The following is a 53,588-nucleotide window of genomic DNA, read 5'->3' on the forward strand; positions in this document are numbered from 1 at the left end:
CGAGGATCTGAGCGCGCACGCGGCCCACGATCACCTGTTCACGACGCTGATGGAGGGGGTGCGCCGCCCGGCGGGAACCATCGGCGCGCTGCTGGAGGTGCTGCAATCGGTGGACGATCTCGCCCCCGAGGAACGCGCGCGGATGCGGCAGGGCATCGAGGACGAGGTGACGCGGCTCTTTGCCTGCCTCGATGACCTGAGCGCCCGCCACGCCGCGATCAAGTCGCGCCGCTGGCCGATGTCGCCGGTCGCGGTCAACCACGTCTTTGACGGGGTGCGCGCGCAAGGCGGCGCGGATATCCGCATCACCCACAGCGACGCGATGCTGAGTTGTGACGGTTTTGCTGTCACCACGCTCTTGGCGGTGATCCTGCGGCACCTTGCCGGGGATGGCAAACGCGCGGGCTTTAGCCTCGCGGCAGAGCAGGACGGGGCCGAGATCCGCCTCGTCCTCGGCTGGACGGGCGCGGCGGTGGGCGACGGAGAGTTGACCGGCTGGCTAAAGGCGCCGCTGTCGGAGGCCTATGGCGATTACTCGGGGCGCGACGCGCTGGCCGCGCACCAGACCGAGATATGGCCCGAAACCGGGGAGGAGGGCCATCGCGTGGTGCTGCCGCTTGCCGCTGCCGCCGCGCCGCTCGCCCCCGGCGACGCGCGGCCCGAGTTCTACGATTTCGACCTGCCCGCCGCGCCCGGCGGCGATCTGGCCGACACGCCGCTGTCCGATCTGAACTTCGTCGTGTTCGACACCGAGACCACCGGCCTGTCGCCGCGCGGCGGCGACGAGATCGTGCAGATTGCTGGATTGCGCATCGTCAACGGCCGCATTCTGCGCGGCGAGAGCTTTGAGACGCTGGTGAATCCGGGCCGGCCAATCCCGCCCGCGTCAACCCGCGTCCACCACATCACCGACGCGATGGTGGCGGATGCGCCCGATATCTCCGAGGCGGGGCGGCGATTCCACGATTTCTGTCGCGGTGCGGTGCTGGTGGCGCATAACGCGCCGTTCGATCTGGCCTTCCTGCGGCTCAAGGAGCAGGCGATCGGGCGGCATTTCGACAACCCGGTGCTGTGCACGGTGCTGATGTCGGCGGGGCTGTTTGCGCATACCGGACAGCACACGCTCGACGCGTTGTGCGACCGGTTCGGCGTGCATATCCCGGCGCAGGCGCGGCACACAGCGATGGGCGATACGGTGGCCACGGCAGAGGTGTTCGTGCGGATGCTGGCGCTGTTGCGCGACAAGGGGGTGACCACGCTGGGCGGGGCCATCGCAGAGGAGGGGCGGCAGACGCGGTTGCGCAAGGCGCAAGCCTACTGAGTGGCGCTCTGGGCGGCTTGACCCGCGCGGCGCGCTGTTCTAAACGCGGGGTCGCTGCGGGCGTTGTGTAATGGTAAGACCTCAGCCTTCCAAGCTGATGATACGGGTTCGATTCCCGTCGCCCGCTCCACCTCCCTTTCTGCTCCGGCTCCGGCGTCCTTCATGGCGGGGAACGCGTTGTTTCCGGTGAAAGAAATTGACAGGGTCCGTGCATCTCTTACCATCGGCCGCGTGATTACCGATGTGGGGGTTTGACATGCAATTTCACAGGACAGGAATTGTCGCGGCGCTTGCGCTCGCCGTACTCGGGGGGCCGGCCCTCGCCGACGGGCCCGGTATCTATGCCTACGAGGGGACGGCGAATTACTGCCCTGCCGGGCTGCAGCCGGTCTCGATCAACGGCGTGATCTGCTGTGGTGAGCCGAACCGGGCGCAAAGCTATCAGCAGGCGAAACAGCATCCTGCCACGCGCATCCGGAGTGCGCGCGCGCGGTATGACGAGTGTCTGCCCGGGATGAAGGGCTGCGACTGAGCCTCGTCCAAAGACAATCTGCCGGGCACGGAACGCCCGTGGCTGTCAGAGCAGCGTCAGATCGCCCGCCATCTGGCGTCCATCCCGGCCATCCTGCAACTCGTAGCCGACCTTCTGGTTGTCGGCGAGGCCGGTGAGCCCCGAACGCTCCACCGCCGAGATATGCACGAACACGTCCTTGCCGCCGTCGTCCGGGGCGATAAAGCCGTAACCTTTCGTGGTGTTGAACCACTTCACGGTGCCTGTCGGCATTCCGTTCTCCTTCGTCTTCGTCTTCGCGTCCCCGGAAATATGCCGGGCCATATGCCGACATCCGGCACAGGCCGATGATTGCATTGTCAATGTAAAAATCAAGCGAAACTCCGTGACGGCCCCGATCTGGCGCGCTAAGACGGCGGACGCGAAGGAGCGAGCCGATGATCGTCTATGGGATAAAAACCTGCGATACCTGTCGCAAGGCATTGAAATCCTTGCCCGGGGCAAGATTGCACGACGTGCGGACCGAGGGGTTGCCCGAAGAGGTGGCACAGGCGGCACTGGCGCGGTTCGGGGCGGCGCTGGTCAACCGGCAATCGGCGACGTGGCGCGGTCTGAGCGAGGAGGCGCGCGCGGTCGCGCCGCTGCCGCTCATTGCCGCGTATCCCGCCGTGATGAAGCGGCCGCTCATCGAGGCGGACGGCACGCTCTACCTCGGCTGGGGGAAAGAGGTGCAGGCCGCGCTCCTTGGATGAGACGCGAGATCACCTATATCGGCAGCAGGTATGAGAGGCAGACATCATGCGTAACGCGGCAGCGGTTCTGGGGATCATCGGCGGATGCCTCGCGGTCCTCGTGGGGTTCTTCAGCTATGGCTACACCGAGGCGGTGAACCGATTCGGCGAGGTCGAGGGGCTCATGCAGCAGGTTGCCGACCCCGGCCTCATCCGCACGGCGAGTTTCCTGGCGCCGCTGCTTGCGATCGCGGGTGGCGCGATGGCGAAGGTGCGTGCGCTACCCGCAGGGTTGTTGTTGCTGGTCGCCGCCGGGCTCATCTACTACGCGTTCGGGTTCAACGTGTTCACCATGTTCCCCATCGGGATGACGGGGCTTGCGGGCGTGCTGGCGCTGGCGGCGGGCACGCCGGACGAGCCGAAATCGCATTTCTAGATCGGGCGGGCGCCTGTCGCGCGTGGGCTGACGGGCTTGTGACATGACATTTCATGACCGGCTCTTAGGTTGCATCGCGACACGACACGACGGACCGCACATGCGCCACGCCCTTGCCATCGCTTTTCTGGCCCTCATCACGCCTGCGCCCGCCCTTGCCGCGGGGCAGGTCGCACCGCGCTGTCACGCGGAGGTGCCCTGCGCGCTCGGTGGCCGGTCCTACCACGTGAAGGAACCTGACGGCTGGGACGGCAAGACGCCGCTGCCGGTGCTGCTGCATTTTCATGGCTGGATGCGGCAGGGTACGTTGATCGTCAAGCATGGCCGCATTTCCGGCGCGACGCGGCGGCGCGGCGTGCTGCTGCTGGCACCCAACGGGCAGGGCAAGACATGGGATTTCTGGACCGACCGAACCGATGACGTGGATTTCGCCGCGGCGGTGATCGAGGACGCGGCGAAACGCTATCCCATCGACCGCAGTCGCATCTATGTCTCGGGTTATTCCTACGGATCCGCGATGGCGTGGCGCTACGCGTGCGAGAACGGTGACGGGGTGGCGGCGCTTCTCGCGGTGTCGGGCACTTTGCGGCAATCCGAGAGCTGCGCGCAGGCCCCTCAGGAGGTGCGCCATGTACACGGCACCTCGGACACGGTGATGGATTTCCCCTTTGGCCCCAACGGCGAGACGACATGGCCGGTCCGGCTCTGGCGCGGGCGGATGGGATGCGCAGGGCCGGGCGAAAGCCTCGGGAAGTGGTCGGTGACCGACCACGATACATTCGCGCGCACGACATGGGATTGTGACGACGGCCGCGTTGTGCTTGACGTGCATTCGCGCGGCCATTTCATCCCGCGCGGATGGATCGCCCGTCAACTGGATGAAATGCTCGACCTGCCACCATCCTATCCGTGAAGGGGTGACCTTGGCCTCTGAACGCTCTAAGACGCGGGCAGGACACAGCAAGACGGCACCGCCCCGAATGAACACCCCCGACCCGGACGGCAGATCGCCCCTCCTCACCGGACCTGACCGCGACAACCTGCAGTGGTTCTGGCGTCTCTACCTGCGCCGCCGCGCGCCGTGGCTGGGGCTCGTTCTGGTCATGATCCTCGTGCAGGGGGTCGTTTATCAACAGTTCCTCGCCATCACCGAGGACGGCCTGCGCGTGATCTTCGAGAGCGGCTCGGTCCGCGATCTCGTTTTCGTCTGCGCCGCGGTGTTCTTTCTCTTCACGGTGCGGGGCACGATGGCCTATCTCGTGCCGCGCATCTCTGTCTGGGTGTCCAATTCGGCCATATACGAAATGCGCCGCGACCTGATCGCGCACCTGATGACCCTCGACCTGAGCTATTTCGAGCGCACGCGCTCGGGCGAGTTGATCCACCGGATCGTGATGCAGACGCAGTCGCTTGGGCATTTCATGGGACTGGGCACGGCCAACGCCGTGCGCGACGCGGTGACGGTGGTGATCGTGTCGGGCTACCTGATCTGGAAGAACCCGGTGCTGTTCGCGGCCGCGATCGTAGTTCTGCCCTTCATCATCTGGGTGATGAACGCCGTTTCGGCGCGGGTCAAGCGCGTGCAGGGCGAGGCCGAGACGGCGCTCGGCAACTACATGAACCGGCTAGAAGAGACGATCTCGGCCATGCGCACGATCAAGATCGCGAGCCAGGAACGGGTCGAGACCGACCGGCTCGATGGTGACACCGGCTTGATGCGCGACCTCACGCTCAAGGTGCAGCGCACGCAGGCGTTGGTGATGCCCTCGATCGACCTTTCCTCGGCTTTCGTCTACGTGCTGGTGATCGGCGGCGGCGGCTACATGGTGCTCAGCTCCGAGTTTGACATGGACGGGGCCGAGATCATCACGTTCCTTTTGGGCATGGTGCTCGTGTTCGACCCGGCGCGACTGCTGGCGCAGTACCTGGGCCTGTTGCCCACCCATCTCGTGCAACTCGACCGCGTGCGGCGCATGTTCCACGAACACCCCACCATCATCGACGCCCCGGACGCGATCACCGATTTCGACATGGGCGGCGATATCGTGCTCGAGGACGTGCGCTTTGGCTACAGCGCCGATCACCCGCTCTTCGACGGTCTGTCCATGCGCTTCGAGGGGGGGGCCGTTTCGGCCATCGTGGGGGCCACCGGGTCGGGCAAGACGACGGTGTTGTCGCTCTTGTCGCGGCTCTATGACGTGCAGGGGGGACGCATCTCCATCGGGGGCACGCCTATTGACCGGCTCGAGCTCGACGCATTGCGCGCCGCGTTCTCTGTGGTGGCGCAGGATATCGTGATCTTCGACAATTCGATCTGGGAGAACATCCGCTACGTCAACCCCGTGGCTGAGGACGCCGAGATCTGGCAGGCCGCCGAGAATGCCGAGATCGCCGACCTGATCCGTGCGCGCGGCGACACCCCTGTGGGCCCCAAGGGCGCGCAGCTATCGGGCGGGCAGAAACAGCGCATTGCCATAGCGCGCGCGTTTCTCGTGGATGCACCGATCCTGCTTCTGGACGAGGCGACGAGCGCGCTCGATCAGGCGACGGAGGCCCGGATCAAGGCCGCGCTCACCCGGCTCACCAAGGGGCGCACGACCATCGTGGTCGCGCACCGGCTGTCGTCGATCACCGATGCAGATTGCATTTTCGTGCTCGAGGCGGGGCGGCTGGTGGAGCAGGGCAGCCACGACGAGCTGATCGCGCGGGGGGGCTATTACACCCAGCTCTACAAGGCGCAGAAACAGACCAGCACTGCGCGCTGAACCGGCGGGCGCTCAGGCGTCCGCGCGTCGTTGCAGCATCAGCGGCTTCGTCAGCCAGCCGCGCAACGCCGCATTGGTCTCGGCTGGCTGCTCCAGCACCGGCAGGTGCCCGGCGCCGTCGATCACGCACAGCTCTGCGTCCGGAATTAGCCCGGCCATGAAGTCGTGTCGCCGTGGCGGGGTCAGGCCATCGGCGGCCCCGCACAGCACCAGCGCCGGCACCTGGCAACGGCGCAGGACTGCCTGGTAGTCGCGCCGCCGCTGTAGGGCGCGCACCTGCCGCACGAGCGTGTCAGGCCCGAGCGCCTCGGCCATCTCGATCACCTGCGCCAGCACCTCCACCCGGCCTGCGCCCGGTGCCAGGACGTCCTGACCCAGCACCATCTCGACCGCCTCGACGATCATCCCGGCGCGCAGCTTGGCCACCAGCGGCTCGTACCCGGCGGAGGAGTGCGGTGTCTCCGCCAGCGCGTTCGTGTCCATCAGCGCGATCCGCGTCACGCGATCTGGCGCGCGGCGCAGGATTTCCATCGCCACGATCCCGCCCATCGACAGCCCGGCCAGCGCGAACCGTGGCGGCAGGTGGTCGAGCAGCCCCGAGGCGATTTCCTCGATCCGCTCGCCGCGCGTGATCGGCGCGACGCACACCACCCTGTCCTGCCCCAGCTCGGCGATCTGCGGAGCGAAGAGTCGCGCGTCGCACATCATGCCGGGCAGAAACACGACCGGATCACCGCTCATCGAAACACCCCCAATTCCGGGGGTCTCTTGCCCCCGTCCTTTGGCGAGCATGGCACCGCCGCTACTGCGCGTGCAAGGGCTAAGGCGCGATGCTCTTTTCGACCCATGCGATCATCGCCATTGCCGCGGCGGCGGTACTGCCGGGTGACATGATGTTGCCCGCCACCACATGCGCGGACGGGTCGTCCCCTTCGGCCAGCACCGGCGCGATGCGCGTTGCAGGGCCGCCCCAGCGGGCCAGCACGCTGTCGGTCAGGTCCGGGCGCACCACCGTGTCCGCATCCGAGTAGTAGAAGAGCGCAGGCACCGGGACCGTCGCCGGGTCGAGCGCGCGGGCGCGTGCCACCAGCGCCGCCATCGGAAACACCGCCGTGCTGGGATACTCGGTGGTCCATTCCGCCGCCTGCCCGGGGTTGCGCGGCGCGAAGCGGCGCCGCTGCCTGGCCATGAGCGGCAGCCAGTAGCGCGCGCCCGGCCACGTCAGTAGCGGGGCCAACGGGTTGTTGATCCCGAAATTGGGCGAGACGAGGATCGCCCCCGCGACCCCCTCACGCAGAGCGGAGTCGGCGAGGGCGAGCGTGGCCACCGTGGTCCCGGTCGAGGTGGCGAGGATCACCACCCGCTCGCCCACCGCGCGCGCCACCGCCAGCGCCTCGGCCGCATCCACCAGCCAGTCCGACGCCGTTGCCTCGGCCATCGCGTCGCCGTTGCGCCCGTGGCCGCTGAAGCGGGCATAGACGAGGTTGGCCCCAAGTGCCTACGCCACCATGTCCGGCACCGGGCGGATTTCCTGGCTCGAGGCGGAGAAGCCGTGCAGGTAGACGATGGCGAGCGGTGTGCGCGTCTCGGGCGCGCCCGTCCAGATCACACGCTTGTGGCTGTCGGGGCGGATGTCGTCATACCGCGCCTCGCGCGCCGCGAGATAGCTGTCCACGCCGCTGTCTAGCCTGCCCGCGTCGAAGGGTGGCGGCATCTCGACCGGCTCGCGCGGGGCCAGAAGCAGACCCGCCGCGACGAGCAGGGCGACCGCCAGAAGCGCGCGCAGCAGCCAGCGAATCATCCCGCGTCCGTCCGCGCGCTCACCTCGTCCAGCGCCGCGCCGATGAGGTCGAGACAGTCGGGATCGGAAAAGCGGTGATCCGCCCCGCGGACCAGCGTGAGCCGCATGTCCGGCCCGGTGGCGTGGTCCAATAGCCGCAAGGCGACGGATTTATCCACATCCTCATCGGCAGTGCCTTGCAGAAATCGAACCGGGAAGGGCAGGTCGAGCGGCGAACGCAGGACGAGGTGATCGCGCCCGTCCTCGATCAGGCGGCGGGTGATGATGTAGGGCTCGCCATACTCCGAGGGCAGCGCGATCTGCCCTTCCTCCATGATCCGGCGGCGGTCGGCCTCGTCAAACCCGGCCCACATCGAATCCTCGGTGAAATCGGGGGCGGCGGCGATACCCACCATGCCCGCCACCCGTTCGGGGCAGGCGCGCGCCAGCAGAAGCGCGATCCATCCGCCCATGGACGAGCCCACGAGGATCTGTGGCCCCTCGGTCAGCGCGTCGAGCACCGCGCGGGCATCCTCTGCCCAGTCGCCGATGCATCCTTCGGTGAACGCCCCCGAGGATTGCCCGTGCCCGGAATAGTCGAAGCGCAGGAAGGCACGGCCCCGTGCCCGCGCCCAGTCCTCAAGCCAGAGCGCCTTGGTGCCCTCCATGTCGGACTTGAATCCGCCGAGAAAGACGATCCCCGGCCCAGTCCCGGCCAGCCGGTGATGGGCGAGGCGGCGGCCCGCTCCGGTTTCGTGCCATGATGGTTCCGGCATCGCATCCTCCCTTGCCCTGCGGCGGGGATCATGCACCGGTGCCCGCGCCCGTGCAAACGGGATTCCTCCCGGGTTCAGCCGCCGATATAGGCGCCTTTGCGCGGCCGGTAGAACACCTTCTGATTGTGCAGCCGTCCGAGCAGGTCGTGGATGCGGCGCAGGGTCTCGTCTGCCTCGGGCAGGGCGTCGGCGGTCTTGTCATGTTGCACCGGATCGGTGAGCGTGCGCGCCGACAGGTCGGCCTTGGTCTGTCTCAGCGCGGTCTCGATCAGGTCCATATCTTCGACGGAGAGTTCGAATTTCTCGTTATATCCCGGCATGTCCGGTGTCTCCTCTGCCTTGCCGCGCCGCGGCTTTGCCGGCGCAGCGCAATATTATTGCGTGACCGATAAACGGCACTTAAGGCAGCATTCGCGACATGTCCACTGGATTTTTTGAACTGCGTCAATAGGTTGCGATATACGGTCGCATACCATCGTGCACCTTCTCCCCCTTGACCTCGGCGGCGGATGCGGGCATGAGGCGGCGAAATACCCGCAACCGGGCGTTCCGTGGGCGCCAAACCGACGAGGAGCCGTGACATGGCCGATATTTCCCTCACCTTTCCCGATGGCAATGCGCGCAGCTACCCCGCTGGTGTGACCCCCGCCGAGGTGGCGACCGATATCTCGGTGTCGCTGGCGAAAAAGGCCATTTCGGCCCATGTCGACGGGCAGCACTGGGACCTGCAATGGCCGATCCCGCGCGACGCCGCGATCGGTATCAACACGATGAAGGACGAGGGCCCCGCGCTCGAACTCATCCGCCATGACCTCGCCCATATCATGGCCCGCGCGGTGCAGGAGATCTGGCCCGATGTGAAGGTCACCATCGGCCCGGTGATCGAGAATGGCTGGTACTACGATTTCGACCGCGCCGAGCCGTTCACGCCCGAGGACCTGAGCCGGATCGAGGCCAAGATGCGCGAGATCATCAACGCGCGCGATCCGGTGACCACCGAGGTCTGGGAGCGTGCCCGCGCGATCGCGCATTACGAGCAGACGGGCGAGCCCTACAAGGTGGAACTGGTCGAGGCTATCCCGGGCGACGAGCCGCTGCGCATGTACTGGCACGGGCACTGGCAGGACCTGTGCCGTGGCCCGCATCTGCAACATACCGGGCAGGTGCCCGCCGACGCCTTCAAGCTGATGAGCGTGGCCGGTGCGTATTGGCGCGGCGATAGCAGCCGCCCGATGCTGCAACGCATCTACGGCGTGGCCTTTCAGACCCGCGACAAGCTCAAGGCGTATCTCAATTTCCTCGAAGAAGCCGAGCGCCGCGACCACCGCCGCCTTGGCCGCGAGATGGACCTGTTTCACATGCAGGAGGAAGCGCCGGGCCAGGTTTTCTGGCACCCCAACGGCTGGACCATCTACACCGAGTTGCAGGATTACATGCGCCGCAAGCAGCGCGCCGGCGGCTATCGCGAGATCAACACGCCGCAGGTCGTAGACCGCAAGCTTTGGGAAGCATCGGGCCACTGGGACAAGTACCAGCACCACATGTTCGTGGTCGAAGTGGACGAAAGCCGTGACGGCGAGACCGACGACGCGGCGGTGAAGAACAAGTCGCAGACGCGGATCAATGCGCTGAAGCCGATGAACTGCCCCTGCCACGTTCAGGTGTTCAACCAGGGCCTGAAATCCTATCGCGATCTGCCGCTGCGGCTGGCCGAGTTCGGATCATGTGCGCGGTTCGAGCCGTCGGGCGCACTGCACGGGATCATGCGGGTGCGCGGATTCACGCAGGACGACGCGCATATCTTCTGCACCGAAGAGCAGATCCAGGAAGAGTGCGCGCGGTTCATCGACTTCCTTGCCGGTGTCTACCGCGAGCTTGGTTTCCCTGAATTCGAGATTCGTTTCGCCACCCGCCCCGAGAAACGTGTCGGGACGGATGAGAGCTGGGACTATGTCGAAGGGGCGCTGGAAAATGCGATCAAGGCCGTGGGCCGTGATTACACGTTGGAGCCGGGAGATGGCGCGTTCTACGGGCCGAAGCTGGACTTCTACCTCACCGACGCAATCGGCCGGGTGTGGCAATGCGGCACCTTCCAGGTGGACCCGAACCTGCCCGAGCGGCTGGACGCGAGCTATATCGCGCAGGACGGGGCCAAGCACCGGCCCTACATGCTGCACCGTGCCTGCCTTGGCAGCTTCGAGCGCTTCATCGGCATCCTGATAGAGGAACATGCCGGGCGGCTGCCCTTCTGGCTCGCGCCTCGGCAGGTGGTGGTTGCCTCGATCGTATCGGATGCCGATGATTACGTACAAGAGGTGGTAGAGAACCTGCGCGCGCGCGGCGTGCGCGCCGAGGCCGATACCCGAAACGAGAAGATCAACTACAAAGTGCGCGAGCATTCGGTCGGCAAGGTGCCGGTGATCCTGGCTTGCGGGCTGCGCGAGGTCGAGGAGCGCAGCGTGTCGCTGCGCCGCCTCGGCGAGAAGGCCACGCGCACCGTCGCCCTGGACGAGATCGCGCCCGAACTGGCGCGCGAGGCGACCCCGCCGGACATGATCTGACGCGCGTGCGTCAGATCAGGGCAAAGAGCCGCGCCGGTCCGCCGGTGCCGCCGCGATGCTTGGGCGCGCCGATGACGATGGTGGCCCCCGCCGCGGGAACACGGTCGAGCCCGGCCACGTTCTCGATCCCGAAGCGCCCGGAGGGCAGCCACGCGTAATGGGTGGCGAAATCCGCCGACGGCCCATGATCGAGCGATAGGGTGTCGACCGCGATGGAGCGCGCGCCGGTCTCTTCGATCAGCATTTGCGCCGCCTCGACATGAAAGCCCGGGTAGTGCTGCGCCTCGCCGTCGAAGCCACGGAATGCATCGCTGCCCGTCTTGGCGGCCCAGCCCGAATGGAGGGCCACGCAGGCGCCGTCCGGGATCGGGCCATTGGCCGCGATCCACGCCTTGAGGTCGTCGGGCGTGAGCTGCGCGTCGGCATCGTCGGCGGCGCGGGCGGCGATATCGACCACGCAGAGCGGGGCCACGAGGTTGCCCACGGGTATCTCGTCCACCGATGCGCCATCGGCGGAGAAGTGCAGCGGCGCGTCGATATGGGTGCCGGTGTGCTCGTTGACGGTGAGCGTCAGCAGGTTGAAGCCGTGCTCTTCGAAGTTGAAATTCTGCTCGGTCGAGATGCCTGGCGCGCCGAAATAGGTGGGAAAATCGGCGTCATAGGCATGGGTCAGGTCTTCGACCGCTCCGTGCCCGTGAGCAAGAGCGGGGGGCGCGCCGAGAGGTGCGAGCGCCGCCCCCGCGCCGACGGTGGCCGCCGCCGTGAAAAAGCCGCGCCGCGACAGCATCCTGTCCTTGACCGCGTTGATGATGCAGGCGTCACACATTGGTCTTTCTCCTCTGCTGTTGGATCACGGCGGTAATGCCGGGGCTATTGCCCGAAGGACTCGAGGCCGCGAAAGTCGATCACCAGGACCGTGGCGGGCAGCAAAAAACGTGTCATTTGCGAACACTCCGTACTACGTTCAAAAGGGTGCCGAATGCCGGAAACGTGCCGCCGCGACATCGCGAGTTTACGTCAAGGAGCGTGCTTTTCAAGGCTGGCGGCCAGGAGGGACCATGATCGCGCTGATGCGCCTGCTGATCTTCGGGGGGATCGCCCTCGCCGCGCTCTATCTGGGCCTGTCATGGTATTTTCGCGCGGCCCATCGCGAACGAATGGAACGCGACTGGGAAGGGGCGGGCCGTCCGGGCAACCGCGACGCCTATATCGAGGAGGGGATGGCGCAATACGAGCGGTCCTTGCGGCGCAGGCTCTTGTGGCTGGTCTTCATCCTGCCGGTGACGGCGGTGGCGGCCATCATCTGGTTCACGAATTTCAACTGAGGAGGCCGCGCGATGGTCTATGTCAAATGGGGCTTCAGGGCGATCTTCTGGATCGTGGTGCTGGCCTTTCTGCACTACACGCTGCCGCAACATGATATTGCGCGGATCACCGACACCTATGAAAAGCGGGTCAATCCCGGCGATAACGCGCTCTTTTGGTCGAACGCCGCGACCGGCGAGAACGTGAACGCGACCGAGCGCGACGTGTTTTTCATCCAGACCTTCCTGACCGATGACGACCCGATGATCTATCGCAACGAGGATACCGGCTGGGGCTGGCCGCCCTATTTCAAGTTCGACACGTCGAATTTGCAGGCCGAGGCCTCGGACATGATGTCGAAGAAGTCGGCGGAGACCGCGCAATGGGTGGCGATCCGTCATTACGGCTGGCGCAACGAGTTCCTGTCGATCTATCCCAACGCGATCTCGCTCTGGCCGGTCGAGGGGCCGGACGCGCGGATCGTGCCGTGGTTCAACATCGTTGTTCTGACGCTGCTCGCCGCGCTGGCGTGGGCGATCCGTGTGCGCTGGAACCGGTTCTGGGCGCACCGCGGCGCGCCCGAGGGTGGCGAGTGGCGCGAGGCCGCGGACTAAGCGGTCAGCGCGCCCCGTAATAGAGCCCGACGACGTGCTCGGCCTCGGCGAAGAACAGCCAGCGCGACACGGCGATGCCGACAAGGTGGCTGATCGCGGCCAGCGCCGCTGCGGCGTGGCTGAACGGCAGCGCCAGCAGCACGAGCGGCAGGGCATACCCGAGCGCGAGCGCGATCATCCGCAGTTTCGCGGCGTGCTTACGCCCCACCACGAAGACGAATTCGCGCAGCAGGTAATTGCTGCCGGTATGCGGCGGGGCGAAGGCGCGGACGTGGCCGATCCCGCCCAGCCCGGTGGCCGTGGCCATGTCGGTGCCGCTTGATGCCAGCGCGCCGTCGCCGCGCATCCACCACAACACCTGCACCAGCCCCGCCACCGCCAACAGCACCATCGCGGCGGTCACCTGCCCGGCCAGCAGCGCCCCGCCCGCGAGCGAGACGGCGATGAACAGCGCCGGGGTGAGTGGCGTTTTCCAGCGCGGCACGGTGCGCATTTGCGCGTAGATCATCGAGGTCGTGACCACCGTGGCCAGCGCCAGCACGGCCCCGAGCCAGCCGAGAGGCGCGATCCGCGTGTCCAGAAAAACCAGCGCCGCGCCGTAGACGCCCATGACCACGAGCGCGGCCACCGAGGCCACGCCTTCGCGAGAGAGCCAGCTCGACCGCCACTGGCTGAACGCCTTCCACGCGCGCTCGGGATGGCCGAGATGGAAGGTCGAGGCCAGTAGCCCGCCCGCCGCGAGCGCATAGCCCACGGCGAAGAAGACGAAGGCCACCCAGCCGGTGACGTCGGGCAGGCCGAGGCCTAGCCAGAACAACAGGCCGAACCCGGCGCCGGAGAGAGTGGTGAAGGCGATGACGGAAGGGGCGGGATGCATGTCAGAGCCTTTCCAGCGTGCGGTCGAGCCAGCCGAGGAAGCCCTTGGGTTCCTCGGCCACGGGGTCGAGCAGGGGGGCCAGAACGTCGACCTCGTCGAGCGTGTCGCGCGGGCGCGGCGGCAGGTACTGGTTTACGGGTTTGGTGCCCTGCTCGGGCATGAGATCCATCCCGCCGCGTTCGGCCACCAGTTTGGATACGTCGCTATCGGGGTCGCCCAGGTCGCCGAAATGCCGCGCACCCGCCGGGCAGGTGCGCACGCAGGCGGGCACGCGGTCCTCCTCGGGCAGGTTGTCGTTGTAGATTCGGTCGACGCAGAGGGTGCATTTCTTCATCACGCCCTCGGCGGCGTCCATTTCCCGCGCGCCGTAGGGGCAGGCCCAGGCGCAGAGCCCGCAGCCGATGCAATCGCTCTCGTTCACGAGCACGATCCCGTCCTCCACCCGTTTGTAGCTCGCGCCAGTGGGGCAGACGGTGACGCAGGGCGCATCCTCGCAATGCAGGCAGGACTTGGGGAAGTGCACGAGTTGCGCGGCGGGATGCGGCATCGCGGAGGTCGCCAGGGGCTGCACCTCGTAGCTGTGCACGCGGTTGAGGAAGGTGCCGGAGGGATCGGCGCCGTAGGGCTCTTGATCGCTGAGCGGCGCGCCGTAATTCTCGGTATTCCAGCCCTTGCAGGACACCACGCAGGCATGACAGCCGACGCAGGTGTCGAGGTCGATCACGAGGCCGAGTTTCCGGGTCGTGGTTTCGGGAAGCGTTGTCATGCGGCGCGCTCCTCAACGGTGTGGGGTCGGGTGCTCATCGGCGCTTCGCGGGTCTTGTCCCATGTGGCGATGAACCAGATGAAAGAGCCGATGCCGAAGGCGACAAAGGCCAGGATGGCGAGCAACGTCAGTGTCTTGCCGCTCATTTCCCGACCTTCCATTCCAGGTGATCGGGGCCTTGCCCCACCGGCGATTTGACCGGGGCGAAGGCCGGTTGCGACTCTGTCGGCGCTTGGACCTTCTCGATCCTTACCCGCAGGTCGAACCACGCCGCCTGACCGGTGATCGGATCGGAGTTGGACCAGCGCAGGCCATCGCCCTTCTCGGGCAGCAGCTCGTGGATGAGGTGGTTGAGCAGAAAGCCGCGGGTGGCCTCGGGGGCATCCTCGGAGAGCGCCCAGGCGCCCTTGCGCTTGCCGATGGCGTTCCAGGTCCAGACGGTGTTCTCGTTGAGTGCCGCCATGTGCGCCACCGGCACGGTGATCTCGCCATGTGTCGAGGTGACGCGCGCCCAGTCGCCGTCGCGGAACCCGTGCTCCTCCCACAGTTTCGTGGGCAGGTAGAGCGGGTTCTCGCCGTGGATTTGCCGCAGCCAGGCGTTCTGCGTGCCCCAGGAGTGATACATCGCCATCGGACGTTGCGTCAGGGCGTGGATTGGGAATTCCTCGGTGTCGATGCTGTCATCTTCGAGTGGCGGATACCAGATCGGCAGCGGGTCCATGGTGGATTTGATCCGGTCGCGCAGGTGATCGGGTGGCTGGCGGTCGCCGTAACCTTCGGCGGCGAGCTGGAAGCGGCGCATCGGTTCGGCGTACAGGTCGAAGATGTAGGGTTGGGGCGTGTCGAAAATGCCCATTCCCACGGCCCAGTCCTGGTAGGCCATGTTCCACGGCTTGTAGTAATTTGCGCCCTCGGGAATGTGGCTGACGAAGAAGCCGCCATTCTCGATATAGCGGTCAAGCTGTGCGGGATTGGGCGCGCCGCGACCGACGTCATCGCCATTGCCGCGAAAGCCCGAGAGGGGGCCGATACCCGGCTTGCGTTCGTGCTTGACCATGTAATCGGCGTAATCGCGGTAGCGCGGCGTGCCGTCCTCGGTTGTAAAGCCCGGCAATTTCAGCTTGTTGGCCAGTTGCACCAGCACCGTCTGAAAGCCGCGCACGTCACGGTCCGGCTCCACCACCGGCCAGCGGATCGCGTCCGCCGCCGCATCCGCCTCGCAGATCGGGCGGTCAAGAAGCGAGATGCAATCGTGGCGTTCGAGATAGGTGGTGTCGGGCAGGATCAGGTCGGCATAGGCCACCATTTCCGAGCTGTAGGCATCCGAGTAGATGATGTGGGGGATGACATACTCGCCGGTCTCGTCCGTGTCGGTCAGCATCTCCATCACGCCGCGCGTGTTCATCGAGGAATTCCACGACATGTTGGCCATGTACATGAACAGCGTGTCGATCTTGTAGGGATCGCCGGCATGAGCGTTGGAGATGACCATGTGCATCAGCCCGTGTGCCGACATCGGGTTTTCCCAGGTAAACGCCTTGTCGATGCGGGCGGGGCTGCCATCCTCCTTGAGCGCGAGGTCTTCGGGACCACGCACGAAGCCCAGATGCGGGCCGTCGAGCGGGCTGTTCGGGGCGCTCTTGCAATGCGGCGTGGGGTGGGCGCTGACCGGCTTGGGGTAGGGCGGCTTGAAGCGGAAGCCGCCGGGCACCTCGACCGTGCCGAGGATGATTTGCAGCACATGAAGCGCGCGGGCCGTCTGGAAGCCATTGGAATGGGCGGATATTCCACGCATGGCGTGGAAGCTGACCGGGCGGCCGGTCATGGTCTTGTGCGTCTCGCCGCGGAAATCGGTCCATTCGTGATCGAGGGTGATTTCCTCCTCGAATGCCACGCGGGCGATCTCGGCGGCGATGCGGCGGATCTTGTCGGGGGTGACGCCGCAGCGGCCGGCCACCGCCTCGGGGGCGTATTGGGGCTCGAGATAACGCTCGGCCATCAGGTGCATCACCGGGCGATGCGTGATGCCATCGACCTCGTGGGTGGCACCAAGATCGGGGCGCACGCCGGGGGTATCAAAGGCCGTGAGCTTGCCGGTGTTGCGGTCGATGACTGTCGGTTTTCCGTCGGTATCGCGTAGGAAAAGCCCGTGCTCGGGCGAGTCCGGGTCGGCGTTCACCAGAACCGGCGCGTTGGTGTAGCGGGCGAGGTAGTCGAGGTCGATCTTGCCCGCGCGCATCAGTTCGTGGATCAGCGACAGGATGAAGAGGCCATCGGTGCCCGGCGTGATGCCCACCCAATCGTCGGCCACGGCGTTATAGCCCGAGCGGATCGGGTTCACCCCGATCACCCGCGCGCCGCGCGCCTTGATCTTGCCGATTCCCATCTTGATCGGGTTGCTGTCGTGATCCTCGGCCACGCCGAACAGCATGAAGAGCTTGGTGTGGTCCCAATCCGGCTGGCCGAATTCCCAGAACGCGCCGCCCATCGTGTAGATGCCCCCGGCGGCCATGTTGACCGAGCAGAAGCCGCCATGCGCCGCGAAATTCGGCGTGCCGAAATTCTGCGCCCAGTAGCCGGTGAAGCTCTGGCTCTGATCGCGCCCGGTGAAGAAGGCGAGCTTGGACGGGTCGCTCTTGCGGATCGGCGCCAGCCAGTCGCAGGCGATCTGCAAGGCCTCGTCCCAGGAAATTTCCTCGAACTCACCCGAGCCGCGGGGGCCCACACGTTTGAGCGGCGCGCGCAGGCGCGAGGGGGCGTTGACCTGCATGATCCCGGCGGAGCCCTTGGCGCAGAGCACGCCCTTGTTGACAGGGTGATCGCGGTTTCCCTCGATATAGGCCACCTTGCCGCCCTTCATGTGCACGTTGATCCCGCAGCGGCAGGCGCACATGTAGCAGGTGGTCTTGCGCACCTCGTCGGAGACGTGCGGAGACGTGTCGATACGGGGTTGCTGTGTCATTGGCGGCCTGTCCTCCCTTGGCCCGACGTTAGGCCAGGCTGCGGGCCGGTGCGACCCGTATTCTGTAATCTTCGCGTTCCGTGAACATGCGTTTCGCTCTTTCTGAAACTGGCGGCACAGCGTTTCGTTTTCATCATGCGGATGTGTCGAGCAGCGCCAGTGCGTCGGCGGCGATCATGCGTTCCTCCTGCGCTGGAACGATCCAGGCTGCGATCGCCGAATCCGGCGCGTGCAGGCGCGGTCTGCCGCTGTCGTTGGCCGCCGTGTCCGCCCGCAACCCGAGCCAGCCCAGCCCGGCCATGATACGCGCACGAATGGGGGCAGCGTTCTCGCCGATGCCGCCGGTGAAGGCCACGGCGTCGAGCCCCTCCATCGCGGCGACGAGCGAGCCCGCGTGGCGGACGGCCCAGTAGCAGAAATGGTTGATGGCGAAGCGGCTCTCGTCGCTGTCGTCGCCAAGCAGCGCGCGCATGTCCGAATGCCCACCAGATAGACCGAGTAACCCGCTGTTCTTGTTCAGCAATTCATGAGTGGCTGCGATCCCGTCCTCTGCAGCCAGACGCAGCACGGCGTTGCCGTCGATCTCGCCCGTGCGGGTGCCCATCGTTAGCCCGCCGAGCGGCGAGTATCCCATGGTTGTGGCGATTGATCTGCCGTCGCGGATGGCGCAGATCGAGGCCCCGTTGCCGAGGTGAAGCGCCAGCAGCCGCGCGGGCAGGGGGGCGCCGGTGATCCCCGGCAGGGTGCGCACCACCGAGGCATAGGAGGTGCCGTGAAAGCCGTAGCGGCGGATGCCGCGCGCTTCGATCTCGGGCGCCAAGGCATAGCGCAGGGCAACCTCGGGGTTGGTGGCGTGAAACGCGGTGTCGAAGCTGGCGGTCTGCGGAAGCCTCGGGGCGAGGCGCGCCAGCGTCTCGATGGCGGCGAGGTTGTGGGGGTTGTGGAGGGGCGCGAGGGCGGCGCACCGATCGATGGCGGCGATGGTGTCGGGGGTGACACGCACCGGCGCCGTCAGCTCGGTGCCGCCATGCACCACGCGATGCGCCGCGGCGCGAAAGCGGGCAAGGGGAAATCCATGATTATCAAGTTCCTGGAGGATGGATTTCAGGGCCGTTGCGTGATCGGGCAGGGCATGTGCGGAGGCATGCCCGTCGATTTTCAACAGGCCCGCGCCGCCGATGCCGTCGGCGATACCGCTCAGCCGTTCAGCAAGCCCGCCGTCGAAGACGGCGAGCTTGATCGACGAGGACCCGGCATTCAGGACCAGTACGAGATCACCGCTTGCCGGGTCCGTCATCGGCTCAGACCTGCTGTGCGCGCATGTCGGCGGGGTCTATCCCGGCCACGGCGACGGGCTCTTTCATCGCGTCGCGGCGGAACGGCTCGCCCAGTTCCTGGTTGAGCAGCACCTCGATCAGGGTCGTGGTGTTGTTTTCCATCTGGTCCTTGATCGCCTGGTCGAGCGCGTCGGTGAGCGCCTCCATCGTCTTGACCTGCACGCCCTTGAGGCCACAAGCCTTTGCGATTCCTGCATAACTGACCTTCTCGTCAAGCTCGGTGCCAACGAAATTGTCATGGAACCACAGGGTCGAGTTGCGCTTTTCCGCGCCCCACTGGTAGTTGCGGAAAACGATCTGGGTCACCGGCGGCCATTCCTCGCGGCCGATGGCGGTGAGTTCGTTGACCGCGATGCCGAAGGCCCCGTCACCGGCAAAGCCGACCACCGGCACGTCCCGGCAGGCGATCTTGGCACCGACGATGGCGGGCAGGCCATAGCCGCAGGGACCAAACAGGCCGGGGGCGAGGTACTTGCGCCCTTCCTCGAAGGAGGGGTAGGCGTTGCCGATGGCACAGTTGTTGCCAATATCCGACGATATGATCGCCTCCTTGGGCAGAGCAGCCTGAATGGCGCGCCACGCCATGCGCGGGCTCATCCAGTCGGGTTTGTCGGCGCGGGCGCGCTCGTTCCAGGTGGTGCCGGGGTCGTCATCCTCGTGATCCATCGAGGAAAGCTGCTGCGCCCAAGTGGATTTTGTGTTTGTGATCAGTGCCTTGCGTTCGTCCCGGTCGGTATCTCCCGCGGTGTCGGAGAGGCGCGCGAGGATGCCCTCGGCGACCTTCTTTGCATCGCCGACGATGCCGACGGTGACCTTCTTGGTCAGGCCGATGCGGTCTGGGTTGAGATCGACTTGGATGATTTTCGCGTCCTTGGGCCAGTAGTCGATGCCGTAGCCCGGCAGGGTCGAGAACGGGTTGAGCCGCGTGCCAAGGCAGAGCACGACATCGGCCTTGGAGATCAGCTCCATCCCCGCCTTGGAGCCGTTATAGCCCAGCGGCCCGGCGAAAAGCGGGTGAGAGCCGGGGAAGGCGTCGTTGTGCTGATAGCCCACGCAGACCGGAGCATCCAGCCGCTCGGCCAACTTGCGCGAGGCGTCGATGCCATCCGCCAGCACCACGCCCGCGCCGTTGAGGATCACGGGGAATTTCGCGTCGCTAAGCAGGGCGGCCGCTTCGGCGATCGCGGTTTCGCCGCCCGAGGGGCGCTCGAATTCCAGCGCATCGGGCAGGTCGATATCCACCACCTGCGTCCAGAAATCACGCGGCACGTTGATCTGGGCCGGGGCGGAGGCGCGTTTTGCCTTGAGGATCACGCGGTTGAGCACCTCGACCACGCGGGAGGGATCGCGCACTTCCTCTTGGTAGGCGACCATGTCCTCGAACAGTTTCATCTGCTCGACCTCCTGGAAGCCGCCCTGGCCGATGGTCTTGTTGGCGGCCTGCGGGGTGACCAGCAGCAGCGGGGTGTGATTCCAGTAGGCGGTTTTCACGGCGGTGACGAAATTGGTGATGCCGGGGCCGTTCTGCGCGATCATCATCGACATCTCGCCGCAGGCGCGGGTGTAGCCATCGGCCATCATCCCGGCGCTACCCTCGTGGGCGCAGTCCCAGAAGGTGATCCCGGCGCGCGGGAACAGGTCCGAGATCGGCATCATGGCCGATCCGATGATGCCGAAAGCATGTTTGATTCCATGCCGTTGCAGGGTTTTCACAAAGGCTTCTTCGGTGGTCATCTTCATTGGGGGCTCCTTGGGGCTGGGGCGCGGGTGGCGCGCGAGGCATGTCCGGTCATGCGGACCCTAGCCGGGAGACGGCAGGCCGAGTAGGGCCAGATTGAGGCGTCAGCTATGACCAAGATAGTAAATTATTGAGAACAGAAGTATCATTAATCGAGTTTATTGTTCAAGTGAATCGAGAAAGAAGATGTTTATCTTTTGATAATCTATTGATTCTAAGATGATAAATATCACTCTGGAAGTCCCGCCCCGTGGCCTGACCAGATGTCCAATTCAGCGGCCAGCCGTCCGATCCCCTCGGCGATGCGATCGGACGGTATCGAGGAATAGGCCAGCCGGTAGAAATTGTGCGGGCGATCCGGCCCGTGGAAGAACGGCGCGCCCGGCTCGATGAGCACGCCCCGCGCCCGCAGCCGGGCGTCAAGACGCGAGGTGTCCACGTCGCGGGGGGCCTGCATCCAGATCGACGAGCCGCCGAATGCGCCGCGCCCGGCGATGTCGAGCCCGTGCGCCGCGAGTGCCGTCTCCATCACCTCTCGCCGACCGGCGAACACCCGCGCCATGCGGCGGATCAGGCTGTCGTAGTGGCCGAGGCTGAGGAAATAGGCGGCGGTGCGCTGCATCAGGCCCGGCGGATGCCGCAAAACCGAGGCGCGCAGCGCCCGCGCCTCGCGAATAAACGCTTTTGATCCAACGAGATATCCAAGGCGCAACCCTGGGAAAACCGACTTGGAAAAAGAGCCCACGTAGATGACCCTACCTTCCGTATCGAGCGACTTGAGCGCCGGGAGAGGGGGGTGGAGAAAGGCCATCTCGAACTCGTAATCGTCCTCGACGATGAGCGCCTCGCGCTCGGCGGCTTGCGCGAGCAGCGCGCGGCGGCGGTCGAGCGGCATGGTGGCGTTGGTGGGCGACTGGTGGCTGGGCGTGGTGAAGATCACGTCGGCGTGGCGCGGCAGCGCCTCGGGGGGCAGGCCGTCACGATCCACTTTCACAGGGTGGAGGTGACAACGCGATTGGGTGAGGATGTCGCGCAGCGCGTGGTAGCACGGGTTCTCGATCACCGCGGTTCGGCGCTGCGTCAGCAGCACCTGCGCGGCCAGCCAGAGCGCGTTTTGCGCCCCCATTGTTATAAGGATTTCAGAGGGTTGGGCGAGAATTCCGCGGCGTGGCAGGATGTGGCGGGCGATGAATTCGACGAGCTTGGGGTCGTCGCGGTCGTAGTGATCGGCGCTTAGCGCGTGGAAATCCCGCGCCCCCAGTGCCCGCAGCGCGCATTGCCGCCAGTTGGCGTGGTCGAAGAGCTGCGGATCGGTCTGGCCGTAGATGAACGGGTAGGGGTAGCGCGCCCAGTCGAGCGGCTTTTCCGGGGTGTCGCCATCGCTGTAGCGCCGCCCCAGCGCGCGCGTCCAGTCGATCGTCTCGCTGCGCGGGACGGGATCGGCGAAGGCCGGAGGTTCTGGTGCGTTTTCAGAGACATAGTAGCCGGACCTATCGCGGCTTTCGAGGTAATCGCTGGCCTGCAACTCGGTCAGCGCGAACGTCACGGTGATACGGCTGACGCCAAGATGCGCGGCGAGACGGCGCGAAGAGGGGAGCTTTTCTCCCTTGCGGAACCGGCCTGACAGGATTCCTTGCGCGATCATCTGCCGGATCTGCGCCTGCAGCGTGCCCTCGGCGTCGGGAGCGAGGAAAAAGGTTTCGACAGGGATCGCCATGCGGGAATGGTAGACTGGACCTAGCCGGCGTGCAATCTGGTCTGATGGCGATTTCACGAACCTTGCGGTTCGGCGCGCGAACCGCGAGGTTCGACCCCGGGAGCGCACGGTGCCCCCCCGTGCGCGCAAGCCAAGGGAGGCAAATACGATGATCGCGGTGATATTCGAGGTGATCCCCGGCGAGGGACAGACCGACCCCTACCTGGAAGTGGCGGCGAAGATGCGGCCCCTGGCCGAGGCGGTGCCGGGCTTCATCAGCGTCGAGCGGTTCCAGAGCCTCACGCAGCCCGGCAAGCTCTTGTCGCTGTCGTTCTGGGAGGACGAGGCCGCGGTCGCGCAGTGGCGGCAACTGGAGGCGCATCGCGGCGCGCAGAAGGCGGGCCGCGATGTGATGTTCGACGATTACCGCCTGCGGGTGGTGAGCGTGATTCGCGACTATGGCAAGTTCGAGCGCGCAGAGGCCCCCGGGGACAGCCGCGCGGCGCATGGCGGCTGACACAAACCATCGCCAAGCTGTGATTTGCGCGCATACGCCGGTCCAGCTAGCCCTTGGTGCATCATGCCACGCGACGGAGCCGGATCACCATGGATGCCACCCGCCTGAGCCCGCAGGACAAGCTGGATGGACTGGCGCTGCTGATCCTGCGGCTGGGGCTGGCTTGGTTCATCTTTTTGTGGGCGGCGCACAAGATCATCACGCCCAAGCAGTACCAGAACCTTGCGCGGCATTTCGACGGGGTCGAGGTGAGCGTGGGCCAGGTCATGCTGGGCGGCTGGGTGCAGATTGCGCTGTGCGCGCTGGTGGCGCTCGGGGTGCTGCGGTATCTGAGCTATGGCAGCCTGCTGGTGATGCATGTCTTTACCGTCACCCGCCGCTGGGAGGGGTTTGTCGATCCCTTCGCGCTCAATGACCGGGGCTTTCCGGTGAATCGCAACCAGGTGATCGACCTGGCGGTGCTGGGGGCATTCATCGCGCTGGTGCTGCTGATCCGGCGCGATCACTTCAGCGTCGGTGGCTGGCTGGCGCGCCACGACCGACCGCGCTGGTGGCTGTAACGCCTGTTATCGTGTCGCGATCATTCGCATTCGCGCGATACGCTCTAACTCTTTGATTTTGCATGTTCAAGAAGCTCAAAACCGGTTCCCACTTTTGAGCAACATGCTCTACCCCGCCGCACCCGTCACGCGGTTGACATGGCCCATCTTGCGCCCGGGGCGGGCCTCGGCCTTGCCGTAGAGGTGGATCGCCGCGCGCGGGTCGCGCAGCAGGTCGGGCAGGCGGTCGATGTCCGAACCGATGAGGTTCTCCATCTCCGCGTCGGCGTGGCGGCTGCCGTCGCCGAGCGGCAGGCCCGCCACCGCGCGGATGTGCTGCTCGAACTGGTCGACGGCACAGCCCGCCTGCGTCCAGTGGCCGGAATTGTGCACCCGCGGCGCGATCTCGTTGACGATGAGCGCCTCGGGCGTGACGAAAAGCTCTACCCCCATGACGCCGACGTAATCGAGCGCGTTGAGGATGCGGCCCGCGAGCAGCGCGGCGTCGGCGCGCTGTGCCGCAGAGAGGCGCGCGGGCACGGTGGTGCGGCGCAGGATGCCGCCCTCGTGCACGTTCTCGCCGGGGTCATAACAGGCGACCTCGCCCGAGAGACCGCGCGCGGCGATCACCGAGACCTCGTGCGAGAAGGCGACGAACCCCTCGTAGATGGCCGGCTGACCGGCCATTTCCTCTAGCGCGGCGGCGGCGCCTTCGGGGGAATCGACGCGCACCTGCCCCTTGCCATCATAGCCGAAGCGGCGGGTCTTGAGGATGCCCGGCGCGCCGATTTCTGCCAGCGCCTCGGCGAGATCCTCGGCATCGTCCACGGCGGCAAAGGGGGCGGTGGCGAGGCCGAGATCGGTGAGCGCGGCCTTTTCCACAAGCCGGTCCTGGCTGACCTTGAGGGCGCGGCGGCCCGGGCGCACGGGCGCGAGGCCGGAAAGCAGGTCGAGCGCGGCGGCGGGGATGTTCTCGAACTCGAAGGTGACGACATCGCAGGCGGCGGCAAAGGCGCGCAGGGCGTCCTCGTCCTCGTAGGGGGCCTTGAAGTGGACATTCGCGACGTGGCTGGCCGGGCAGTCGGCGGCGGGCTCGAAGATGCAGGTCTTGAAGCCGAGCCGGGCGGCCGCGACCGAGAGCATCCGGCCAAGCTGGCCACCGCCCAGGATGCCGATGGTGGCGCCGGGGGCGAGGGAGGCGTGGGGATCACTCATCGCGGGGCTCTTCGGGGATCGAGGCAGAAAGCGCGGCGCGCCAGTCGTCGAGGCGTTGTGCCAGAGCGGCATCCTCATTGGCGAGAATCGCGGCGGCCATCAGCCCGGCATTGGCCGCGCCGGCCGCGCCGATGGCCATCGTTGCCACGGGGTAGCCGCGGGGCATCTGCACGATGGAGTAGAGGCTGTCGAGCCCTGAGAGCGCGCGGGTCTGAATCGGCACGCCGATCACCGGCACGCGGGTCTTGGACGCCATCATGCCGGGCAAGTGCGCCGCCCCGCCCGCGCCGGCGATGATCGCCTTGAGCCCGCGCCCGGCGGCGTCGCGGCCATAGTCCCAGAGCCGGTCGGGGGTGCGATGCGCCGAGACGATGCGCGTCTCGTAGGCCACGCCCAGATCGTCGAGTATCTGTGCCGTCTCGCGCATGGTGGGCCAGTCGGACTGGCTGCCCATGATGATGCCGATCTTCACGCCTGTCATTCGCGCCCCCTGATTTGGAGCGCGCACTATACCCATGACGGGGGGTTACGCAATGATGTCGGGGTAGAGCCGGTCCTCTATCCGGGCGATCATGTCGCGCAGCCAGAGCTTTTTCTTCTTGAACCGTTGCAGGGTGAGCTGGTCGGCGGTGGGCCGTTCCTGAAGCGCGCGGATGGCCGCGTCGAGATCGGCGTGTTCGCGGCGGAACTCTTCCAGCTCGACGCGCAGGACCTCGTCGGTTTTCATCGAAAGGTCGCTATAGGCGTTCATGGCAAGCGGGTCCTCTCTTGATGCCGGGCGCATAGAATAGCCGATCCGGGCGGGTTCGCAAAGGGCTTGCGCGGGGCGGGTTCCGTCCCCATATTTTGCTCGTCGGGTCGCCGTTGCGGGGCCCGGCGAAATGGACGGTCGCTTAGCCAAGGACGTGTCGATGACAAAGCTTTCACTGGGGTCGCACCCCTACCTTCTGGGTTTCGAGCAGCTTGAGCGGCTGCTGGAACGCAGTGCCAAATCCGGCAACGAGGGCTATCCGCCCTTCAACATCGAGCAGACTTCGCCCAATTCCTATCGCATCACGCTGGCCGTGGCGGGGTTCTCGGAGGATGATCTGTCGATCACCGTGGAGGACCGCCAACTGGTCATTCGCGGGCGGCAGGCGGACGGGAACGCGGAGCGCGTGTTCCTCCATCGCGGCATCGCGGGGCGTCAGTTCCAGCGCTCTTTCGTGCTGGCCGACGGCGTCGAGGTGGGCGAGGCGATCATCGAAAACGGACTGCTGCATGTCGATCTGCGGCGCATCGAGCCGGAACCGGTCGTGCAGCGGGTCAGGATCACAAAGGGGTAAGCGATCATGGACACGAAATACGATTTCGACACCGACTTCGACACGAGCGCCGGGCGGCCCATCGTCTATGTGCGCACCGTGAAGGCGGATGACCTGCCCGAGGAGATGCGTGCGCAGGTCGGTGACCACAAGACGCTCTACGCGGTGCACAGCACCGAGGGAGAGCGGCTGGCGTTGGTGGCGGACCGCAAGTTGGCCTATTTCCTCGCGCGGCAGAACGACATGGAGCCGGTCGCCGTTCACTGATTGCCTTGCCCGGCCCTTTGCGCCTATGAGGCGAGAACATGGGGGCCGGAAAGGACAGCGCGCGTGACATCCCCGAGGGTTGCAATCCTGCCATATGGGCAGGCGCTGGGCGTGACGCCTGCGCGCCTGCCGCTGGCGTCTCTCGGCTGGCCGCTGGGCGTGCCGGCGGGCATCGAGGGCGGGGTGCTGGGCGATCTGGACCGCGACGATCACCTGATCGTGCCGCCGCGCAACACGCTGCACCTGCGCCCCGGTTTCGGCACGCGGGCGCGGGTGTCGCTGCTGTTCCGTGAGCCGCGCGCGATCCACGGCCATCACATGCGGCTCTTGCAGCTATTCAGCCACCGGCGGTTTTTTCGTGTGCTGACCGGCGACCCGGGCCTGATCGCGGCCTTGCCGAACGCGGTAGAGTTTCCGATGGGGGGCACCTGGGTGCCGCACTGGCGCGATGTGTCGTGCGAGAAGCGCGCGATGTGTTCGCTGATCGCCTCGGCCAAGCGGTCGCAACCGGGGCACCGGCTGCGCCACGCGGTGGTGGACTGGGCGCGCGAGGCGCGCGCGGATGTCGAGGTCATGGGGATGGGATACCGCCCGTTCAGCGAGAAGGCCGAGGGGCTGGCGCCATACCGCTACTCGGTGGTGATCGAGAACGTGCGCGAGCCGGGCTATTTCAGCGAGAAACTGGTGGATGCGCTGCTGTGCGGGACGGTGCCGATCTACTGGGGCGCGCCGGATATCGGGCGGTTCTTCGACATCGGCGCGATGGTGGTCTGCGACGGGCTGGAGGACGTGCAGCGCGCGGTGGTGGCAATGTCGGAGGCGGATTTCGCCGCACGGGCGGAGGCGCTGGCGCGGGCGCGCGCCGTGGCGGCAGGCTATGCCGATATCGAGGGCCGGGCGGCGCGGGCGGTGCTGGCCGCGGCTCAGGGCGCGGGCGGCCAGAGGCCGTAGCGCGCGGTGATCTCGTCCATGCAGGCGCGGTTGGCGGTGGGGCGGTCGCGCCCGTCGATGACCGCGTCTTGCAGGGCGTGGGCGTCGTCGAAGGCATGGCGCATGCCCGTGCGCGCGGCAGGGGCGAGGCGGATACTGATGCCCTGCCGGGCAAGCTGGGCCGAGAGCCAGATATCGTCGACAGGCCACGCGGCAGGTGGCGGGGTGCAACCCGGACCGGCGAGCCATTCGGGGCGGATGCAGACCCCGGCGAAACCCTGCGCGATATCGGTGAGGCCGGGAGCGGGGGCGCGGTGGCCGTGCCGTTTGAGCCGGTCGAGGCCGAAGCCGGCGGCGGCGGCGGCATGGCGGTCGGTGGTGGCGTCGAGCAGGGCGGCGGCCCAGCCGGGGGGCATGAGCCAGTCATCGTCGCAATAGATCAGCCGGTCGATATGGCCGGTCAGCGCGCGCGCGGCAGGCAGCGCCTTGGTGGCCGGACCCTCGTCGCGGGGCAGGAGCCATGTCTCGACCCCTTCGGGCGTGTCCGGTGGCGGCGCGGCGGCAAAGCGCGCAGGGACATCGGGCAGGGCGAGGATCACGCGGGCAGGCGGCGGGCGCTGGGCGAGCAGGCTGGCCAGGACCGGGCCGAGGTGCGGGTAGCGCGGCGGGATCGAGGTGAGCGAGATGGCGTACATATCCGCGGTCGTGGCGTCGGACGGGCGCGCCGTCAAGGCCGGCGTGGCGTCAGGGGGAATGAGTGGTGCGACACGCCGGGATTGGCCTGGAGCGGTCGTTCAGGTCGTGGTGCCAATGCGCGGAATAGAGGCGCGCCCCGCGCGCCGCCGCGCATCGCCGGGCCGCCCTCACGGCACGGCGATATGGCTGCAACCTGTGCGCCGCTCGGGCCTTTTTCGGATTTGGCAGCCATTAAGCGCGGCAGATCGAACCTTGGATCGCCGCGCCGCGGCCCGTCGATACGCGGCTAACCTTAACGTCCGCCCCAAGCCAGAAACCGCCCGGCCCCGCAGCCCCTCAGCCCGCGACGAGGCCCATCTGTTCGAGCTTTAGAAGCACCTGGTGGGCGCAGTTGTCGACCTCGACATTCTCGGTCTCCACCCGCAGTTCGGGATTTTCCGGGACGTCGTAAGGGTCGGAAATCCCGGTGAATTCCTTGATCTTGCCCTCTCGTGCCAGCTTGTAGAGGCCCTTGCGGTCGCGGCGTTCGCATTCCTCGATGGAGGTGGCGACATGGATCTCGATGAAGGCACCGTATTGCTCGATCTCCTCGCGCACGGCGCGGCGGGTGGCCCCGTAGGGCGCGATCGGCGCGCAGATGGCGATGCCGCCGTTCTTGGTGATCTCGCTGGCGACATAGCCGATGCGGCGGATGTTGAGGTCGCGGTGCTCCTTGGAGAAGCCCAGCTCGGACGAGAGGTTCTTGCGCACGATATCGCCGTCGAGGAGCGTCACGGGGCGGTCGCCCATCTCCATCAGCTTGACCATCAGCGCGTTGGCGATGGTGGACTTGCCCGAGCCTGAGAAGCCGGTGAAGAACACGGTGAAGCCCTGCTGCGAGCGCGGCGGGAAGCGGCGGCGCAGTTCGCCCACCACCTCGGGGAAGGAGAACCAGTCCGGCACTTCGAGCCCCTCGCGCAGGCGGCGGCGCAGCTCTGTGCCGGAGATATTGAGGACAGTGACGTTATCGCGGTCCTCGATCTCGTCCACGGCCTCGTACTGGGCGCGTTCCTGCACGTAGACCATGTGTTTGAAATCGACCATCTCGATGCCGATTTCCTCCTGGTGCTGGCGGAACAGTTCCTGCGCGTCGTAAGGGCCGTAGAAATCCTCGCCCGCCGAGTTCTTGCCCGGTCCGGCGTGGTCGCGGCCGACGATCATGTGGGTGCAGCCGTGATTGCGCCGGATGATGCCGTGCCAGACCGCCTCGCGCGGGCCGGCCATGCGCATGGCGAGATTCAGGAGGCTCATGGTGGTGGTGGAGGCGGGATACTTGTCGAGCACCGCCTCGTAGCAGCGCACGCGGGTAAAGTGATCCACGTCGCCCGGCTTGGTCATGCCGACCACCGGGTGGATGAGCAGGTTGGCCTGCGCCTCGCGCGCGGCGCGGAAGGTCAGTTCCTGGTGTGCGCGGTGCAGCGGGTTGCGCGTCTGGAACGCCACGACGCGGCGCCAGCCGAGCTTGCGGAAGAGTGCGCGCAGCTCGTTGGGCGTGTCGCGGCGGGCGCGGAAATCGTAGTGCACCGGCTGCTGGATGCCGGTGACGGGGCCGCCGAGATAGACCTTGCCCGCCGTGTGATGGAGGTAGTTGACGGCCGGGTGCGCGCTGTCGTCGGCGCCGAAGACACGCGCCGCCTCGCGCGCCTTGTCGGGCGTCCAGCGGTCGGTGACGGTCATGGTGGCGAGGATCACCCCCTCCTGGTCGCGCAGGGCGATGTCCTGCCCCGTCTCGACGCCCTCGGCGAATTCCTCGCTCACGTCGAGGGTGATCGGCATCGGCCAGAGCGTGCCGTCGGCGAGCCGCATGTTTTCGACAACGCTGTCGTAATCGGCCTCGGAGAGGAAGCCCTTGAGCGGGTTGAACCCGCCGTTCATCAACAGTTCCAGATCGCAGATCTGGCGCAGGGTGAGATCCCAACTGGCGAGGTCGCCGGCCTCGTGCTTGAGCTTTTGCGCACTCTCGTAGGAGACGTAGAGTTCGGGGACGGGGGCGAGATTGGGGGACTGCATGGAAACCTTCGTGGTGCTGTGACTGCCAGGGCGGGCGGGGGCCGCCTTTGGCACGCGGATTAGCCCCGCTTGGGACAGGAGTTCAAGGCATAGCCGGTTTGTTTGCGGAATTGAGACAAAAATGACGCGGGCGCGGGTGCGCGTGGAACGGGCGTCGTGGTAGAGGGCGGATGGGCGGAGATCGGTTCCGAGGGTGCGGGTGGGCCCCGCCTCAGACCCATTTCGCCAGCGGCGGCAGGCTCATCAGCACGGCGTTCGCGTCGTGGCCGGTGGCCAGCCCGAACTTGGTGCCCCGGTCGTAGACGAGGTTGTATTCGGCATAGAGGCCGCGGTGGATGAGTTGCGTGTCGCGGTCGGCATCGGTGAAGGGCTGCACGCGGCGACGTTCGACCAGCGGCAGGAAGGCCGGGAGGAAGGCGCGGCCGATATCCTGCGTCAGGGCGAAATCCGCCTCCCAGTCGCCGGTGTTGCGGTCGTCCATGAAGATGCCGCCGACGCCGCGCGCGCGGCCCCGGTGGGGGATGTAGAAATACTCGTCTGCCCAGGCCTTGAGCCGCGGGTAGAGGTCTGCGCCATGCGGATCGAGATGGGCCTGCTGCTGGCCGTGGAAATGGGCGGTGTCCTCGGGGTATTCGATGCAGGGGTTGAGGTCCGATCCGCCGCCGAACCACCAGGCATGGGGTGTCCAGAACATGCGGGTGTTCATGTGCACGGCGGGGCAATGCGGGTTCTGCATGTGCGCCACGAGGCTGATGCCGGAGGCCCAGAAGCGCGGGTCGCTCTCCATCCCCGGCACGCCGCGCGCGGCCATCGCCTTTTGCGCGGCCTGGCCGAGGTGGCCGTAGACCTCGGAGACGTTGACGCCTACCTTCTCGAACACGCGGCCCTGGCGCATGACGCTCATCAGGCCGCCGCCTGCGTCGGAGCCGTCGTCGCTGGTGCGGCGGGTCTCGCTCACCTCGAAACGCGCGGGGGCGGTGTCGGAGAGCGGGCCGGTGTCGTGGCTTTGCTCCAGCCCCTCGAAGGCGGTCACGATCTCGTCGCGGAGGCTGTGAAACCAGGCGCTTGCGCGGGCCTTTTCCTTGGTGAAGTCGTCGCTCATCTGCGGGCCTGTCAATGGGCGGGGGCGGCGCAGGGATCGAGCAGGGTGCGCCCGCCATCCATCGTCATGATCTGCCCGGTCATGAAGCCCGACCCGTTGGAGGCGAGATATTGCACCGCCTCGGCCAGTTCGGTGGCAGAGGCGATGCGCCCGAGCGGGGTGTGATCCTCGATATCCTCGCGGTAGGCGCCGTGCTCGCGCAGCGTGTCCTTGAGCGAGGCGCTCATCACCGAGCCGAAGGCCACCGCGTTGACGCGGATGCGGTGCGGTGCGAGCGCCACGGCGAGGCTGCGCGTCATCTGGTCGAGCGCGGCGGACGAGATCGAGTAGGCCATGAGATCGGGATGGGTGCGGCGCGCGGCGATGGACGAGAGATTGACGATCGCGCCTGCCGAGCTCTTGTCGCTGCCCTTGGCCTGCTTGATCATGCGCCGCGCGACCAGCTGGCTCATCCGCAGGGCTGTCATCAGGTTCTGTTGAAGGAGCGTTTCCACCCCGTCATCGTCGGGGTTGAGCGGGTCGGAGGCGACGACCTGCCGGCAGGCGTTGATGAGGATGTCCACCTCCTCGAAGGCGTCGAGCGTGGCCGAGAGCAGGTTGGCCTGCGTCAGTTTCTGGCGCATGTCGCCAGCGAAGAAGCGGATGTTGTCGCTCTCGGCGAGGCTGCCCAGCTCGTTCTTCAGGCGCGCCTCGTCCTTGTCGGCAAACATGACGTTGGCGCCCTTGTCGGCGAAGTGCCGCCCGATAGCGAGGCCGATGCCATTGGCGGCACCTGTGACGATGGCGGTCTTGCCGGAGATGGAGAAGGACATCGGCACGGGCCTTTCGGGATGGTCTGCCGGGCGCGAGACTAGGTTATTTCAGCGCCGCTGGCGAGAGGGGTGGGAGGCGTGGAGGATCTTGAATCGGGAGTCGCCTGCCGCCTCTTCGACGCGTTTGAAATGCTGCGCGAGCGTTGTCTCGTAGGGCAGGTGGCGGTTGGCCACGAGCCACAGCGCGCCCGCCGGTTTCAGCATCATGGCGGCGGCGGCGATGAAGGCGCGCCCGATGCCGGGATCGGCGTTGCGCCCGGTGTGGAAGGGCGGGTTCATGATCACGGTGTTGGCGGGCGTGTCGGGGCGCCACGCGGTGGCGTCGGCCCAGTGGAAATGTGCGCGCGCATCGGTGATGTTGGTGCGCGCGCAGTCGAGCGCGTCATGATCGGCCTCGACGAGGTCGAGATGCTCGATGCTGTCACGCGAGAGCGCGCGGGCAGAGAGGTAGCCCCAGCCGGCCCCGAGGTCGATCACGCGGGCCCCGAGGGTGGCGGGCAGGGTGTCGGCCAGCGCGCGCGAGCCCGGGTCGATCCCGTCGGCGGAGAAGCTGCCCGGCGTGGTGATGAACCCGCCCTCGATCGTGCGCGGCCCCTGGGGCTGCCAGTCCGAGAGGTCGGCGCCGGGGGCGAGGATGAAGAGCTTGCCGTGGGCCTTGGACAGTGGCGCGCCGGGGGTGGCGCGGGCGTGCGTGCGCAGGGCGCGCAGCATCGATTCGATCCCGTCGGTCTTGTCCCCGTCGATGATCACCGGCCCGTCGGTGCAGGCGGCGGCCTGCGCCACCATGGCCTGCGCCAGCGCCCGGGCGCGGGGCATGCACACGAGGGCGGCGGCGTAGCGGCCCGAGGACGCGGTGGCGCGGTCGAACCCCTGCGCGCTGAAATAATCGAAATCGGGGCGCAGCGTGGTGATGACCTGCACCCGGTCGTGCGGCAGGGCGGAGAGGTCCGCGCCCGCGCGCGGCCCGAACACGGCGATGCGTCCGGCCCCGGGCAGGGTGACATGGCCGCCCCCGAGGGCAAGCGTCAGGCGGGTGGCGAGGCCCACGCTATTCCTTTTCCATCGTGCATTGCAGCGGGTGCTGGTGGCGGCGGGCGAAATCCATCACCTGCGCAACCTTGGTTTCTGCGATCTCGTGGCTGAACACACCGACGACGGCCACCCCCTTCTTGTGGACGGTGAGCATGATCTCGAACGCCTGCGCGTGGGACATGCCGAAGAACCGTTCGAGCACCGCGACGACGAATTCCATTGGCGTGTAATCATCGTTGAGCAGCAGCACCTTGTAGAGCGGCGGGCGTTTGGTCTTGGCACGGGTCTTGGTGACGACCGCGCTGTCGGGGTCGTCGTCGTCGGAACCGGTCATGGTGGTGATCGGGACGTGTGCTGACATGCTGCGCGCTCTTGGCCGTAAGGGTTGGGTCGGTTGCGTATCGGAGGCATTCGCGCCTCGGCCCTTCTATATAACCGATGGCAGCCCCGAGAAAAGGGGGGTGCGCCAGTGCGGCTCAATTCGCCGAAGTGCTGCGTCCGGCGATGAGCGCGGTAAGTTCGTCCGCTGCCGCGGTGACCGCCGCGCCGAAGGCGGGAAGCCGGTCGTCGGAAAAGCGCGAGGACGGCCCCGAGATCGAGATGCCGGCGCAGGGCTCGCCGCGCCCGTCGAGGATGGCGGCGCCGATGCAGGACATGCCCTCGTAGCGCTCGTCCCGGTCGAAGGACCATCCGCGCGCGCGGGTGGCGTCGAGATCGGCCATGAGGCTGGCGAGACTGACATGGGTGCGCGCGGTAAAGCCGGTGAGCCCGGTGGTGGGCAGCAGGCGGGCGCGGCGATCCTCGGGGAGGGCGGCGAGGATCGCCTTGCCGGTGCCCGAGGCGTGCATCGGCGTGCGCGAGCCGGGCGGAAAGAAGGCGCGGATCGGGTTTCCGGTCTCGATCTGGCCGATGAATACCACCTCGGAGCCGTCGGGCACGGCGAGGTTGGCGGTCTCGCCGGTTTCCTCCATCAGCCGCCGCATCACCGGGCGGCCCATGTCGGCGAGGCCCGCGCGCTTGAGGTAGGCGACGCCGGTGCGGTACGCTTCCAGCCCCACGGACCAGTCCTGCCGCTCTTCGTCGAAGCGGACAAAATCGCGCCCTTGCAGGGTGGTCAGGATGCGGTGGGTGGTGGCAGGCGGAATGTCGAGCGCGCGGGCGAGGTCGGTCAGGCTGGCGCCGTCGCGGCGTGCCACCTCGGCGAGCAGGCCGAGCGCGCGGTCGAGCGCCTGAAGCGTGCCGGTGCTCTTGTCGGTGAAGGCCGAGCGGGGGCGGCCGCGGGGGCGGGGGGATTTGGTCATGGGCGGCGGCGTGCAAGCACGCCTCGATTCCGCGCAGACGAGATACGTTCGTTGGCCTTGAGGTTCATGACTGTTCTCGGCTTGTCGTCGCGTTCGCGATGAGCATAGGAATAATGAAAAATATTTCCAACAACTTTCCTATTTGTGGAGTTGAAAAATTGAAAGTTTATTAAATTCAGATAATTACAAATTTCCTAGTGTAAATGAAAAAGTTTTTCAGAAAAATTGCAATTCGGCACCCTTCGCGCCATTATGGCCTATCGCTAGGAGGACAGTGCCATGTCAGACCAGAACCCGGTTTTCATTCCCGGCCCGACCAACATCCCCGACCGGCTGCGCCGCGCCATGCAGGTGCAGACGATGGACCACCGCTCGCCCGCCTTCGCGGCGGCGCTGGCCCCCGTGCGGGAGGGCTGCAAGCGGGTGTTCGGCACGCAGGATGGAGAGATCGTGATCTTTCCCGCATCGGGCACCGGCGGCTGGGAAGCCGCGATCACCAACACGCTGAGCCCCGGCGACACGGTGCTGGTGGCGCGCTACGGCATGTTCAGCCATCGCTGGATCGACATGTGCCAGCGCCACGGGCTGGACGTTCGGATCATCGAGTGCCCGTGGGGCAGCGGCGCGCCTGTCGAGCGCTTTGCCGAGGCGCTGCGCGCGGACGAAGGCCACGAGATCAAGGCCGTGCTGGTCACCCATAACGAGACCGCGACCGGCGTCAAATCCGATATCGCTGCGGTGCGCGCGGCGATGGACGGGGCGGGGCACCCGGCGCTGTTGATGGTGGATTGCGTGAGTTCATTGGCCTCGATGCCGTTCGAGATGGACGGCTGGGGCGTGGACCTGGCCGTGTCGGGCTCGCAAAAAGGGTTCATGCTGATGACCGGCATGGCCATCGTGGCGGTGAGCCCCAAGGCGCTGAAGGCCGTGGAGAGCGCGACGCTGCCGCGCACCTATTTCGATTTCCGTGACATGCTGGGGGCTTATGCCAGCGGCGGTTTTCCCTACACGCCGCCGTTGCAGTTGATCTTTGGCATGGATGAAAGCCTGAAGATGCTGTTCGAGGAGGGGCTGGAGAATGTCTATGCCCGCCACACCCGGCTGGCCGAGGGGGTGCGGCGCGCGGTAGCGGCTTGGGGGCTGCGGCTCGTGGCGCAATCGCCTGATCTCTATTCGGATACGGTGAGCGCCATCTACGTGCCCGATGGATTTGACAGCAACGCGCTGGTGAACCACGCTTTTGCCACCTACGGGATGAGCTTTGGCGTGGGCCTGGGCGAGATGAACGGCCGCGCCTTTCGCATCGGCCACCTGGGCAGCCTGACGGATGCGATGGTGCTGTCGGGGCTGGCCACGATCGAGATGGCGATGGCCGACCTGGACTATCCGATCACGCTGGGCAGCGGGGTGGCGGCCGCGCAGGCGCATTACCGTGCGACCGCGGGCGCGCAGCGCTCGCGGGCCGCTTGAAAAAGGAGACCGACATGCTGGACCACAAGGAGCGCACCGCCGCCGATCTGACGATCGACGATGTGACGGCCGCGCGCGAGCGGATCGCGCCCTATATCCACCGCACGCCGGTGCTGACCTCGTCGTTTCTCAACGAATTGACGGGGGCTGACCTGCATTTCAAATGCGAGAACTTCCAGAAGGCGGGCGCGTTCAAGGTGCGTGGTGCATCGAACGCGGTGTTCGGCCTGTCGGACGCGCAGGCGGCGCGCGGGGTGGCCACGCATTCGAGCGGCAATCATGCCCTCAGCCTCAGCTATGCCGCCGGGCGACGGGGCATCCCGTGCTACGTTGTGATGCCGCGCACCGCGCCGCAGGCCAAGAAGGACGCCGTGCGCGGCTATGGCGGGATCATCACCGAATGCGAGCCCTCGACCACCAGCCGCGAGGAAGTCTTCGCCCGCGTACAGGAAGAGACGGGGGCGGAATTCGTGCATCCCTACAACGACCCGCGGGTGATCGCGGGGCAGGCGACGTGCTCGGCCGAGCTGATCGAGCAGGTCGAGGGGCTGGACGCGGTGATCGCGCCCATCGGTGGCGGCGGCATGGTGTCGGGCTGTTGCCTGACGCTGTCGAACCTTGCGCCCGATGTGCAGATCTACGCCGCCGAGCCGGAGCAGGCGGACGACGCCTATCGCAGCTTCAAGGCGGGGCACATCATCGCCGATGACGCGCCGGATACGGTGGCCGACGGGCTGAAGGTGCCGCTGAAGGACAACACCTGGCATTTCGTGAGCCGTCACGTCACCGACATCCTGACCGCGAGCGAGGACGAAATCATCGACGCGATGAAGCTGACATGGGCGCGGATGAAGATCGTGATGGAGGCAAGCTGCGCGGTGCCGCTGGCGACGATCCTGAAGAACCGCGAGGTATTCGCGGGCCGTCGCGTGGGCGTCATCATCACCGGCGGCAATGTCGATCTCGACCGCCTGCCCTGGATCAAGTGAGCGGAGGCCGGGCGCGGCCCGGGCCACAAGCATAACCGGAGGATACCAATGAAAGACGCGATCAATCTCGACGATTTCGAAGTGGGCTTTGACATCCCGGCCCTGCCGGGCATGAGTGAGGCCGATATCCAGACGCCCTGCCTCGTGCTCGATCTGGACGCGCTGGAACGCAACATCAAGAAGATGGGCGACTGGGCCCGCGCGCATGGCGTGCGGCACCGGGTGCATGGCAAGATGCACAAATCGGTGGACGTGGCGAAGCTACAGGAAAGCCTCGGCGGTGCCTGCGGTGTCTGCTGTCAGAAGGTGAGCGAGGCGGAGGTGTTCGCCCGCGGCGGGATCAAGGATGTGCTGGTGTCCAACCAGGTGCGCGACGCGGCCAAGATCGACCGCCTGGCGCGGATGCCGAAGCTGGGCGCGCGCACGATCTGCTGCGTGGACGACCTGGCCAACGTGGCCGACCTGTCGGCGGCGGCGCAAAAGCACGGGACGCAGATCGAGTGCCTGGTGGAAATCGACTGCGGTGCCGGGCGCTGCGGTGTGACCACGACACCGGAAGTGGTGGAAATCGCCAAGGCGATCGACGCGGCGCCGGGCCTCAAGTTCGCGGGCATTCAGGCCTACCAGGGCGCGATGCAGCACATGGACAAGTACGAGGACCGCAAGGCCAAGATCGACGTGGCCGTGGCGCAGGTGCGCGATGCCGTCGAGGGGCTGAAGGCCGAGGGGCTGGAGTGCGACATCGTCGGCGGTGGCGGCACCGGCAGCTATTATTTCGAGGGCAATTCAGGGGTGTATAACGAGCTTCAGTGCGGCTCTTATGCCTTTATGGATGCCGACTATGGCCGCATCCTGGACAAGGACGGCAACCGCATCGACCAGGGCGAGTGGGAGAACGCGCTGTTCATCCTGACGAGTGTCATGAGCCATGCCAAGGCGGACAAGGCGATCGTCGATGCGGGGCTCAAGGCGCAGTCGGTGGACTCGGGCCTGCCGGTGATCTTTGGTCGCGATGATGTGGAATACGTCAAGTGCTCGGACGAGCATGGCGTGGTGGCGGACCCGCAGGGTGTGCTGAAGGTCAACGACAAGCTGCGGCTGGTGCCCGGCCATTGCGACCCGACCTGCAATGTCCATGACTGGTACGTGGGCGTGCGCGGCGGCAAGGTGGAAACCGTCTGGCCGGTCTCGGCCCGTGGCCGCGCGTATTGAGGGGCGGCATGATGGACAGCCAGATCGAGACCCAGGGCATCGTCATCGTTGGCGAGGATATCTGCGAGCAGGTCATCAGCCGCGCCGATGCGTTTGCGGCGGTGGAGCAGGTCTTTGCCGCGATGGCGCGCGGGGACGCCTATAACTTTCCCGTGGTGCGCGAGGCGATCGGGCACGCGGATGCGCTCTATGGCTTCAAGAGCGGGTTTGACCGGGCCGGGTTGGTGCTTGGCCTAAAGGCCGGGGGCTACTGGCCGGGCAATGCCGCGAAGGGGCTGACCAACCACCAATCCACGGTGTGCCTGTTCGATCCCGATACCGGGCGGCTGTCGGCGCTGGTGGGGGGCAATTACCTCACCGCGCTGCGCACCGCGGCGTCCTCGTCGGTGTCGATCGCGCACCTGGCGCGCAAGGATGCGCGCGTGCTGGGCATGGTCGGTGCGGGGCATCAATCCACCTTCCAGTTGCGCGCTGCCGCAGAACAGCGCGATTTCGAGAAGGTGGTGGCGTGGAACCCGCATCCCGAGATGCTGCCGCGTCTTCAGGCGGTGGCCGATGAACTGGGCCTGGCGTTCGAGGGGGTGAGCCCGGAGGAGCTGGGCGCGCAGGCGGATGTCATCATCACCATCACCAGCGCGTTTGAGCCGCTCATCATGGCGGACTGGATCCGGCCCGGCACGCATATCGCCTGCATGGGCACCGACACCAAGGGCAAGCAGGAGGTGGACCCCGCGCTACTGGCCCGCGCCCGCGTCTTTACCGACGAGGTGGCGCAATCGGTGAGCATTGGCGAGGCACAGCACGCGGTGGCGCAGGGGCTGATCGGCGAGGGCGACATCACGCCTGTCGGCGCGGTCATCAACGGCGATCATGCCGGGCGCGATTCGCAGGATGCGATCACGCTGTTCGACGGCACCGGTGTCGGCTTGCAGGACCTGGCCGTGGCGTCGGTCGCCGCAAGGCTGGCGCGGGAGCGGGGGCTGGGAGAGGTCGTGCGGCTAGGCTGAGGCGGTTCAGGCGCCGTCTTGCCCCGGCACGAGGCACAGCTTTTCGAGCCGGGGGCGATACTTGCGGCTTACAGGCACGCGGTCGCCATTGGCGAGCGTGACGTGGAGCTTGCCCCCCTCGGTCGTATGGCCGGTGACTGCCGCGCGGGCCACCCAATGCGAACGGTGGGTGCACAGCCCGTCGACCGGCTCCATCTCGTCGATGGCGTCCGACAGCCGCAGGCGCAGCGTGGTGGCACCATGATCGGTGACCACCTCGACGGTATGATCGCGACCCGTCAGGCGCAGAACGCTGGCCTCTTGCAAGGATTCGGGGAGGCGGCGTATCAGGCGCGGGCGCGGCGGGTCGGGCGCGCGATCGATCCCGGTCAGTTGCCGCCGCAGGAAGAAGATCGGCGCGACGAAAATCCCGGTGTTGAGCCAGATCGAGGTGATGGCGAGATCGGCCTGGGTGAGCACCGGATCGAGCCCCGCGCGCAGCATGTAGATGAGCGGCGCGAGCAGGGTGGTGATGACGAGCGATGCCTTGAGGTCGATCCAGAGCGGGTGCCAGCCCCGGCAGACGGTCAGGAAGGTCGCGCTCACGACTGCGCCGATGCCGAGGCCGGAGGTGACGATCGTGCCCCAGTAGACCACCCGCAGCCCGAATCCCATGGTCTGGAAAGTCCCGAACGGCCCTGCCACCACCGCCACGAGGCAGCCGATCAGCCAGATCGAGATCGTGATGCGGGAGGTAAATGCGGCGGCGACCTCGGACATGTGCCGTTGGAACTCGGACCAGATCAACTCGATACCTTTGGCAGTTCGTGCATAGCGTGTATCTAGCAGGCGAATTTCAGGAGGCCAAGCTTGCGTTGGAGACGAATGGTCGCAAGGATGCGGTTCTGGACGGGAGAACATCATGAACAAGGACGCCGCGCTCTCTCCGCAGGTGACGACGCGCATCCACGAGAGCTTTGCCGCGCAGGCGATGATGGCGACGCTGGGCGCGCGGTTGGTTGACGTGGGCCCGGGGCGGGTGAGGATCGAGGCGCCGATCCTGCCGGGCAGCCGTCAGCAGCACGGTTTCGCCCATGCCGGGCTGAGCTTTGCCATCGGCGACAGCGCAGCGGGCTATGCCGCGCTGAGCGTGATGCCCGAGGGCTACGAGGTGCTGACCACGGAGATGAAGATTCACCTGCTCGCGCCGGCGAAGGGCGAGTTGCTGGTGGCCGAGGGGCGGGTGCTGCGGCCGGGGCGGCGGCTGGTGATCGTGGAGGCGGATATCCACGCGCTGGAGGACGGGCGCGAGGCGCATGTCGCGCGGCTGATGGGGACGATGATCCCGCTCGCGCCGTGAGACGGGGGATTGGCCCGGAGAGGGGGGGCGTCCGTCGAACCCGGTGCCTTTGGTGCGACGGGGCGTGCTGGCGGCGCGTGAACGCCCTGATCCGGGATGGCGCTCAGCCATCGGCGCGGCGTGCCACGAGGTCGAACGATACCTCCACGTCGAAGCCAAGCTGTCCTGGGTCCTGCGCGCCTTCGCCGATCCCGAAATCGCGCCGGTCCACAATCAGCCCCCCCGAGGCGCGGGCGGTGTCATCCTCGATGTCGAGGGTGAACGGCATCTCGACCGGTACGGTCTGGCCCTTGATGGTGAGCGTGCCGCGCGCGACGTGGCCGTCGCGCTGGGCGATGAGATCGGCGGCGAAGGTGGCGGTGGGGTGCGCGTCGGCGTTGAAGAAATCGCGGCCCATCGCCTGTTTGGTCACCGAGCCGAGTATGAGCGACGGGATCGCCACCACAACCTCTACCGTGCCGTGGCGGCCCTCGGCATCGGCGGTCTCGGCATAGGCGATATCGGCGGTCCACTCGGCGAAGCTGCCCGTGACCTGCGATCCCATCTGCCGGATCGCGATTTCGAGGCTGCCCTCCTGTACCTGCCAGTCGCTTTCCACTGCGGTGAGCGCGGGGGCAGCGCCGACGCCGGGTTTCTCGAACCAGCCGAGGGCACCTGCGCCGCCCACAACGCCGGCCCAGACCGCGAGCGCGGCGACCAGCGGCAGCGTGTGCCCGGGCTGGTGCGCGGTGGGCTGGGCCGGGATATCCCCGGGCAGCATCCGGCGCAGCGTGGCGTCGCCGTCGACGATGTGATGCTTGAGCGCGCCTGCCACATGCGCGGCGAGCGACGCTGCGAGCACGAGGATGAACAGGAAGTGCAGCGTGGAAGCGATTTCCGAGACCGCTTCGGATTTGGGTACGAAGGGCAGGTCCTGTCCGAACGGCCACCAGATCGGTGCGAAGCCCGTGGTGGCCGCGTGATACACCCAGCCTGAAAGTGGCACTGCAACGAGCGAGCCGTAGAGCAGCCAGTGGACCGTCTCGGCGGCCCATGCCTCTAGCGGGCGGTGGCCGTTCAGCAGCCCCGGCTTGGTTTGCGTCAGCGCCCAGAGGATGCGCGCCAGCGCCACGAAGAAGACCGTCACGCCAGTGGTCTTGTGGATCGAGAAGAGGAGCGCCGCGCGCGCCACCTGTGCCTCGGTGCCGCCTGTCGTGGCGATTTCTTCGGCCATCTGCGCGGCAAACCAGCCCAGCGGCAGGTTGGTGAGGATCAACAGCGCCGTCAGCCAGTGAAAAGACTTGGTGATGGCGCCGTATGTCGTGGCGGAACTGGTGATCGGCATGGGGTGATCCTCTTGCGGTTGCGCGCCAATCTAGCGATCGCCGTGCCCCCGTCCATCGCCGCCTGCGCACAGGTTGCGTGCGGCTGGGCACGCGCGGGCTTTGGCGTTGCCACGCGCGGCGCGGCGATGTATCGGGGGGCGATTTTTCACGGGGAGGTGAACAGATGAGCCTGGCATTCGTATTTCCGGGGCAGGGCGCACAGGTGATTGGCATGGGGCGCGATCTCGCCGCTGCCTATCCGGCGGCGCAGGCCGTGTTCGACGAGGTGGACGAGGCGCTGGGAGAGAAGCTGTCGGCGCTGGTCTGGGAGGGCGAGCAGGACGCGCTGACGCTCACGCAGAACGCGCAGCCCGCGCTGATGGCCACCTCGCTCGCCGCGATGCGCGCGCTCGAGGCCGAGGGGGTGACCCCCGGTGCCGCCGCCTTCGTCGCCGGGCACTCGCTGGGGGAATATTCCGCGCTCGCCGCCGCGGGCGCGCTGGGCGTGGCCGATTGCGCGCGGCTGCTGCGCATCCGCGGCCGCGCCATGCAGGAGGCGGTGCCGGTTGGCGTGGGCGCGATGGCCGCCCTGCTGGGGCTCGATTTCGACACCGCGCGCGCGGTGGCCGAGGAGGCGGCGCAGGGCGAGGTCTGCCAGGCTGCCAACGACAACGACCCGGGGCAGGTCGTGGTCTCTGGCCACAAGGCGGCGGTGGAACGCGCGGTGGAGATCGCCAAGGCCAGAGGCGCGAAGCGCGCGGTGCTATTGCCGGTGAGCGCGCCGTTTCATTGCGCGCTGATGCAGCCCGCTGCCGACGCGATGGCCGCCGCGCTGGCCGAGGTCGAGATCACCGCCCCCGCCGTGCCACTGGTGGCCAATGTGCGGGCACGCGCGGTCACCGACCCGGCGGAAATCCGCGCGCTGCTGGTCGAGCAGGTCACCGGCTCTGTGCGCTGGCGCGAATCGGTGCAATTCATGGGCGGCGCGGGTGTGACCGGGATTTGGGAGATCGGTGCGGGCAAGGCGCTATCGGGTATGGTGCGTCGCATCGACCGCGCCATCGCCTGCCGCGCCATCGCCACGCCTGCAGAGGCGCAGGACGCCGCCGCGTCGCTCGGCTGAGCCGCGCATCACAGTTTGGAGAGGTCATCATGTTCGATCTGACGGGAAAATCCGCGCTTATCACCGGCGCGTCGGGCGGTATCGGGGCCGCCATCGCGCGGGCGCTGCACGGGGCGGGGGCCAGTGTGGGGCTGTCGGGCACGCGCACGGCCCCGCTCGAGGCGCTGGCCGAAGAGCTGGGCGCGCGCGCGCATGTGCTGCCGTGCAACCTTGGCGATGCGGAGGCGGTCGAGGCGCTGCCCAAGCAGGCCGTTGCCGAGATGGGCAGCCTCGACATCCTGGTGAACAATGCCGGGATCACCCGCGACCAGCTGTTCATGCGGATGTCGGACGATGACTGGTCCGAGGTGCTGAACGTCAACCTTACCTCGGCGATGCGGCTGTGCCGGGCCGCCGTGCGCCCGATGATGAAGGCGCGCTGGGGCCGGATCGTCAATATCGGCTCGGTCGTGGGGTCGATCGGCAACCCGGGCCAAGTGAACTATTCCGCTGCCAAGGCGGGGCTGGAGGGCATGACCAAGTCGATCGCCCACGAGGTGGCCACCCGCGGAATTACCGCCAACGTGGTGTCGCCGGGGTTCATCGCGACGCCGATGACCGACAAGCTAACCGACGATCAGAAGGCCGCGCTATTTGCCAAGATCCCGGCCGGGCGCATGGGCACGCCCGAGGAGGTCGCCACAGCCGCGCTCTACCTCGCGAGCCCGGGGGCGGGCTATGTCACCGGCACCGTGCTGCACGTCAATGGCGGGCTGGCGATGATCTGAGGCGGGCGGGTTTTCGCCTTTGCCGGGTGCGGTGAAATCATTTGCCATTGCCCTCACCTGTGCTATAGGCCACGCAGCTTTTCCGGGGGAGGCGCGGTTTCCCCCGGTGGCCTGACCGCATCCCCATGGATCGCACCGGCAGGCAGCGCCGCCCGCGACGGGCATCATCGACAGCCATCCCCGAGGGGGCTGGGGCAGACCAAGGGGCGGAGACGCCCGACACAGAATGAGGAACGAGACATGAGCGATATCGCTGACCGCGTGAAGAAGATCGTGGTGGAACATCTGGGCGTCGAGGAAGACAAGGTCGTGGACAAGGCGTCCTTCATCGACGATCTGGGCGCAGACAGTCTCGACACGGTCGAACTGGTGATGGCGTTCGAAGAGGAATTCGGCATCGAGATCCCCGACGACGCGGCCGACACCATTCAGACGGTCGGCGACGCGGTGAAATTCATCACCGAAGCATCCTGAACCATAGCCGCTTGCGGCGCGCCTGGGGGCCCTGCCGGATGGCGGGGCCTTTCGCGTTTCGGACAGGGGGCGCTGCCCCCGTCGCGCCGTGGGCGCGACTCCCCCGGAATATTTCGGGCAAGGTGAAGCCGCAGGATGCGGGCACGGCGGGAAATGGTGCTATCATGCCGGTATGAGACCAGCGGCGCGCGGGCGAAACGGGCTATGAAATGCCTGACCCGGTATGTCTGCCGGTCACTGCTTTGAGGACTTCGGCAATGATCATCTATCCGACTCTGGAACTCATGGACGGCAAATGCGTGAGCCTCACGCGCGGGCGGCTCGACGAACCCGTTCTGTGGCATGTCGATCCGGTCGAAACCGCGCGCGGATTCGCGCGGGCGGGGGCCGAGTGGATGCACCTGACGGACATGGACGGGCTGAAGGGCGGCGACGCCAACAACGCGCTGATCGAGGAGATCATCCGCGCCGCCGGTATCCCCGTTCAGCTTGGCGGCGGCTTTCGCACGCGCGACTCGGTAACCGGCTGGATCGACCGCGGCGCGGGGCGGATCGTGGTCGGCACGCTGGCGGTGCAGGACCCAGATTGCGTGCGCGAACTGGCCAAGTATCACCCCGATCAAATCGTGGTGGCGGTGGATGTCTTCCAGGGGCAGCTGATGACGCATGGTTGGCAAAGCCCGTGTGCGATCAGCGCCGAGGATTTCATCGCCGCTTTCGACAACGTGCCGCTGGCCGCGATCCTGATCACCGATATCGACGCCGATATCGAGGACAGCGACGGCAGCCTCGGGGTGATTTCCGGCCTCGCGTCCAAAACGCGCCACCCGGTGATCGCGCGCGGCACCGTGCGCAGCGTCGATGACGTGGCTCGGCTCAAGTATATTCCCAACATATCCGGCACGCTGATCGGTCGCGCGCTGATGGCGCGCGATATCGATCTGGGCGAGGTACTGACGCTTGCGCGGCCGACCGCCGAGCCGACCGCCGAGTTTCTCTGACGCCGCGAACCGGGTGCGGGCGTGCGCCCGCGCCCTTGCCCCGCCGCCCCAAGCCGGGGTAAGAGCGGCGGGAAGTGAAGCAGTGAAAGGTCAGCATCATGCGGCGTGTCGTTGTCACGGGGCTGGGGCTTGTGACCCCGCTCGCCGATGGGGTCGAGGAAAGCTGGAGCCGTCTTCTGGACGGTCAGTCGGGCGCGGGGACGATCACCCGGTTCGACCCGGCGAACGTCCTTACCAAGTATGCCTGCGAAGTGCCATATGGCGATGGCAGCGATGGCACCTTCGATCCTGACCGCTACATGGAGGCCAAGGAGCGGCGAAAGGTCGATCATTTTATCCTCTTTGGCATGGCCGCCGCGCAGCAGGCCGTGGAGGATGCGGGCTGGACGCCGGAGGATGCAGAAAGCCTCGAGCGTACCGGCGTGATGATGGGGTCGGGGATCGGCGGGCTGCGCTCGATCGAGGAGACCACGCTCATCATCCGCGACAAGGGGGTGCGGCGGGTCTCTCCCTTCTTCATTCCCGGCGCGCTGATCAACCTCATCTCCGGGCAGATCAGCATCCGCTACGGCTTCAAGGGGCCCAACCACTCGGTGGTGACCGCCTGCGCCACCGGTGCCCATGCCATCGGCGACGCCGCGCGGCTCATCATGTTCGGCGATGCCGACGTGATGGTGGCGGGCGGGGCCGAGGCGGCGATCTGCGAGATCGGGATCGCCGGGTTCAACGCCTGCAAGGCGCTCTCGACCAAGCGGGCGGACGACCCCAAGGCCGCGAGCCGCCCGTATGATACCGAGCGCGATGGCTTTGTCATGGGCGAGGGTGCGGGGGCCGTCGTGCTCGAGGAATACGAGCACGCCAAGGCGCGCGGCGCCAAGATCTACGCCGAAATCCTGGGCTATGGCCTGTCGGGTGACGCCTATCACATCACCGCGCCGTCGGAGGATGGCGACGGCGGCCTGCGTGCCATGCGCGCGGCGCTGCGCAATGCCGGGCTGGAGCCTGCGGCGGTGGATTACGTCAACGCGCACGGCACCTCGACCATGGCTGACACGATCGAATTGAAGGCGGTCGAGACGCTATTGGGCGACGCGGCGGGCAAGGCCACGATGAGTTCGACGAAATCCGCCACCGGCCACCTGCTTGGCGCGGCGGGCGCGATCGAGGCGATCTTCTCGATTCTCGCGGTGCGTGATCAGGTGGCCCCGCCGACGATCAACCTCGACAATCCGGCGGCGGCGACACCGATTGATCTGGCTCCCAATGCCAAGCGCGAGCGCCGGATCGACGTGGCGCTGTCCAACAGCTTTGGCTTTGGCGGCACCAATGCCGCGCTGCTGGTGGGGAAACCGCGCTGATGTGGCGCCACATCGCTTCGAACTTGCTGACACTGCTGGTGGTGATGGTGTTCCTGCTGGGGGGGATCATTCTGTGGGGACAGTCGCAATACACCGCGACCGGACCCCTGAAAGATGCGATCTGCCTGCGCGTGCCGCCCGGCACCACCATGCGCGGCGTGTCGCGCGACCTCGAGGCCGAGGGCGCGGTGACAAGCGGCACGATCTTTCGCGTGGGCGCCGATTACGCGGGGCGCGAGGACGACCTGAAGGCCGGAAGCTGGCTCATCCCCGAGGGTGCGAGCATGGCCGAGATTACCGACCTTGTAACCCGGGGCGGGGCGAGCACCTGCGGAACCGAGGTGGTCTGGCGCATCGGCGTGACGGATACCGAGACGCTGGTGCGCGTACTTGACCCGGCGACCGCCGAATTCGTCGAGCGCGCACGCTTCGATCCGGCGCAGGAGGAGGCCCTACCCGACATATACGTGACCATGCGCGACCGCGCCGATACCCGCTATCGGATCGCCTTTGCCGAGGGCATCACGAGCTGGCAGGCAGTGGAAGGGCTGAAAGCCGTGGACGTGCTGACGGGCGAGGTGGCGGAGGTGCCGGCCGAGGGCAGCCTGGCCCCGGACAGTTACGAGGTGAGCGCGGGCGACACGCGCGAAAGCGTGATCGCGCGAATGACGCAGGCGCAGGAGGCGATCCTTGCCGCCGCGTGGGAGGGACGCGCCGACGGGCTGCCGCTGGAGAGCGCCGAGGAGGCGCTGATCCTCGCGTCGATCATCGAGAAGGAGACCGCGGTCGCGGATGAGCGTGGCCGCGTGGCGAGCGTGTTTGTCAACCGGCTGCGGCGGGGGATGCGATTGCAGACCGACCCGACGGTGATTTACGGCATTACCGAGGGCCGCGGCGTGCTGGGACGGGGCATCCGGCAGAGCGAGCTGCGCGGCGAGACGCCTTGGAACACTTACGTGATCGACGGGTTGCCACCCACGCCGATCGCCAATCCTGGCCGCGCCAGCATCGAGGCAGCGGTAAATCCGGCAGACACCGAATACGTCTATTTCGTCGCCGATGGCAGCGGCGGTCACGCCTTTGCCGAGACGCTGGCCGAGCATAACCGCAACGTCGCTCGCTGGCGCGAGATCGAGGCCGAGCGCACGGAGAACTAGCGTATCAAAGGGTAGTGCCGGAACGCGCGGCGCGTGTCGCGCAGAGGGCGCGTGTTTGCCGTGACCGATGTCGTGTGTCGGGGCTTCTTCGTCCCCGTTCAGACAGCGGCGGTGTTGCGGTTGGCGGGCTTGGTGGCCTGGTGGCGTCCGGCATTGGCGTCGATGAAGTCGAGCACTAGCGGGCGGATGTTGTTGCGCCAGGACCGGCCCGCGAAAATGCCGTAGTGGCCGGCCTCGGGTTCGAGATAGCTGGCTTTCATGCTGTTGGGCAGCCCGGTGCACAGATCGAGCGCGGCGACGCACTGGCCGGGGGCCGAGATATCGTCCTTGCCGCCCTCGACGGTCTTGACCGCGACATCGGTGATCTTGCCGATATCGACGTGGTGGCCGTTCACGGTGAACCGGTTCTGCGCGATCTCCAGCCCCTTGAAGATGCGCTCGACGGTGGACAGGTAGAATTCAGCGGTCATGTCCATCACCGAGAGATACTCGTCGTAGAAGCGGTTATGGGGGTCGTTATCGCTGGCATCACCCTGCGCCACGCGCAGGATCTGGTCGGTGAAGGCCTTGGCGTGGCGCTCTGAGTTCATGGAGATGAAGGAGGCAAGTTGCAGAAGGCCCGGATAGACCTGCCGCCCGACACCCTTGTAGAGGAAACCGACGCGCTGGATCATCAGCTCTTCGAGCTGGCCCATGGTCACGCGGCGACCGAAATCGGTGACGTCGGTGGCGGCGGCGTCGGGATCGACCGGCCCGCCGATGAGCGTCAGGGTGCGTGGCTGTGCCTCGGGCTCGATCTCGGCGAGGTAGGCGGTGGCGGCGAGCGCCAGCGGGGCGGGCTGGCAGACCGCGATCACGTTGATCTCGGGGCCCAGCTCCTTCATGAAATCGACAAGGTAGAGCGTGTAGTCCTCGATATCGAACTTGCCCTCGGACACCGGGATGTCGCGCGCATTATGCCAGTCGGTGACATAGACCTCGCAATTGACGATCAGCGATTTGACGGTCGAGCGCAGCAGCGTGGCGTAGTGGCCAGACATGGGCGCCACCAAGAGCACCTTGCGCGGCTGTTCGGCGCGGCCCGAGACGTTGAAATGGATGAGATCGCCGAACGGGCGCGACACCACCGTTTCGATGTTGACGAGGTGGTCCCTGCCGTCCTCGCAGGTGAAGGTGCGGATGCCCCAGTCGGGCTTGGCCACCATGCGCTCGAAGGTGCGTTCGGTGACCTGTCCCCAAGCCGACATCCATTGAAAGGCGGGGTTTGGCAACATGCTGAAAAGCGGATAGGATGCGAAGGAGAGGGCGGAGGCACCAAACCATTGATTGGCGTTGCGGAAAGATTCCATCAGGTCGTAGGTGGACATCTGGCGCATTGTCTTCTCCTTTCGCGGGAAGCTGAGGGCGATCGACGCGGGCAGCTTCGCATTTGCGAAACGGTATGCTGCATGGCAGAAATTGTTAAGGGGAAATGTTCAAAATGACAACGCAAGACGATGTCGCAGGCGCAAACATCGAGAAACTCAATGAAAATCTTGCGAAGGTCGAACAGTTGTCGCAGCGGTTGATCCAGGCATTGGCCGCCCGAAACCCCGCGAATCCCACGCTGAACACCCCGTCGCAGGAGCTTTTCACCACGGCCGCGACCTCCTACTGGACCGAGATGCTGGAGAATCCCGGCAAGCTCTACGAGCAGCAGCTCGACTACTGGGGCAAGTCCGTGCGCCATTTCCTCGACGCGCAGCAGACGATGCTGCGCGGCGGTGACGAGGACGAGGCGGAGGATGCGCCCGACCCGCTCGCCGGGGACAAGCGGTTCGCCAATCCGCTGTGGGACAGCCATCCGTATTTCAAATACGTCAAGCGGCAATACGCGCTCAACACGCAGGCGATCGAGAAGGCGCTTGCGGAGATCGACGAGAACCTGCCGGACAAGGACCGCAAGCGGCTCGGTTATTTCGCGCACCAGATCATCGACTTGATGTCGCCTACCAATTTCCTCGGCACCAACCCCGACGCGCTGGAACGCGCGCTGGAGACCGAGGGCGAGAGCCTGGTGAAGGGTCTGGAGAACCTGATCGCCGACCTGGAGGCCAACGATGGCGAGATGGTTGTGCGGCTGGCTGACGACAAGGCGTTCGAGCTGGGCGAGAATATCGCCACCACGCCGGGCGAGGTGGTCTATCGCAACCGGATGATGGAGCTGATCCAGTACGCGCCCGCGACCGAGGAGGTCCACGCCACGCCGCTGGTGATCTTTCCGCCGTGGATCAACAAGTTCTACATCATGGATCTCAAGCCCGAGAACAGCCTGATTAAGTGGATCACCGAGCAGGGCTACACGTTGTTCGTGGTGAGCTGGGTCAATGCCGATGCCAGCCATGCCGAGGTGGGCCTCGAGGAGTATATCGAGGAGGGCTACCTGACCGCGATTCGCGAGATCAAGGCGATTACCGGCGAGAAACAGGTCAACGCCGTGGGCTACTGCATCGCGGGGACCACGCTACACCTCGCGCTGTCGCTGATGGCCAAGCGCGGCGACAAGTCGGTGAAATCGGCCACGTTCTTTACCGCGCTCACGGATTTTGCCGAGCAGGGGGAATTCACCCCGTTCCTGCAGGACGATTTCATTGACGGGATCGAGGTGGAGGTAAACGCGCAGGGTGTACTGCGCTCCTTCATCATGGGGCGGACCATGTCGTTCCTGCGCTCGCGCGACCTGATCTATCAGCCCGCGGTGCGCAAATACATGATGGGCGAGGCGCCGCCCGCGTTTGACCTGCTCTACTGGAACGGCGACGGGGCCAACCTGCCGGGCCGGATGACGATGCAGTACCTGCGGGGCCTGTGCCAGCGCAACGAATTCGTCGAGGACGGATTCGAGATGTGCGGCGAGCGGCTGCATATCCGCGACGTGAAAATCCCACTGATGTCCGTGACCTGCGAGACCGACCACATCGCTGCGTGGAAGGATTGCTATCGTGGTTTTCAGCAGACCGGATCGAAGAACCGCACCTTTATCGTCTCGGAATCGGGCCATATCGCCGGGATCGTCAACCCGCCCGCCAAGAAGAAATACGGCCATTACACCAATGACGACCTGAGCGGCACGGCGGACGAGTGGATGGCTGGCGCGACGCGGCACGATGGATCGTGGTGGCCGCGCTGGGAGGCGTGGCTGAAGAAACGATCGGGCAAGATGGTCCCGGCGCGCGAGCCTGGCGACGCCGAGCACCCGCCGCTTGCCCCCGCCCCCGGCACCTACGTGCGCAAGAAGGCGACCACCTGACGCGGCGCGAGGCGGCTTTCGCGAATTTTTTGCTGCAGCGCAGAAAAAACTTGAAATGCTGCACTGCAGCAAGTATATCCCTGTCAGTACCAAAGAAGCGGCCCCCCCGCTGTAACCGAAAGGACGAGACAATGACCAAGACCACTGATTTCACCGCGATGTTCAAAGACGTCATGGGCAACTTCCCCGTGGACTCCAAGGCCATGGAAGATACGTTCAAGAGCCAGGCGGCCCTGAACGAGAAGCTGTCGGGCGTTGCCCTGTCGGCTGCCGAGCAGTCGACCGAGATCTCCAACAAGTGGACCAAGGAGACGCTCTCCAAGCTTAGCGAGATGTCGAAAGCCAAGACCGAGCCCGCCGACTACGCCAAGGCCATGACCGATTTCGCGTCGGCCAATGCCGAAGTCGCCGCCGAGCACATGGCTGCCTTCGCCGAAGTGGCCAAGAAGGTGCAGATGGAAACCGTCGAACTGCTGCTCGCCTCGGGCAAGACCATGCAGGAAGACGCCGCTGCCGCCGTCAAGAAGGCCAGCGACGACGTGACCGCAGCCACCAAGAAAGCCGCCACGTCCAAGTAAGGCGCGAGCGAACAGCAGGACGCGTCTCATCCCCTCCCAAGCGGGACGCGCTTTTGCCGGGCGAGCCGAAAGGCTCGCCCTTTCATTTTGCTGCGCCTGCGTCTAAGGTTTGCCGCAGCGCTGCATTCCGCGGGAGGATCCCCCTTGGCCGATACGAATAAACCGCTCCTGATAAAACGCTACGCGAGCCGGCGTCTCTACAATACCGAGACCTCTGATTACGTGACGCTCGAGGATATCGCCGGCTTTATCCGCGAGGGGCGCGAGGTCCAGATCATCGACCTGAAATCCGGTGACGATCTCACGCGGCAATACCTGCTTCAGATCGTCGCCGAGCACGAGAGCCGCGGCGAGAGCGTGCTGCCCATCAACGTGCTCAACGACCTGGTGCGCAGTTATACAACGCAGGCCACCAGCGTGGTGCCGGAATTCCTGGCCGCCAGTTTCGAGATGCTGCGCGACGGGCAGTCCAAGATGCTCGAGAACATGACCAAGGCCAATCCGCTCGCCACGATGCCGGGGATGGAGGCGATGCGCAAGCAGCAGGAGGCCTTCGTCAAGGCGATGACCGGCGGTCTTGGCGGGCTGGGCGGCACCGGGCCGGGCACGAGCCGGGACGAGAACGACGACACCGGCAAGAGCGACCATGCGGACGACGATCTCGACACGATCCGCAAACAGCTTGCCGAGTTGCAGGACAAGCTGTCCAAGCTCGACAAGTAACACGATGGTCGAGAAAAGCGGCCGGATCACGCTCTGGGGTATCGAGGTATTCATGGCCGCCGCCGACGAGCGGTCTATCTCTGCCGCCGCGCGGCGGCTGGGGGCAAGCCCCTCGGCGGTGAGCCAGCAATTGACCAACCTCGAAGGTGCGGTGGGCGCCACGCTGTTGCAACGCAACGCCCGGCCCATCCGCCTCACGCCCGCGGGCGAGATCATGCACCGCCGCGCGCAGGCGATCCTGAACGAGGCGGCGCAGGCGCGGGCAGAGCTGGCGATGTCGCATCTCACCACGCTCACGCGGTTCCGCCTCGGCATGATCGAGGATCTGGAGGCGGACGTGACGCCGCAGCTTCTGACCCACATGGCGGGCGAGTTGAAGGGCTGCCAGTTCCTGCTGGAGACGGGCGCGAGCCATTACCTCTACGATCAGCTCGATGCGCGCGCGCTCGACATCATCGTGTCGGCGCAGCTTGGCGATGGCGCGGACTGGACCGAGGTGCACCCGGTGCTGCGCGAGCGCTTTGTCGTGGTGGCGCCGCGTGGCGCGATCCGGCCGGACCGCGATATCCTGCGCCAGCTCAAGTGGCTGCCGCTCATCCAGTATACGCAGCGCCATTACATGGGACGGCTCATTTCGGCGCATCTGGCGCGCGAGAACCTAAACCTGCCCTACCGGTTCGAGCTCGACAGCTATCACTCGATCCTGGCGCTGGTGGGGCAGGGCACGGGCTGGTCGATCCTGACGCCGCTGGCGCTGATGCGGGCGCGGCGATTCGCCGATCAGATCGACGTGATGGAGCTGCCGCTGGCACCGCTGACGCGCACCATCGCCGTCACCGCGCGCAAGGGGATACTGCAGGACATGCCCGAGACGCTGGCCGCGCGGCTCAAGCCGGTACTGTCCGAAACCATTGTCGCCCCGGCCATCGCGGCGCACCCGTTCCTTGCCGACGGGGTGACGATCCTATGAGCCGCGCCGCGCGGCAAAGAAGCTGGTGAGCAGCGTTTCGGCCTCGATGGCACCGATGCCGTCATAGACCTCTGGCACGTGGTGGCATTGCGGATGCGCGAACACCCGCGCACCGTGCGCCACCCCGCCCGATTTAGGATCATCCGCGCCGTAGCACAGCCGCGCGATTCGCGCGGCGGCGATAGCGGCGGCGCACATGGCGCATGGCTCCAGCGTGACGTAGAGCGCGTGGCCCGGCAGCCGCTCGGACCCGGCCGCGGCGCAGGCCATGCGGATGGCGAGGATCTCGGCATGCGCCGTGGGGTCATTGAGCTCGCGGGTGCGGTTGCCTGCGCGCGCCACCACCGCGCCCGAGGGCGCCACGACCACCGCGCCAACCGGCACCTCGCCGCGCCCGGCGGCGGCCCGCGCCTCGGCAAGCGCGGCCTGCATGTGACCCTGGGACACCATGCGCCGCTTGTGGCGTGCGCATGTCCCTTTCGCAAGCCCCGGCTTTGCGCTATGCGCGCGGGCATGGACAGCAACACCCCCAAGGGCGAACGCATCGCCAAGGTCATCGCCCGCGCAGGCCGTGCCAGCCGCCGCGAGGCCGAGCGCCTGATCGAGGCGGGACGTGTCACGGTAAACGGGCAGAAGATCACCCGCGCCGCGCTCAATGTCACGCCCGCCGACCGCGTGACCGTGGATGGCCGCGCGCTCGACGCGCCAGAGCCGCCACGGCTGTGGCTCTACCACAAGCCGCGTGGCCGCGTGACCACGACGAGCGACGAGCAGGGCCGCGCCACCATCTACGACGACCTGCCCGAGGACATGCCCCGGGTGATGAGCGTGGGCCGGCTCGACCTCAATTCCGAGGGGCTGCTATTGTTGACCAATGACGGCGCGCT

The 53,588-nt window shown here is 66.5% G+C and carries 57 protein-coding genes, 1 tRNA gene and 1 pseudogene (2 of these 59 running past the window's edge); 31 read left to right on the plus strand and 28 right to left on the minus strand.

The window, feature by feature from the left end:
- The 3 genes from AC13D8_RS20000 to AC13D8_RS20010 all read left to right on the plus strand — a co-directional run.
- Positions 1–1,321: the 3' portion of a 3'-5' exonuclease gene (locus AC13D8_RS20000; RefSeq protein ID WP_482970285.1), read on the plus strand. 746 nt of this gene lie to the left of the window's left edge; only the last 1,321 of its 2,067 coding nucleotides appear in the window; its start codon lies off the left edge, out of view; its stop codon occupies positions 1,319–1,321.
- A 56-nt stretch (positions 1,322–1,377) separates the two neighbouring features.
- A tRNA-Gly gene (locus AC13D8_RS20005) sits at positions 1,378–1,451 on the plus strand.
- 126 nt (positions 1,452–1,577) lie between these two features.
- On the plus strand, positions 1,578–1,853 hold the full coding sequence (locus AC13D8_RS20010; RefSeq protein WP_482970286.1) for a hypothetical protein: 276 nt from the start codon (positions 1,578–1,580) through the stop codon (positions 1,851–1,853).
- Positions 1,854–1,898: 45 nt separating this feature from the next.
- Here AC13D8_RS20010 and AC13D8_RS20015 read toward each other — a convergent pair whose 3' ends face one another.
- A complete protein-coding gene (locus AC13D8_RS20015) occupies positions 1,899–2,105 on the minus strand; it encodes a cold-shock protein (protein WP_129432493.1) in 207 nt (68 codons plus the stop codon).
- A gap of 164 nt (positions 2,106–2,269) precedes the next feature.
- Between AC13D8_RS20015 and AC13D8_RS20020 the strand changes: the two genes are divergently transcribed.
- The 4 genes from AC13D8_RS20020 (at position 2,270) to AC13D8_RS20035 (ending at position 5,764) form a co-directional block, all read left to right on the plus strand.
- Entirely contained in the window at positions 2,270–2,584 is a 315-nt protein-coding gene (locus AC13D8_RS20020; protein WP_482970287.1) for an ArsC/Spx/MgsR family protein, read from the plus strand.
- 46 nt (positions 2,585–2,630) lie between these two features.
- Positions 2,631–2,999 (plus strand): hypothetical protein, encoded by a 369-nt coding sequence (locus AC13D8_RS20025; protein ID WP_482970288.1) that lies wholly within the window; start codon positions 2,631–2,633, stop codon positions 2,997–2,999.
- A 100-nt stretch (positions 3,000–3,099) separates the two neighbouring features.
- Positions 3,100–3,912 (plus strand): CE1 family esterase, encoded by an 813-nt coding sequence (locus tag AC13D8_RS20030; RefSeq protein WP_482970289.1) that lies wholly within the window; start codon positions 3,100–3,102, stop codon positions 3,910–3,912.
- Positions 3,913–3,979: 67 nt separating this feature from the next.
- Positions 3,980–5,764: an ABC transporter ATP-binding protein gene (locus AC13D8_RS20035; RefSeq protein WP_482970290.1), complete on the plus strand. Its 1,785-nt coding sequence runs from the start codon at positions 3,980–3,982 to the stop codon at positions 5,762–5,764.
- A 12-nt stretch (positions 5,765–5,776) separates the two neighbouring features.
- On the opposite strand, the gene AC13D8_RS20040 is transcribed toward AC13D8_RS20035, so the two are convergent.
- The 5 genes and pseudogenes from AC13D8_RS20040 to AC13D8_RS20060 all read right to left on the minus strand — a co-directional run bounded on the left by AC13D8_RS20040 (position 5,777) and on the right by AC13D8_RS20060 (position 8,640).
- Complete coding sequence (locus AC13D8_RS20040) at positions 5,777–6,505, minus strand: alpha/beta fold hydrolase (RefSeq protein WP_482970291.1); 729 nt, start codon at positions 6,503–6,505, stop codon at positions 5,777–5,779.
- Positions 6,506–6,584: 79 nt separating this feature from the next.
- Positions 6,585–7,223: pseudogene (locus tag AC13D8_RS20045) on the minus strand (alpha/beta hydrolase); the annotation flags it as partial.
- A gap of 39 nt (positions 7,224–7,262) precedes the next feature.
- Complete coding sequence (locus AC13D8_RS20050; protein ID WP_482970292.1) at positions 7,263–7,565, minus strand: hypothetical protein; 303 nt, start codon at positions 7,563–7,565, stop codon at positions 7,263–7,265.
- Positions 7,562–8,320, minus strand: a complete 759-nt coding sequence (locus tag AC13D8_RS20055; protein WP_482970293.1) for an alpha/beta hydrolase — start codon at positions 8,318–8,320, stop codon at positions 7,562–7,564. Before AC13D8_RS20055 ends, AC13D8_RS20050 begins: the two co-directional genes overlap by 4 nt.
- A gap of 74 nt (positions 8,321–8,394) precedes the next feature.
- Positions 8,395–8,640, minus strand: a complete 246-nt coding sequence (locus AC13D8_RS20060) for a hypothetical protein (protein WP_482970294.1) — start codon at positions 8,638–8,640, stop codon at positions 8,395–8,397.
- A gap of 261 nt (positions 8,641–8,901) precedes the next feature.
- On the opposite strand from AC13D8_RS20060, the gene thrS reads away from it, so the two are divergent.
- Positions 8,902–10,881, plus strand: coding sequence for a threonine--tRNA ligase (gene thrS, locus AC13D8_RS20065; RefSeq protein WP_482970295.1), 1,980 nt, complete (start codon positions 8,902–8,904; stop codon positions 10,879–10,881).
- A 10-nt stretch (positions 10,882–10,891) separates the two neighbouring features.
- On the opposite strand, the gene AC13D8_RS20070 is transcribed toward thrS, so the two are convergent.
- Positions 10,892–11,707 (minus strand): cyclase family protein, encoded by an 816-nt coding sequence (locus tag AC13D8_RS20070; protein WP_482970296.1) that lies wholly within the window; start codon positions 11,705–11,707, stop codon positions 10,892–10,894.
- A gap of 232 nt (positions 11,708–11,939) precedes the next feature.
- Between AC13D8_RS20070 and AC13D8_RS20075 the strand changes: the two genes are divergently transcribed.
- Positions 11,940–12,206 (plus strand): hypothetical protein, encoded by a 267-nt coding sequence (locus tag AC13D8_RS20075; RefSeq protein ID WP_482970297.1) that lies wholly within the window; start codon positions 11,940–11,942, stop codon positions 12,204–12,206.
- A 12-nt stretch (positions 12,207–12,218) separates the two neighbouring features.
- Positions 12,219–12,800 carry a DUF1523 family protein gene (locus AC13D8_RS20080; protein WP_482970298.1) on the plus strand — a complete coding sequence of 194 codons (582 nt, stop codon included), beginning with the start codon at positions 12,219–12,221 and terminating at the stop codon, positions 12,798–12,800.
- A 4-nt stretch (positions 12,801–12,804) separates the two neighbouring features.
- On the opposite strand, the gene AC13D8_RS20085 is transcribed toward AC13D8_RS20080, so the two are convergent.
- The 7 genes from AC13D8_RS20085 to pdxR all read right to left on the minus strand — a co-directional run bounded on the left by AC13D8_RS20085 (position 12,805) and on the right by pdxR (position 22,197).
- The gene (locus AC13D8_RS20085) at positions 12,805–13,677 is read right to left on the minus strand and encodes a dimethyl sulfoxide reductase anchor subunit family protein (protein ID WP_482970299.1); all 873 of its coding nucleotides are present in this window, start codon (positions 13,675–13,677) and stop codon (positions 12,805–12,807) included.
- 1 nt (position 13,678) lies between these two features.
- The gene (locus AC13D8_RS20090) at positions 13,679–14,443 is read right to left on the minus strand and encodes a 4Fe-4S dicluster domain-containing protein (protein ID WP_129432508.1); all 765 of its coding nucleotides are present in this window, start codon (positions 14,441–14,443) and stop codon (positions 13,679–13,681) included.
- Positions 14,440–14,589, minus strand: coding sequence for a hypothetical protein (locus tag AC13D8_RS20095; protein WP_164989193.1), 150 nt, complete (start codon positions 14,587–14,589; stop codon positions 14,440–14,442). The genes AC13D8_RS20090 and AC13D8_RS20095 overlap by 4 nt, the downstream gene beginning before the upstream one ends.
- Complete coding sequence (locus AC13D8_RS20100; RefSeq protein ID WP_482970300.1) at positions 14,586–17,405, minus strand: molybdopterin oxidoreductase family protein; 2,820 nt, start codon at positions 17,403–17,405, stop codon at positions 14,586–14,588. The genes AC13D8_RS20095 and AC13D8_RS20100 overlap by 4 nt, the downstream gene beginning before the upstream one ends.
- A 133-nt stretch (positions 17,406–17,538) precedes the next feature.
- Positions 17,539–18,702, minus strand: a complete 1,164-nt coding sequence (locus AC13D8_RS20105) for an acetate/propionate family kinase (protein WP_482970301.1) — start codon at positions 18,700–18,702, stop codon at positions 17,539–17,541.
- A gap of 4 nt (positions 18,703–18,706) precedes the next feature.
- On the minus strand, positions 18,707–20,482 hold the full coding sequence (gene xsc, locus AC13D8_RS20110; RefSeq protein WP_482970302.1) for a sulfoacetaldehyde acetyltransferase: 1,776 nt from the start codon (positions 20,480–20,482) through the stop codon (positions 18,707–18,709).
- A 227-nt stretch (positions 20,483–20,709) separates the two neighbouring features.
- Positions 20,710–22,197, minus strand: a complete 1,488-nt coding sequence (gene pdxR / locus AC13D8_RS20115; RefSeq protein ID WP_482970303.1) for a MocR-like pyridoxine biosynthesis transcription factor PdxR — start codon at positions 22,195–22,197, stop codon at positions 20,710–20,712.
- Positions 22,198–22,345: 148 nt separating this feature from the next.
- Between pdxR and AC13D8_RS20120 the strand changes: the two genes are divergently transcribed.
- Together AC13D8_RS20120 and AC13D8_RS20125 are read left to right on the plus strand one after the other, a co-directional pair.
- Positions 22,346–22,693: an antibiotic biosynthesis monooxygenase family protein gene (locus AC13D8_RS20120; protein ID WP_482970304.1), complete on the plus strand. Its 348-nt coding sequence runs from the start codon at positions 22,346–22,348 to the stop codon at positions 22,691–22,693.
- A gap of 89 nt (positions 22,694–22,782) precedes the next feature.
- Positions 22,783–23,253 (plus strand): hypothetical protein, encoded by a 471-nt coding sequence (locus AC13D8_RS20125; protein WP_104017664.1) that lies wholly within the window; start codon positions 22,783–22,785, stop codon positions 23,251–23,253.
- Between the two features lie 108 nt (positions 23,254–23,361).
- Here AC13D8_RS20125 and AC13D8_RS20130 read toward each other — a convergent pair whose 3' ends face one another.
- The 3 genes from AC13D8_RS20130 to AC13D8_RS20140 are packed head-to-tail and all read right to left on the minus strand — an operon-like array spanning position 23,362 to position 25,198.
- The gene (locus AC13D8_RS20130; protein ID WP_482970305.1) at positions 23,362–24,447 is read right to left on the minus strand and encodes a 5-(carboxyamino)imidazole ribonucleotide synthase; all 1,086 of its coding nucleotides are present in this window, start codon (positions 24,445–24,447) and stop codon (positions 23,362–23,364) included.
- The gene (purE, locus tag AC13D8_RS20135; RefSeq protein ID WP_482970306.1) at positions 24,440–24,928 is read right to left on the minus strand and encodes a 5-(carboxyamino)imidazole ribonucleotide mutase; all 489 of its coding nucleotides are present in this window, start codon (positions 24,926–24,928) and stop codon (positions 24,440–24,442) included. The genes AC13D8_RS20130 and purE overlap by 8 nt, the downstream gene beginning before the upstream one ends.
- A gap of 45 nt (positions 24,929–24,973) precedes the next feature.
- Positions 24,974–25,198 (minus strand): YdcH family protein, encoded by a 225-nt coding sequence (locus AC13D8_RS20140; RefSeq protein WP_104017661.1) that lies wholly within the window; start codon positions 25,196–25,198, stop codon positions 24,974–24,976.
- Positions 25,199–25,358: 160 nt separating this feature from the next.
- Between AC13D8_RS20140 and AC13D8_RS20145 the strand changes: the two genes are divergently transcribed.
- The 3 genes from AC13D8_RS20145 to AC13D8_RS20155 all read left to right on the plus strand — a co-directional run bounded on the left by AC13D8_RS20145 (position 25,359) and on the right by AC13D8_RS20155 (position 26,969).
- Positions 25,359–25,772 carry an Hsp20 family protein gene (locus AC13D8_RS20145; RefSeq protein ID WP_482970307.1) on the plus strand — a complete coding sequence of 138 codons (414 nt, stop codon included), beginning with the start codon at positions 25,359–25,361 and terminating at the stop codon, positions 25,770–25,772.
- A gap of 6 nt (positions 25,773–25,778) precedes the next feature.
- On the plus strand, positions 25,779–26,018 hold the full coding sequence (locus AC13D8_RS20150; RefSeq protein ID WP_482970308.1) for a DUF1150 family protein: 240 nt from the start codon (positions 25,779–25,781) through the stop codon (positions 26,016–26,018).
- Between the two features lie 63 nt (positions 26,019–26,081).
- Positions 26,082–26,969, plus strand: coding sequence for a hypothetical protein (locus tag AC13D8_RS20155; protein WP_482970309.1), 888 nt, complete (start codon positions 26,082–26,084; stop codon positions 26,967–26,969).
- Here the strand turns inward: AC13D8_RS20155 and AC13D8_RS20160 are convergent.
- From AC13D8_RS20160 to AC13D8_RS20190, 7 genes are all read right to left on the minus strand, one after another.
- A complete protein-coding gene (locus AC13D8_RS20160) occupies positions 26,942–27,643 on the minus strand; it encodes a hypothetical protein (protein WP_482970310.1) in 702 nt (233 codons plus the stop codon). The two genes, AC13D8_RS20155 and AC13D8_RS20160, sit on opposite strands and share 28 nt — an antisense overlap.
- A 337-nt stretch (positions 27,644–27,980) precedes the next feature.
- The gene (locus tag AC13D8_RS20165) at positions 27,981–29,693 is read right to left on the minus strand and encodes a bifunctional sulfate adenylyltransferase/adenylylsulfate kinase (RefSeq protein ID WP_482970311.1); all 1,713 of its coding nucleotides are present in this window, start codon (positions 29,691–29,693) and stop codon (positions 27,981–27,983) included.
- Positions 29,694–29,904: 211 nt separating this feature from the next.
- Complete coding sequence (gene hemF / locus AC13D8_RS20170) at positions 29,905–30,795, minus strand: oxygen-dependent coproporphyrinogen oxidase (RefSeq protein ID WP_482970312.1); 891 nt, start codon at positions 30,793–30,795, stop codon at positions 29,905–29,907.
- A gap of 11 nt (positions 30,796–30,806) precedes the next feature.
- The gene (locus tag AC13D8_RS20175) at positions 30,807–31,607 is read right to left on the minus strand and encodes an SDR family NAD(P)-dependent oxidoreductase (RefSeq protein ID WP_482970313.1); all 801 of its coding nucleotides are present in this window, start codon (positions 31,605–31,607) and stop codon (positions 30,807–30,809) included.
- Between the two features lie 48 nt (positions 31,608–31,655).
- Positions 31,656–32,654 (minus strand): class I SAM-dependent methyltransferase, encoded by a 999-nt coding sequence (locus AC13D8_RS20180; RefSeq protein WP_482970314.1) that lies wholly within the window; start codon positions 32,652–32,654, stop codon positions 31,656–31,658.
- Between the two features lies 1 nt (position 32,655).
- On the minus strand, positions 32,656–33,000 hold the full coding sequence (gene clpS / locus AC13D8_RS20185; protein ID WP_104017650.1) for an ATP-dependent Clp protease adapter ClpS: 345 nt from the start codon (positions 32,998–33,000) through the stop codon (positions 32,656–32,658).
- Positions 33,001–33,115: 115 nt separating this feature from the next.
- Complete coding sequence (locus tag AC13D8_RS20190) at positions 33,116–33,940, minus strand: IclR family transcriptional regulator (protein WP_104017649.1); 825 nt, start codon at positions 33,938–33,940, stop codon at positions 33,116–33,118.
- Positions 33,941–34,219: 279 nt separating this feature from the next.
- Between AC13D8_RS20190 and bhcA the strand changes: the two genes are divergently transcribed.
- The 4 genes from bhcA to bhcD are packed head-to-tail and all read left to right on the plus strand — an operon-like array spanning position 34,220 to position 38,618.
- The gene (gene bhcA, locus AC13D8_RS20195) at positions 34,220–35,410 is read left to right on the plus strand and encodes an L-aspartate--glyoxylate aminotransferase BhcA (RefSeq protein ID WP_482970315.1); all 1,191 of its coding nucleotides are present in this window, start codon (positions 34,220–34,222) and stop codon (positions 35,408–35,410) included.
- Between the two features lie 14 nt (positions 35,411–35,424).
- Positions 35,425–36,399 carry a beta-hydroxyaspartate dehydratase BhcB gene (gene bhcB, locus AC13D8_RS20200; RefSeq protein WP_482970316.1) on the plus strand — a complete coding sequence of 325 codons (975 nt, stop codon included), beginning with the start codon at positions 35,425–35,427 and terminating at the stop codon, positions 36,397–36,399.
- Positions 36,400–36,447: 48 nt separating this feature from the next.
- A complete protein-coding gene (gene bhcC / locus AC13D8_RS20205; protein ID WP_482970317.1) occupies positions 36,448–37,611 on the plus strand; it encodes a 3-hydroxy-D-aspartate aldolase BhcC in 1,164 nt (387 codons plus the stop codon).
- An 11-nt stretch (positions 37,612–37,622) separates the two neighbouring features.
- Complete coding sequence (gene bhcD / locus AC13D8_RS20210; protein ID WP_482970318.1) at positions 37,623–38,618, plus strand: iminosuccinate reductase BhcD; 996 nt, start codon at positions 37,623–37,625, stop codon at positions 38,616–38,618.
- Positions 38,619–38,624: 6 nt separating this feature from the next.
- On the opposite strand, the gene AC13D8_RS20215 is transcribed toward bhcD, so the two are convergent.
- Positions 38,625–39,377: a LytTR family DNA-binding domain-containing protein gene (locus AC13D8_RS20215; RefSeq protein ID WP_482970319.1), complete on the minus strand. Its 753-nt coding sequence runs from the start codon at positions 39,375–39,377 to the stop codon at positions 38,625–38,627.
- A 142-nt stretch (positions 39,378–39,519) separates the two neighbouring features.
- On the opposite strand from AC13D8_RS20215, the gene AC13D8_RS20220 reads away from it, so the two are divergent.
- Entirely contained in the window at positions 39,520–39,957 is a 438-nt protein-coding gene (locus AC13D8_RS20220) for a PaaI family thioesterase (RefSeq protein WP_482970320.1), read from the plus strand.
- A 103-nt stretch (positions 39,958–40,060) separates the two neighbouring features.
- Here the strand turns inward: AC13D8_RS20220 and AC13D8_RS20225 are convergent, their stop codons facing one another.
- Positions 40,061–41,281: a cytochrome b/b6 domain-containing protein gene (locus AC13D8_RS20225; protein WP_482970321.1), complete on the minus strand. Its 1,221-nt coding sequence runs from the start codon at positions 41,279–41,281 to the stop codon at positions 40,061–40,063.
- A gap of 164 nt (positions 41,282–41,445) precedes the next feature.
- Between AC13D8_RS20225 and fabD the strand changes: the two genes are divergently transcribed.
- The 6 genes from fabD to mltG all read left to right on the plus strand — a co-directional run bounded on the left by fabD (position 41,446) and on the right by mltG (position 47,141).
- Complete coding sequence (fabD, locus tag AC13D8_RS20230) at positions 41,446–42,384, plus strand: ACP S-malonyltransferase (protein ID WP_129432533.1); 939 nt, start codon at positions 41,446–41,448, stop codon at positions 42,382–42,384.
- Between the two features lie 29 nt (positions 42,385–42,413).
- On the plus strand, positions 42,414–43,151 hold the full coding sequence (gene fabG / locus AC13D8_RS20235) for a 3-oxoacyl-[acyl-carrier-protein] reductase (protein ID WP_482970322.1): 738 nt from the start codon (positions 42,414–42,416) through the stop codon (positions 43,149–43,151).
- Positions 43,152–43,391: 240 nt separating this feature from the next.
- Positions 43,392–43,625 carry an acyl carrier protein gene (locus tag AC13D8_RS20240; RefSeq protein ID WP_104017639.1) on the plus strand — a complete coding sequence of 78 codons (234 nt, stop codon included), beginning with the start codon at positions 43,392–43,394 and terminating at the stop codon, positions 43,623–43,625.
- Between the two features lie 257 nt (positions 43,626–43,882).
- On the plus strand, positions 43,883–44,626 hold the full coding sequence (locus tag AC13D8_RS20245) for a 1-(5-phosphoribosyl)-5-[(5-phosphoribosylamino)methylideneamino] imidazole-4-carboxamide isomerase (protein WP_129432534.1): 744 nt from the start codon (positions 43,883–43,885) through the stop codon (positions 44,624–44,626).
- A 98-nt stretch (positions 44,627–44,724) separates the two neighbouring features.
- The gene (fabF, locus tag AC13D8_RS20250; RefSeq protein ID WP_129432535.1) at positions 44,725–45,984 is read left to right on the plus strand and encodes a beta-ketoacyl-ACP synthase II; all 1,260 of its coding nucleotides are present in this window, start codon (positions 44,725–44,727) and stop codon (positions 45,982–45,984) included.
- Positions 45,984–47,141 (plus strand): endolytic transglycosylase MltG, encoded by a 1,158-nt coding sequence (gene mltG, locus AC13D8_RS20255; RefSeq protein ID WP_482970323.1) that lies wholly within the window; start codon positions 45,984–45,986, stop codon positions 47,139–47,141. Before fabF ends, mltG begins: the two co-directional genes overlap by 1 nt.
- 98 nt (positions 47,142–47,239) lie before the next feature.
- On the opposite strand, the gene phaZ is transcribed toward mltG, so the two are convergent.
- Complete coding sequence (gene phaZ, locus AC13D8_RS20260; protein WP_482970324.1) at positions 47,240–48,517, minus strand: polyhydroxyalkanoate depolymerase; 1,278 nt, start codon at positions 48,515–48,517, stop codon at positions 47,240–47,242.
- Positions 48,518–48,621: 104 nt separating this feature from the next.
- On the opposite strand from phaZ, the gene phaC reads away from it, so the two are divergent.
- The 4 genes from phaC (at position 48,622) to AC13D8_RS20280 (ending at position 52,701) form a co-directional block, all read left to right on the plus strand.
- Complete coding sequence (gene phaC / locus AC13D8_RS20265) at positions 48,622–50,430, plus strand: class I poly(R)-hydroxyalkanoic acid synthase (protein WP_482970325.1); 1,809 nt, start codon at positions 48,622–48,624, stop codon at positions 50,428–50,430.
- A gap of 131 nt (positions 50,431–50,561) precedes the next feature.
- Positions 50,562–51,008, plus strand: coding sequence for a phasin family protein (locus tag AC13D8_RS20270; RefSeq protein ID WP_129432539.1), 447 nt, complete (start codon positions 50,562–50,564; stop codon positions 51,006–51,008).
- A gap of 144 nt (positions 51,009–51,152) precedes the next feature.
- Positions 51,153–51,731, plus strand: coding sequence for a polyhydroxyalkanoate synthesis repressor PhaR (gene phaR / locus AC13D8_RS20275; protein ID WP_129432540.1), 579 nt, complete (start codon positions 51,153–51,155; stop codon positions 51,729–51,731).
- 4 nt (positions 51,732–51,735) lie between these two features.
- Positions 51,736–52,701 carry a LysR family transcriptional regulator gene (locus AC13D8_RS20280; protein WP_104017632.1) on the plus strand — a complete coding sequence of 322 codons (966 nt, stop codon included), beginning with the start codon at positions 51,736–51,738 and terminating at the stop codon, positions 52,699–52,701.
- Here the strand turns inward: AC13D8_RS20280 and AC13D8_RS20285 are convergent.
- Positions 52,696–53,151 (minus strand): nucleoside deaminase, encoded by a 456-nt coding sequence (locus AC13D8_RS20285; protein WP_482970326.1) that lies wholly within the window; start codon positions 53,149–53,151, stop codon positions 52,696–52,698. The two genes, AC13D8_RS20280 and AC13D8_RS20285, sit on opposite strands and share 6 nt — an antisense overlap.
- A gap of 63 nt (positions 53,152–53,214) precedes the next feature.
- Between AC13D8_RS20285 and AC13D8_RS20290 the strand changes: the two genes are divergently transcribed.
- On the plus strand, positions 53,215–53,588 hold the 5' portion of the coding sequence (locus AC13D8_RS20290; RefSeq protein WP_104017716.1) for a pseudouridine synthase. Its footprint extends 436 nt past the window's final position; only the first 374 of its 810 coding nucleotides appear in the window; it begins with the start codon at positions 53,215–53,217; the stop codon falls past the right edge of the window.

This window comes from Roseovarius sp. B-10 (genome assembly GCF_056859295.1).

What these genes read in the sequence shown, in the direction of transcription:
- AC13D8_RS20100 (WP_482970300.1), bottom strand. Translation starts at nt 17,405, where the DNA reads ATGACACAGCAACCCCGTATCGACACGTCTCCGCACGTCTCCGACGAG.
- AC13D8_RS20090 (WP_129432508.1), bottom strand. Translation starts at nt 14,443, where the DNA reads ATGACAACGCTTCCCGAAACCACGACCCGGAAACTCGGCCTCGTGATC.
- AC13D8_RS20025 (WP_482970288.1), top strand. Translation starts at nt 2,631, where the DNA reads ATGCGTAACGCGGCAGCGGTTCTGGGGATCATCGGCGGATGCCTCGCG.
- AC13D8_RS20125 (WP_104017664.1), top strand. Translation starts at nt 22,783, where the DNA reads ATGGATGCCACCCGCCTGAGCCCGCAGGACAAGCTGGATGGACTGGCG.
- AC13D8_RS20160 (WP_482970310.1), bottom strand. Translation starts at nt 27,643, where the DNA reads ATGTACGCCATCTCGCTCACCTCGATCCCGCCGCGCTACCCGCACCTC.
- AC13D8_RS20225 (WP_482970321.1), bottom strand. Translation starts at nt 41,281, where the DNA reads ATGCCGATCACCAGTTCCGCCACGACATACGGCGCCATCACCAAGTCT.
- AC13D8_RS20055 (WP_482970293.1), bottom strand. Translation starts at nt 8,320, where the DNA reads ATGCCGGAACCATCATGGCACGAAACCGGAGCGGGCCGCCGCCTCGCC.
- bhcA (WP_482970315.1), top strand. Translation starts at nt 34,220, where the DNA reads ATGTCAGACCAGAACCCGGTTTTCATTCCCGGCCCGACCAACATCCCC.
- AC13D8_RS20130 (WP_482970305.1), bottom strand. Translation starts at nt 24,447, where the DNA reads ATGAGTGATCCCCACGCCTCCCTCGCCCCCGGCGCCACCATCGGCATC.
- bhcB (WP_482970316.1), top strand. Translation starts at nt 35,425, where the DNA reads ATGCTGGACCACAAGGAGCGCACCGCCGCCGATCTGACGATCGACGAT.
- phaZ (WP_482970324.1), bottom strand. Translation starts at nt 48,517, where the DNA reads ATGCGCCAGATGTCCACCTACGACCTGATGGAATCTTTCCGCAACGCC.
- AC13D8_RS20085 (WP_482970299.1), bottom strand. Translation starts at nt 13,677, where the DNA reads ATGCATCCCGCCCCTTCCGTCATCGCCTTCACCACTCTCTCCGGCGCC.
- AC13D8_RS20040 (WP_482970291.1), bottom strand. Translation starts at nt 6,505, where the DNA reads ATGAGCGGTGATCCGGTCGTGTTTCTGCCCGGCATGATGTGCGACGCG.
- AC13D8_RS20150 (WP_482970308.1), top strand. Translation starts at nt 25,779, where the DNA reads ATGGACACGAAATACGATTTCGACACCGACTTCGACACGAGCGCCGGG.
- AC13D8_RS20140 (WP_104017661.1), bottom strand. Translation starts at nt 25,198, where the DNA reads ATGAACGCCTATAGCGACCTTTCGATGAAAACCGACGAGGTCCTGCGC.
- bhcC (WP_482970317.1), top strand. Translation starts at nt 36,448, where the DNA reads ATGAAAGACGCGATCAATCTCGACGATTTCGAAGTGGGCTTTGACATC.
- mltG (WP_482970323.1), top strand. Translation starts at nt 45,984, where the DNA reads ATGTGGCGCCACATCGCTTCGAACTTGCTGACACTGCTGGTGGTGATG.
- AC13D8_RS20015 (WP_129432493.1), bottom strand. Translation starts at nt 2,105, where the DNA reads ATGCCGACAGGCACCGTGAAGTGGTTCAACACCACGAAAGGTTACGGC.
- AC13D8_RS20165 (WP_482970311.1), bottom strand. Translation starts at nt 29,693, where the DNA reads ATGCAGTCCCCCAATCTCGCCCCCGTCCCCGAACTCTACGTCTCCTAC.
- phaC (WP_482970325.1), top strand. Translation starts at nt 48,622, where the DNA reads ATGACAACGCAAGACGATGTCGCAGGCGCAAACATCGAGAAACTCAAT.
- hemF (WP_482970312.1), bottom strand. Translation starts at nt 30,795, where the DNA reads ATGAGCGACGACTTCACCAAGGAAAAGGCCCGCGCAAGCGCCTGGTTT.
- AC13D8_RS20075 (WP_482970297.1), top strand. Translation starts at nt 11,940, where the DNA reads ATGATCGCGCTGATGCGCCTGCTGATCTTCGGGGGGATCGCCCTCGCC.
- fabD (WP_129432533.1), top strand. Translation starts at nt 41,446, where the DNA reads ATGAGCCTGGCATTCGTATTTCCGGGGCAGGGCGCACAGGTGATTGGC.
- fabG (WP_482970322.1), top strand. Translation starts at nt 42,414, where the DNA reads ATGTTCGATCTGACGGGAAAATCCGCGCTTATCACCGGCGCGTCGGGC.
- AC13D8_RS20175 (WP_482970313.1), bottom strand. Translation starts at nt 31,607, where the DNA reads ATGTCCTTCTCCATCTCCGGCAAGACCGCCATCGTCACAGGTGCCGCC.
- AC13D8_RS20270 (WP_129432539.1), top strand. Translation starts at nt 50,562, where the DNA reads ATGACCAAGACCACTGATTTCACCGCGATGTTCAAAGACGTCATGGGC.
- AC13D8_RS20145 (WP_482970307.1), top strand. Translation starts at nt 25,359, where the DNA reads ATGACAAAGCTTTCACTGGGGTCGCACCCCTACCTTCTGGGTTTCGAG.
- AC13D8_RS20285 (WP_482970326.1), bottom strand. Translation starts at nt 53,151, where the DNA reads ATGGTGTCCCAGGGTCACATGCAGGCCGCGCTTGCCGAGGCGCGGGCC.
- AC13D8_RS20240 (WP_104017639.1), top strand. Translation starts at nt 43,392, where the DNA reads ATGAGCGATATCGCTGACCGCGTGAAGAAGATCGTGGTGGAACATCTG.
- AC13D8_RS20220 (WP_482970320.1), top strand. Translation starts at nt 39,520, where the DNA reads ATGAACAAGGACGCCGCGCTCTCTCCGCAGGTGACGACGCGCATCCAC.
- pdxR (WP_482970303.1), bottom strand. Translation starts at nt 22,197, where the DNA reads ATGGCGATCCCTGTCGAAACCTTTTTCCTCGCTCCCGACGCCGAGGGC.
- AC13D8_RS20280 (WP_104017632.1), top strand. Translation starts at nt 51,736, where the DNA reads ATGGTCGAGAAAAGCGGCCGGATCACGCTCTGGGGTATCGAGGTATTC.
- AC13D8_RS20120 (WP_482970304.1), top strand. Translation starts at nt 22,346, where the DNA reads ATGATCGCGGTGATATTCGAGGTGATCCCCGGCGAGGGACAGACCGAC.
- clpS (WP_104017650.1), bottom strand. Translation starts at nt 33,000, where the DNA reads ATGTCAGCACACGTCCCGATCACCACCATGACCGGTTCCGACGACGAC.
- AC13D8_RS20080 (WP_482970298.1), top strand. Translation starts at nt 12,219, where the DNA reads ATGGTCTATGTCAAATGGGGCTTCAGGGCGATCTTCTGGATCGTGGTG.
- AC13D8_RS20035 (WP_482970290.1), top strand. Translation starts at nt 3,980, where the DNA reads ATGAACACCCCCGACCCGGACGGCAGATCGCCCCTCCTCACCGGACCT.
- AC13D8_RS20030 (WP_482970289.1), top strand. Translation starts at nt 3,100, where the DNA reads ATGCGCCACGCCCTTGCCATCGCTTTTCTGGCCCTCATCACGCCTGCG.
- AC13D8_RS20060 (WP_482970294.1), bottom strand. Translation starts at nt 8,640, where the DNA reads ATGCCGGGATATAACGAGAAATTCGAACTCTCCGTCGAAGATATGGAC.
- AC13D8_RS20020 (WP_482970287.1), top strand. Translation starts at nt 2,270, where the DNA reads ATGATCGTCTATGGGATAAAAACCTGCGATACCTGTCGCAAGGCATTG.
- AC13D8_RS20215 (WP_482970319.1), bottom strand. Translation starts at nt 39,377, where the DNA reads ATGTCCGAGGTCGCCGCCGCATTTACCTCCCGCATCACGATCTCGATC.
- thrS (WP_482970295.1), top strand. Translation starts at nt 8,902, where the DNA reads ATGGCCGATATTTCCCTCACCTTTCCCGATGGCAATGCGCGCAGCTAC.
- AC13D8_RS20095 (WP_164989193.1), bottom strand. Translation starts at nt 14,589, where the DNA reads ATGAGCGGCAAGACACTGACGTTGCTCGCCATCCTGGCCTTTGTCGCC.
- AC13D8_RS20190 (WP_104017649.1), bottom strand. Translation starts at nt 33,940, where the DNA reads ATGACCAAATCCCCCCGCCCCCGCGGCCGCCCCCGCTCGGCCTTCACC.
- bhcD (WP_482970318.1), top strand. Translation starts at nt 37,623, where the DNA reads ATGGACAGCCAGATCGAGACCCAGGGCATCGTCATCGTTGGCGAGGAT.
- AC13D8_RS20050 (WP_482970292.1), bottom strand. Translation starts at nt 7,565, where the DNA reads ATGATTCGCTGGCTGCTGCGCGCGCTTCTGGCGGTCGCCCTGCTCGTC.
- AC13D8_RS20245 (WP_129432534.1), top strand. Translation starts at nt 43,883, where the DNA reads ATGATCATCTATCCGACTCTGGAACTCATGGACGGCAAATGCGTGAGC.
- AC13D8_RS20010 (WP_482970286.1), top strand. Translation starts at nt 1,578, where the DNA reads ATGCAATTTCACAGGACAGGAATTGTCGCGGCGCTTGCGCTCGCCGTA.
- xsc (WP_482970302.1), bottom strand. Translation starts at nt 20,482, where the DNA reads ATGAAGATGACCACCGAAGAAGCCTTTGTGAAAACCCTGCAACGGCAT.
- AC13D8_RS20105 (WP_482970301.1), bottom strand. Translation starts at nt 18,702, where the DNA reads ATGACGGACCCGGCAAGCGGTGATCTCGTACTGGTCCTGAATGCCGGG.
- AC13D8_RS20070 (WP_482970296.1), bottom strand. Translation starts at nt 11,707, where the DNA reads ATGTGTGACGCCTGCATCATCAACGCGGTCAAGGACAGGATGCTGTCG.
- purE (WP_482970306.1), bottom strand. Translation starts at nt 24,928, where the DNA reads ATGACAGGCGTGAAGATCGGCATCATCATGGGCAGCCAGTCCGACTGG.
- fabF (WP_129432535.1), top strand. Translation starts at nt 44,725, where the DNA reads ATGCGGCGTGTCGTTGTCACGGGGCTGGGGCTTGTGACCCCGCTCGCC.